Origin of the sequence: Corynebacterium macginleyi (assembly GCF_003688935.1) — a bacterium.
Taxonomy (GTDB): domain Bacteria; phylum Actinomycetota; class Actinomycetes; order Mycobacteriales; family Mycobacteriaceae; genus Corynebacterium; species Corynebacterium macginleyi.
Genome location: NZ_REGE01000007.1, coordinates 1 through 56,703, shown reverse-complemented (window position 1 = coordinate 56,703; position 56,703 = coordinate 1). Strand labels below are relative to the sequence as shown.

Annotated in this window: 53 protein-coding genes and 1 pseudogene (1 of these 54 only partly in view); 29 read left to right on the top strand and 25 right to left on the bottom strand. The window is 57.7% G+C overall.

What is annotated here, in order from left to right:
* Both rpmG and rpmB read right to left on the bottom strand, forming a co-directional pair.
* On the bottom strand, window positions 1–111 hold the 5' portion of the coding sequence (gene rpmG / locus D9V82_RS06465) for a 50S ribosomal protein L33 (protein WP_005279910.1). The gene continues 54 nt to the left of window position 1, outside the view; only the first 111 of its 165 coding nucleotides appear in the window; the start codon lies at window positions 109–111; the stop codon falls past the left edge of the window.
* Window positions 112–113: 2 nt separating this feature from the next.
* Window positions 114–350, bottom strand: coding sequence for a 50S ribosomal protein L28 (gene rpmB / locus D9V82_RS06460; protein ID WP_121911606.1), 237 nt, complete (start codon window positions 348–350; stop codon window positions 114–116).
* 514 nt (window positions 351–864) lie between these two features.
* Here rpmB and D9V82_RS06455 point away from each other — a divergent pair.
* Entirely contained in the window at window positions 865–1,134 is a 270-nt protein-coding gene (locus D9V82_RS06455) for a type B 50S ribosomal protein L31 (RefSeq protein ID WP_005279912.1), read from the top strand.
* Between the two features lie 15 nt (window positions 1,135–1,149).
* Window positions 1,150–1,323, top strand: a complete 174-nt coding sequence (gene rpmF, locus D9V82_RS06450) for a 50S ribosomal protein L32 (protein WP_121911605.1) — start codon at window positions 1,150–1,152, stop codon at window positions 1,321–1,323.
* A 170-nt stretch (window positions 1,324–1,493) separates the two neighbouring features.
* Here rpmF and D9V82_RS06445 read toward each other — a convergent pair whose 3' ends face one another.
* A complete protein-coding gene (locus tag D9V82_RS06445; protein ID WP_121911652.1) occupies window positions 1,494–2,705 on the bottom strand; it encodes an IS1249 family transposase in 1,212 nt (403 codons plus the stop codon).
* A 239-nt stretch (window positions 2,706–2,944) separates the two neighbouring features.
* Window positions 2,945–4,318, bottom strand: a complete 1,374-nt coding sequence (locus tag D9V82_RS06440) for an MFS transporter (RefSeq protein WP_121911604.1) — start codon at window positions 4,316–4,318, stop codon at window positions 2,945–2,947.
* Between the two features lie 326 nt (window positions 4,319–4,644).
* Here D9V82_RS06440 and D9V82_RS06435 point away from each other — a divergent pair, with 326 nt between their 5' ends.
* The 3 genes from D9V82_RS06435 to D9V82_RS06425 are packed head-to-tail and all read left to right on the top strand — an operon-like array spanning window position 4,645 to window position 7,078.
* Window positions 4,645–6,147: a trypsin-like peptidase domain-containing protein gene (locus tag D9V82_RS06435; protein WP_121911603.1), complete on the top strand. Its 1,503-nt coding sequence runs from the start codon at window positions 4,645–4,647 to the stop codon at window positions 6,145–6,147.
* 60 nt (window positions 6,148–6,207) lie between these two features.
* Window positions 6,208–6,816: a MogA/MoaB family molybdenum cofactor biosynthesis protein gene (locus D9V82_RS06430; protein ID WP_121911602.1), complete on the top strand. Its 609-nt coding sequence runs from the start codon at window positions 6,208–6,210 to the stop codon at window positions 6,814–6,816.
* A gap of 28 nt (window positions 6,817–6,844) precedes the next feature.
* A complete protein-coding gene (locus tag D9V82_RS06425; protein WP_121911601.1) occupies window positions 6,845–7,078 on the top strand; it encodes a hypothetical protein in 234 nt (77 codons plus the stop codon).
* A gap of 106 nt (window positions 7,079–7,184) precedes the next feature.
* Here D9V82_RS06425 and mscL read toward each other — a convergent pair whose 3' ends face one another.
* The 3 genes from mscL to D9V82_RS06410 form a co-directional block, all read right to left on the bottom strand.
* Complete coding sequence (gene mscL / locus D9V82_RS06420; RefSeq protein ID WP_121911600.1) at window positions 7,185–7,682, bottom strand: large conductance mechanosensitive channel protein MscL; 498 nt, start codon at window positions 7,680–7,682, stop codon at window positions 7,185–7,187.
* Between the two features lie 227 nt (window positions 7,683–7,909).
* Window positions 7,910–8,638 carry an SAF domain-containing protein gene (locus D9V82_RS06415; RefSeq protein WP_121911599.1) on the bottom strand — a complete coding sequence of 243 codons (729 nt, stop codon included), beginning with the start codon at window positions 8,636–8,638 and terminating at the stop codon, window positions 7,910–7,912.
* A 41-nt stretch (window positions 8,639–8,679) separates the two neighbouring features.
* A complete protein-coding gene (locus D9V82_RS06410) occupies window positions 8,680–9,261 on the bottom strand; it encodes a 5-formyltetrahydrofolate cyclo-ligase (RefSeq protein ID WP_121911598.1) in 582 nt (193 codons plus the stop codon).
* 67 nt (window positions 9,262–9,328) lie between these two features.
* On the opposite strand from D9V82_RS06410, the gene D9V82_RS06405 reads away from it, so the two are divergent.
* The 4 genes from D9V82_RS06405 to sepX all read left to right on the top strand — a co-directional run bounded on the left by D9V82_RS06405 (window position 9,329) and on the right by sepX (window position 14,000).
* Entirely contained in the window at window positions 9,329–10,255 is a 927-nt protein-coding gene (locus tag D9V82_RS06405) for a UTP--glucose-1-phosphate uridylyltransferase (RefSeq protein ID WP_121911597.1), read from the top strand.
* Window positions 10,256–10,328: 73 nt separating this feature from the next.
* The gene (gene glp, locus D9V82_RS06400) at window positions 10,329–11,672 is read left to right on the top strand and encodes a molybdotransferase-like divisome protein Glp (RefSeq protein WP_121911596.1); all 1,344 of its coding nucleotides are present in this window, start codon (window positions 10,329–10,331) and stop codon (window positions 11,670–11,672) included.
* Window positions 11,672–12,382, top strand: coding sequence for a GNAT family N-acetyltransferase (locus D9V82_RS06395; protein WP_121911595.1), 711 nt, complete (start codon window positions 11,672–11,674; stop codon window positions 12,380–12,382). Before glp ends, D9V82_RS06395 begins: the two co-directional genes overlap by 1 nt.
* Before the next feature lie 145 nt (window positions 12,383–12,527).
* Window positions 12,528–14,000, top strand: a complete 1,473-nt coding sequence (sepX, locus tag D9V82_RS06390) for a divisome protein SepX/GlpR (RefSeq protein WP_121911594.1) — start codon at window positions 12,528–12,530, stop codon at window positions 13,998–14,000.
* On the opposite strand, the gene D9V82_RS06385 is transcribed toward sepX, so the two are convergent.
* Window positions 13,997–14,659 carry a DNA-3-methyladenine glycosylase I gene (locus D9V82_RS06385; RefSeq protein ID WP_121911593.1) on the bottom strand — a complete coding sequence of 221 codons (663 nt, stop codon included), beginning with the start codon at window positions 14,657–14,659 and terminating at the stop codon, window positions 13,997–13,999. The two genes, sepX and D9V82_RS06385, sit on opposite strands and share 4 nt — an antisense overlap.
* Window positions 14,660–14,830: 171 nt before the next feature.
* Here D9V82_RS06385 and D9V82_RS06380 point away from each other — a divergent pair, with 171 nt between their 5' ends.
* Window positions 14,831–15,244, top strand: coding sequence for a DoxX family protein (locus tag D9V82_RS06380; RefSeq protein ID WP_121911651.1), 414 nt, complete (start codon window positions 14,831–14,833; stop codon window positions 15,242–15,244).
* Window positions 15,231–15,932, top strand: a complete 702-nt coding sequence (locus tag D9V82_RS06375) for a zf-HC2 domain-containing protein (RefSeq protein ID WP_121911592.1) — start codon at window positions 15,231–15,233, stop codon at window positions 15,930–15,932. Before D9V82_RS06380 ends, D9V82_RS06375 begins: the two co-directional genes overlap by 14 nt.
* A 20-nt stretch (window positions 15,933–15,952) precedes the next feature.
* Here D9V82_RS06375 and D9V82_RS06370 read toward each other — a convergent pair whose 3' ends face one another.
* Window positions 15,953–17,539: a dolichyl-phosphate-mannose--protein mannosyltransferase gene (locus D9V82_RS06370; RefSeq protein ID WP_167449743.1), complete on the bottom strand. Its 1,587-nt coding sequence runs from the start codon at window positions 17,537–17,539 to the stop codon at window positions 15,953–15,955.
* 63 nt (window positions 17,540–17,602) lie between these two features.
* Between D9V82_RS06370 and rsmI the strand changes: the two genes are divergently transcribed.
* The 3 genes from rsmI to metG all read left to right on the top strand — a co-directional run bounded on the left by rsmI (window position 17,603) and on the right by metG (window position 22,517).
* Window positions 17,603–18,451, top strand: a complete 849-nt coding sequence (gene rsmI / locus D9V82_RS06365; protein WP_121911591.1) for a 16S rRNA (cytidine(1402)-2'-O)-methyltransferase — start codon at window positions 17,603–17,605, stop codon at window positions 18,449–18,451.
* 280 nt (window positions 18,452–18,731) lie between these two features.
* Window positions 18,732–20,585 carry a BCCT family transporter gene (locus D9V82_RS06360; RefSeq protein ID WP_121911590.1) on the top strand — a complete coding sequence of 618 codons (1,854 nt, stop codon included), beginning with the start codon at window positions 18,732–18,734 and terminating at the stop codon, window positions 20,583–20,585.
* 99 nt (window positions 20,586–20,684) lie between these two features.
* Window positions 20,685–22,517: a methionine--tRNA ligase gene (metG, locus tag D9V82_RS06355; protein WP_121911589.1), complete on the top strand. Its 1,833-nt coding sequence runs from the start codon at window positions 20,685–20,687 to the stop codon at window positions 22,515–22,517.
* A gap of 96 nt (window positions 22,518–22,613) precedes the next feature.
* Here metG and D9V82_RS06350 read toward each other — a convergent pair whose 3' ends face one another.
* Window positions 22,614–23,114: a GNAT family N-acetyltransferase gene (locus tag D9V82_RS06350; RefSeq protein WP_121911588.1), complete on the bottom strand. Its 501-nt coding sequence runs from the start codon at window positions 23,112–23,114 to the stop codon at window positions 22,614–22,616.
* Window positions 23,115–23,353: 239 nt separating this feature from the next.
* Between D9V82_RS06350 and D9V82_RS06340 the strand changes: the two genes are divergently transcribed.
* The 4 genes from D9V82_RS06340 (at window position 23,354) to D9V82_RS06325 (ending at window position 27,571) form a co-directional block, all read left to right on the top strand.
* The gene (locus tag D9V82_RS06340; RefSeq protein WP_183122490.1) at window positions 23,354–24,193 is read left to right on the top strand and encodes a TatD family hydrolase; all 840 of its coding nucleotides are present in this window, start codon (window positions 23,354–23,356) and stop codon (window positions 24,191–24,193) included.
* 268 nt (window positions 24,194–24,461) lie between these two features.
* Window positions 24,462–25,637, top strand: coding sequence for a resuscitation-promoting factor (locus D9V82_RS06335; protein WP_121911587.1), 1,176 nt, complete (start codon window positions 24,462–24,464; stop codon window positions 25,635–25,637).
* Between the two features lie 93 nt (window positions 25,638–25,730).
* Window positions 25,731–26,594 carry a 16S rRNA (adenine(1518)-N(6)/adenine(1519)-N(6))-dimethyltransferase RsmA gene (rsmA, locus tag D9V82_RS06330; RefSeq protein ID WP_121911586.1) on the top strand — a complete coding sequence of 288 codons (864 nt, stop codon included), beginning with the start codon at window positions 25,731–25,733 and terminating at the stop codon, window positions 26,592–26,594.
* Complete coding sequence (locus D9V82_RS06325; protein WP_121911585.1) at window positions 26,591–27,571, top strand: 4-(cytidine 5'-diphospho)-2-C-methyl-D-erythritol kinase; 981 nt, start codon at window positions 26,591–26,593, stop codon at window positions 27,569–27,571. Before rsmA ends, D9V82_RS06325 begins: the two co-directional genes overlap by 4 nt.
* 52 nt (window positions 27,572–27,623) lie before the next feature.
* Here the strand turns inward: D9V82_RS06325 and D9V82_RS06320 are convergent, their stop codons facing one another.
* Window positions 27,624–28,931, bottom strand: a complete 1,308-nt coding sequence (locus D9V82_RS06320; RefSeq protein WP_121911584.1) for a hypothetical protein — start codon at window positions 28,929–28,931, stop codon at window positions 27,624–27,626.
* A 91-nt stretch (window positions 28,932–29,022) separates the two neighbouring features.
* On the opposite strand from D9V82_RS06320, the gene D9V82_RS06315 reads away from it, so the two are divergent.
* The 4 genes from D9V82_RS06315 to D9V82_RS06300 all read left to right on the top strand — a co-directional run bounded on the left by D9V82_RS06315 (window position 29,023) and on the right by D9V82_RS06300 (window position 33,663).
* On the top strand, window positions 29,023–30,831 hold the full coding sequence (locus D9V82_RS06315; RefSeq protein WP_121911583.1) for an ABC-F family ATP-binding cassette domain-containing protein: 1,809 nt from the start codon (window positions 29,023–29,025) through the stop codon (window positions 30,829–30,831).
* Window positions 30,798–32,531, top strand: coding sequence for an alpha/beta-hydrolase family protein (locus D9V82_RS06310; RefSeq protein WP_121911582.1), 1,734 nt, complete (start codon window positions 30,798–30,800; stop codon window positions 32,529–32,531). Before D9V82_RS06315 ends, D9V82_RS06310 begins: the two co-directional genes overlap by 34 nt.
* 138 nt (window positions 32,532–32,669) lie before the next feature.
* Complete coding sequence (locus tag D9V82_RS06305; protein WP_121911581.1) at window positions 32,670–33,242, top strand: hypothetical protein; 573 nt, start codon at window positions 32,670–32,672, stop codon at window positions 33,240–33,242.
* 97 nt (window positions 33,243–33,339) lie between these two features.
* Window positions 33,340–33,663, top strand: coding sequence for a putative quinol monooxygenase (locus tag D9V82_RS06300; protein ID WP_121911580.1), 324 nt, complete (start codon window positions 33,340–33,342; stop codon window positions 33,661–33,663).
* 219 nt (window positions 33,664–33,882) lie between these two features.
* On the opposite strand, the gene D9V82_RS06295 is transcribed toward D9V82_RS06300, so the two are convergent.
* Both D9V82_RS06295 and D9V82_RS06290 read right to left on the bottom strand, forming a co-directional pair.
* Window positions 33,883–36,984 carry an acyltransferase family protein gene (locus D9V82_RS06295; protein WP_121911579.1) on the bottom strand — a complete coding sequence of 1,034 codons (3,102 nt, stop codon included), beginning with the start codon at window positions 36,982–36,984 and terminating at the stop codon, window positions 33,883–33,885.
* A gap of 128 nt (window positions 36,985–37,112) precedes the next feature.
* Window positions 37,113–37,910: an HAD family hydrolase gene (locus D9V82_RS06290; RefSeq protein WP_121911578.1), complete on the bottom strand. Its 798-nt coding sequence runs from the start codon at window positions 37,908–37,910 to the stop codon at window positions 37,113–37,115.
* 68 nt (window positions 37,911–37,978) lie between these two features.
* Here D9V82_RS06290 and D9V82_RS06285 point away from each other — a divergent pair, with 68 nt between their 5' ends.
* Window positions 37,979–39,013, top strand: a complete 1,035-nt coding sequence (locus D9V82_RS06285; RefSeq protein WP_121911577.1) for a 3-hydroxyisobutyryl-CoA hydrolase — start codon at window positions 37,979–37,981, stop codon at window positions 39,011–39,013.
* Here the strand turns inward: D9V82_RS06285 and D9V82_RS06280 are convergent.
* The gene (locus D9V82_RS06280; protein ID WP_121911576.1) at window positions 39,003–40,184 is read right to left on the bottom strand and encodes a DUF6882 domain-containing protein; all 1,182 of its coding nucleotides are present in this window, start codon (window positions 40,182–40,184) and stop codon (window positions 39,003–39,005) included. The genes D9V82_RS06285 and D9V82_RS06280 overlap by 11 nt on opposite strands.
* 547 nt (window positions 40,185–40,731) lie before the next feature.
* Between D9V82_RS06280 and D9V82_RS06275 the strand changes: the two genes are divergently transcribed.
* Window positions 40,732–41,385 (top strand): hypothetical protein, encoded by a 654-nt coding sequence (locus D9V82_RS06275; protein ID WP_121911575.1) that lies wholly within the window; start codon window positions 40,732–40,734, stop codon window positions 41,383–41,385.
* A gap of 124 nt (window positions 41,386–41,509) precedes the next feature.
* Here the strand turns inward: D9V82_RS06275 and D9V82_RS06270 are convergent, their stop codons facing one another.
* A complete protein-coding gene (locus D9V82_RS06270; protein ID WP_121911574.1) occupies window positions 41,510–41,926 on the bottom strand; it encodes a hypothetical protein in 417 nt (138 codons plus the stop codon).
* A 34-nt stretch (window positions 41,927–41,960) separates the two neighbouring features.
* Between D9V82_RS06270 and D9V82_RS12205 the strand changes: the two genes are divergently transcribed.
* Entirely contained in the window at window positions 41,961–42,104 is a 144-nt protein-coding gene (locus tag D9V82_RS12205; RefSeq protein ID WP_167449742.1) for a hypothetical protein, read from the top strand.
* A gap of 8 nt (window positions 42,105–42,112) precedes the next feature.
* Here the strand turns inward: D9V82_RS12205 and D9V82_RS06265 are convergent, their stop codons facing one another.
* Together D9V82_RS06265 and D9V82_RS06260 are read right to left on the bottom strand one after the other, a co-directional pair.
* Complete coding sequence (locus tag D9V82_RS06265) at window positions 42,113–43,747, bottom strand: peptide chain release factor 3 (protein ID WP_121911573.1); 1,635 nt, start codon at window positions 43,745–43,747, stop codon at window positions 42,113–42,115.
* Between the two features lie 24 nt (window positions 43,748–43,771).
* Window positions 43,772–44,608, bottom strand: a complete 837-nt coding sequence (locus tag D9V82_RS06260) for an SDR family NAD(P)-dependent oxidoreductase (protein WP_121911572.1) — start codon at window positions 44,606–44,608, stop codon at window positions 43,772–43,774.
* Between the two features lie 130 nt (window positions 44,609–44,738).
* Between D9V82_RS06260 and D9V82_RS06255 the strand changes: the two genes are divergently transcribed.
* Together D9V82_RS06255 and D9V82_RS06250 are read left to right on the top strand one after the other, a co-directional pair.
* Window positions 44,739–46,091: a TrkH family potassium uptake protein gene (locus tag D9V82_RS06255; RefSeq protein ID WP_121911571.1), complete on the top strand. Its 1,353-nt coding sequence runs from the start codon at window positions 44,739–44,741 to the stop codon at window positions 46,089–46,091.
* Entirely contained in the window at window positions 46,084–46,776 is a 693-nt protein-coding gene (locus tag D9V82_RS06250; protein WP_121911570.1) for a potassium channel family protein, read from the top strand. The genes D9V82_RS06255 and D9V82_RS06250 overlap by 8 nt, the downstream gene beginning before the upstream one ends.
* Here the strand turns inward: D9V82_RS06250 and pth (D9V82_RS06245) are convergent.
* Complete coding sequence (gene pth / locus D9V82_RS06245; protein ID WP_121911569.1) at window positions 46,773–47,420, bottom strand: aminoacyl-tRNA hydrolase; 648 nt, start codon at window positions 47,418–47,420, stop codon at window positions 46,773–46,775. The genes D9V82_RS06250 and pth (D9V82_RS06245) overlap by 4 nt on opposite strands.
* Before the next feature lie 35 nt (window positions 47,421–47,455).
* Between pth (D9V82_RS06245) and D9V82_RS06240 the strand changes: the two genes are divergently transcribed.
* Window positions 47,456–48,451 (top strand): nitronate monooxygenase, encoded by a 996-nt coding sequence (locus D9V82_RS06240; protein ID WP_239088591.1) that lies wholly within the window; start codon window positions 47,456–47,458, stop codon window positions 48,449–48,451.
* Window positions 48,452–48,514: 63 nt separating this feature from the next.
* Window positions 48,515–49,969 carry a glyceraldehyde-3-phosphate dehydrogenase gene (locus D9V82_RS06235; RefSeq protein WP_121911568.1) on the top strand — a complete coding sequence of 485 codons (1,455 nt, stop codon included), beginning with the start codon at window positions 48,515–48,517 and terminating at the stop codon, window positions 49,967–49,969.
* A gap of 47 nt (window positions 49,970–50,016) precedes the next feature.
* Here D9V82_RS06235 and D9V82_RS06230 read toward each other — a convergent pair whose 3' ends face one another.
* From D9V82_RS06230 to pth (D9V82_RS06200), 7 genes and pseudogenes are all read right to left on the bottom strand, one after another.
* Window positions 50,017–51,453, bottom strand: coding sequence for an ABC-2 family transporter permease (locus D9V82_RS06230; RefSeq protein ID WP_238995849.1), 1,437 nt, complete (start codon window positions 51,451–51,453; stop codon window positions 50,017–50,019).
* A 52-nt stretch (window positions 51,454–51,505) separates the two neighbouring features.
* The gene (locus D9V82_RS06225) at window positions 51,506–52,219 is read right to left on the bottom strand and encodes an ATP-binding cassette domain-containing protein (protein WP_121911566.1); all 714 of its coding nucleotides are present in this window, start codon (window positions 52,217–52,219) and stop codon (window positions 51,506–51,508) included.
* Between the two features lie 85 nt (window positions 52,220–52,304).
* Window positions 52,305–52,964: a response regulator transcription factor gene (locus D9V82_RS06220; RefSeq protein WP_121911565.1), complete on the bottom strand. Its 660-nt coding sequence runs from the start codon at window positions 52,962–52,964 to the stop codon at window positions 52,305–52,307.
* Window positions 52,957–54,135, bottom strand: a complete 1,179-nt coding sequence (locus D9V82_RS06215; protein ID WP_121911564.1) for a sensor histidine kinase — start codon at window positions 54,133–54,135, stop codon at window positions 52,957–52,959. Before D9V82_RS06215 ends, D9V82_RS06220 begins: the two co-directional genes overlap by 8 nt.
* 30 nt (window positions 54,136–54,165) lie before the next feature.
* Window positions 54,166–55,029, bottom strand: a complete 864-nt coding sequence (gene ppk2, locus D9V82_RS06210) for a polyphosphate kinase 2 (protein ID WP_121911563.1) — start codon at window positions 55,027–55,029, stop codon at window positions 54,166–54,168.
* A gap of 100 nt (window positions 55,030–55,129) precedes the next feature.
* Window positions 55,130–55,970: pseudogene (locus D9V82_RS06205) on the bottom strand (fumarylacetoacetate hydrolase family protein).
* Window positions 55,971–55,975: 5 nt separating this feature from the next.
* On the bottom strand, window positions 55,976–56,509 hold the full coding sequence (pth, locus tag D9V82_RS06200; RefSeq protein WP_121911562.1) for an aminoacyl-tRNA hydrolase: 534 nt from the start codon (window positions 56,507–56,509) through the stop codon (window positions 55,976–55,978).
* Between the last annotated feature and the right edge of the window lie 194 nt (window positions 56,510–56,703).

The window sequence follows — 56,703 nt, the reverse complement described above, 5'->3', positions numbered from 1 at the left end:
CAAGGTGATGCGATCCGGGTTATTGCGCTTGTTCTTACGGGTCACGTAGGTGTAACCGGTGCCCGCAGTGGACTTCAGCTTGATGATTGGGCGAATATCGTTACGTGCCATACTTAAATCTTCTCCCCACGTGCGCGGATCTTGGCAACAACGGACTCGATGCCGTCACGGTCAATGATCTTCATACCCTTGGTGGAAACATTCAGAGTAATGGTACGGCCCTCAGAGGGCAGATAGTAGCGACGACGCTGCACGTTGGGGTTCCAACGGCGCGAAGTGCGGCGGTGCGAGTGCGAGACCTGCTTGCCGAATCCCGGCTTGCGGCCCGTTACCTGGCAAATAGCCGACATGGGTCTTCTTTCTCCTAGCCGCCCACATCGTGGCTATAGACGACTACGTGCCGACTGCCGTGTGAGGGTGGCAGTGCTCAAAAAGTGAGGTGTGAGCAGATGTGGCATCGTCGTCAAAAACCGGTAGACGGGGCGTAATACGTATATTTTGACAACAGCAAGAGCAAATCCTACAGCCTTACTCGCGATATACCTAATCGCTGCTGCGACAGCCCCGCCTAGGAAGACGTCGGCTTCCCGTCGATGATCGAGCGACGGTGCCCAAGGCATTGGGAAGGTCCGAAGCCTTTTTCATAGCGAATGGGGCACATATATGCGCCTGTGGCGGCTGTGGTCGCCGCAGGCGAGCAATTTCGTATATATGGGCGTGGAATGTAGGATAATTCAGGTTATCGGTCGGCGCGCTTTGTGGCGCCGGGCGAGCTGTAACTGTACATCCCAACTCGGGCACGATCCGTACCGTCATAATTCAGTGTACGGAACCGACCCGTAGTCCAACCCTGAGGGAATATATATGAAGAAAGACATCCACCCGGATTACCACCCAGTGGTTTTCCGTGATGCTGGTACCGGTCACTCCTTTTTGACCAAGTCCACCGCTACCTCTTCTCGCACCGTTGAGTGGGAAGACGGCAACGAGTACCCGCTCATCGTCGTTGACGTTACTGCTGAGTCCCACCCGTTCTGGACTGGTGCACAGCGCGTTATGGATACCGCTGGCCGCGTCGAGCGCTTCAACCAGCGCTTCGGTGCCATGGCTCGCCGCAAGAAGAAGAACGCGTAAGGAGAAGAAGACAAAATGGCAACTCCTAAGTTTAGAAAGTCCCGTGCGAACACCCACGCACGTCGTTCCCAGTGGAAGGCCGATAATGTAGCCCTCCAGGAAGTCACCATCGATGGTCAGACCGTGCGTATCCCGCGCCGCCTGGTCAAGGCCGCTAAGCTCGGCCTGGTTGACGTAGAGCAGTTCTAAGCCTGCTTTCATCCTTACCCCCTCCCGGTTGCTTTTTAGTGACTGCGAGGGGGTTGCGATGTTTTAGACCCCGTGATGGGGCATTGAAAAACCACCTGCTGTCCTGGAGGCTTAAGGGACATTTCGTGTGGATTTGCGGCGTGTCGCGTTAAGGGACATTTCGTGTGGATTTAGGAGCGTCCGGCCCATCCTTTTCTTATGCCTAAGCTGGGGTTCCATTCGTTGTCAATGTGGGTGTCGTATGTGTCTGGTCGCCCGTCTGGGTGGCCGCGCCGGTTGCGTTCTTCTTTCGCCCAGGCCGTGTGGGCTGCTTTTTGTCCTTGGCGTCCGAAGTCTTGTTGCTTGGCCAACTCCAGTGGTGGTAAGGGGCCTTTGGTGTGGGTGTAGAGCCACCAGTCCATGGTGATGCGCTGATGCTCATCGAACATGCCACGATGGTTTCCTGCTAAGTCTTTGAGCTGTTTATTGATGCCGCCTTCCAGTAGGTTCGTGGTTGCTTTTAAGTCTTGTGCGACACCTTCAGGTGGGTCAAGGAAAGTAAATAGGTGTCCGTCATGGATGAGGGTTTCTAGCCGCTTTAGTGCCCGGCGTGCGTTGCGGTGGGTGTACCACCACTTCTGGTTGGGGCTGACCCATTTCGGTACCTGGCCTGCCGGTATAGCACTGCGGTAGGTTCGCTCTTTAAGCCAATCAGCAAAGGTGATGTGGGTGTGATGGACTGCAGCGCTAAACCGTGCAGCATCTTCGAGATTGCGTATCTGGACAAGCATGTAGCCGAGTTTCCGGATTGCTTTATGGGCTGGGTGAATCGGGTTGCGGCTGATATCGGTGAAGGTGTTGCGTTGGACGTGGACTAGGCAGCGCTGGATTCTCACGCCTGGCCATTTAATACGCAGTGCCTTGAGCGCTCCGCCTGACCCGTCGGTGGTGACGATGAAAGGTTGCGCGATTTTGTCGAGCAGCTTTAGGTACTCGTATGAGCTTTCACGCAGGCACCAGTGCCAGGCAATGACGTGTGTGTCTGTGCAGGCTACCAGCAGGCATTTGTTGTGAAAATAGGTGCCGTCGATAAAGACCTGGTCATAAACACGATAGGGATCTGTTGCTGTTGGCACGGTGATAAACCACAGCAGTGTGAACCATCGGGTCAAAGTTCGTCTGGTTACCCCACGGCGTGTGGCTAGATGGTCTGCGGATTCCCCGGAAAGAATCCAGTCGATAAAGATTTTGAAGCGCCGTATCTCACTAGTATGTGCGCGGGTGTTAATCGATGAAGCGTTGCACTGAAGACATAGCCAGCGTTGGGTTCCTGCCGCGGTTTTGCCGTTCTTAACCAGTAAGTGGCCGCACATATCACACGACGGCCGATTCCTATTAGCCATAGCAATTGTCATTACCGCACCAGCAGCAGTCCTCCTATCACAGGTCTAGGACTATCCTGTGTTGATTTCACCAATCGATCTGTTGGAACCGATTCAAAATCAAGATCACAGCATTATCCCAGTCCGTCCCGGGAATCCGTATCGATTTATCCACACAAAATGTCCCTTAAGCCGTCCTGGATAGGCGGCAGGTGGTGCGGCGAGCACGCAGTTACACCGCGTGCTTCTAAGGCGAAGGCTTATACCTCGAGGGCGGCCTTGCGCTCCTCGGTGAGGCGGACTTCTTCCTTATTAATAAAGAGGAAGATAGCCAAAACGAGGATGGTAAAGAGCAGGAAGACCATGAAGGTGACATTCCAGCCGGCGTACTTGACCAGGTAGCCCACACCAGTCGAGGCGAGCGTGGCACCGAGCAGGTAGCCGAAAAGCCCCGTAAAACCGGAGGCGGTACTTGCCACATTGCGCGGGGAGAGGTCGAGGGCCTGTAAACCGATGAGGCCAACCGGACCGTAGATGAAGGCACCGATGAGCGCGATGAAGATAACCATGATCGCGAACGGGGTGCCCACTGGTGCCAGCCAGTAGCCGGCGATGGACAGGCCCGTAGCCAAGATAAAGATTAAGATGACCTTAGAGCGGTTGCCGTGGAAGAGCTTATCGGACATCCAGCCGCAGAGAATGGTGCCCAGGAGGCCTGCGAGCTCGAAGGCACCGAAGGCGATCAAGCCGGAACTGATGTTCATGTGGTGGACTTCGGCGAGGTAAGTCGTAATCCAGTTGAGCACGCCGTAGCGCAGTGCATAGACAAATACATTGGCAATGGCCAAGAGGACAATGATTCGATTGCGCAGGACGTATGTGAAAATGAGGTCCTTGGTGGAGATTCCATCGCCTTCTTGCCGCTGGATATCTGCAACCTTGGCAGGATCATCGCGCCATTCATCGACCGTCGGAAGTCCTTCTGAAGGCGGATTATCGCGGATGAGCAAGAAAGCTAAGGCCGCGATGATCAGCGCCGCGACTGCGGGAAGCCAAAATGCTACCTGCCATTGATTACCGGTCATCGCCAAGCCGACACCTACCAGCAGTGGTAATACGCCTGCGCCCACATTGTGCGAGGTATTCCACAGCGATCCCTTCCAACCGCGCTCGGATGTAGAGAACCATTGCACGATGACGCGGCCGCATGGTGGGTGCCCCATGCCTTGGAACCAACCATTGAGGAACATGACGGTGGCAAAGACACCGACGGATGCTGAGACCCACGGGACGAAGCCGACTATCAGGTTCATCAGTGCGGATAGACTCAGTCCGATGGGCAGGAAGTAACGCGCATTGGATTGGTCCGCGAGCATGGCGGAGAAGAATTTGGATAAGCCATAAGAAATTAGCACGGCATTACTAATGATGCCGATTGCAGGCTTGTCGATGGTCCCGTTATCTTCCAGCAGCAGCGGCGCGATGGCGGAAATGTTGTTGCGGATGAGGTAAAAGCCCGCATAACCCATGAAGATTCCCATGAAGACCTGGAAACGAAGGCGGGGGAATTTCTTATCAACGTCCTCTTTAGGTAATTGAGGGCGTGGGCGGGGAGATTTGAGCCATGTCAGCACTGCCTACTCCTTGGGTCGCAAAGATTTAACGAAATTAACTTAAAGTTAAAACAAAACCAACTCTAAGTTAAATATAAAGTTACGCTAACCTAATGGTGGATCAGTTTTATTCCTCGTTTATTCCTCGGTGATTCTATTCACAGCGACTCGCCTGCAGAATCGATGATGCGTAACGGGGTAATCGTGAAGTGCGACGCGTGAGCGCGGGCGGTACAAGGTGTGGTGAGTTTGACCAGCTTAGTGCCTACAGTAACTTCACAGGAACTTCTAGTAGGTTGGCAGAGTAGTTTAAGTTGTGAACAAGCGAAGCGAGGCATAGTGTTCCTATGAACATGAGGAATGATGACAACCGCGGTAATAATGATCAGTCGCACGGTGTCCCGCAGGAACCCTACGGCACGAATAATGGGCAGACGCCGTATAACCAGTCTCGCGGTGGGCAGCAGGATTCTGGATCCGCATATTCCAACGGAACCTATTCCCAAGGCTGGAACCAGCCGCGCATCAGCGAGCAGGAAGCACAAGCTTCTGCACACGGTAGCGAGGCGCCTCAGCGTGCGCAGCACACCCCGCCCAGCAATCGTCTTTTTGGGGGCGCTCAGCCGGGTGCCACCTACGGGCAGGATGAAACTTCTAGCTTCGCTCCCCAGCAAGGCGAGTACCCCCAGCCGGGGCCAGCGAATAACCATCCCGGCCAGCCGCCTGCATCTGGGGTGACGCCAATGCCACCGCAGCCAAAGCAGGAAAAGAAGATCGGGCTGGGTACCGCGACGGTAATGGCTGCAGTAGCGGCAATCGCTGCGGGATCCATTACTGGTGTGGTCGTGGGGAGGAACCAGGGCGGCAGCGGCACGTCCGTTGTCAATGAGGCACTGAATAGTCAACCAGCTGCCAATAGTATGGGCAAGGAACCAGAGGAAGGTTCGGTAGAAGCAGTTTCTGCCAAGGTTTTGCCAGCCGTGGTATCGATTCAAACCGCTACTCGGACCTCGGCCGCAGAAGGCTCCGGCTCGATCATTTCTCCTGATGGTTACGTCTTGACCAACCACCACGTCATCGCCGGCGCAGAGCAGGGCGGCATTATGCAGGTAACCTTGAACGATGGCAGCAAGCACGAAGCCGATCTCGTGGCTTCCGATGCCAATACAGATGTTGCCATCATCAAGATTAAAGACGTGCACGACTTACCACATCTGCAGTTCGGTGACTCGGATGCGGTTGCAGTCGGTCAAGAAGTAGTTGCCGTTGGTTCGCCGCTAGGTCTCAATGCCACGGTGACTTCCGGCATCGTATCCGCAAAGAACCGCCCGGTGCGCGCTTCCCAGCAGGGCGGCGAGTCCTCGCTTATTGATGCGATCCAGACTGACGCCGCCGTTAACCCCGGCAATTCCGGTGGGCCCTTGGTAGACATGGAAGGCAATATCGTCGGTATGAATTCCATGATTGCGTCGTTATCCGATAAAACCTCGGGCGAGGGCGGATCCATTGGTCTCGGGTTTGCCATCCCCTCCAACTTTGCCAAGCGCATGGCGGATGAGCTGATCAATAAAGGCCGGGTCACTCACCCCACCTTGGGGGTTAAAGTCTTGGCGCGCGATGATGGTAATGGCGCGCGTATTGCTGAGGTCGAGGCGGGAAGCCCAGCGGAAAAAGCAGGTTTGAAGCAGGGTGATATCGTCACCCGCGTCAATGACCGGCTGATTGAAAATGCTGACGCGCTTATTGCTGCCGCGCGTTCCCAGGACTTTGGTGCGACCGTCACCTTGGAAGTGTCCGACGGAAATTCTGATGATAGTCGCCAGGTAGAGGTAACACTGACGGGCGAGTAGATTAAAAACCAGCCCGCGCCGTATCCGCAGTGCGCCCCGATGTTTCTTTTAAGGAGAAAAATGGCAGACTCCCAGCAAGACTTGATTGATTCCACCAGGTTGCAGGATTCGGTTTCCACAGACGCTTTGCGGGATGTGGCAGAGCCGGATGATGCCTTTCTTTTGGCCAGCGAGAAAGAGGAGAGGGTGGCAGCCCCGCGCCGGGCGCTCGTCGTGATTGTCACAGACCATCCCGGCGAATATTCCGACAGTACCTCCAAACTGGTTACTGAACTTTTGGCGGAGGCGGATTTCCGCATCGATGGCTCGGTGGTCGTGCGCTCTAAGAAATCCAAGATTCGGCAGGCTATTGAAACCGGCGTCGTAGGTGGTGTGGATCTAGTGCTCACCGTGGGTGGGACCGGGGTGGGCCCGCGCGACAAGACGCCAGAGGCGACCTCAGCGGTCATCGATAAGATGGTGCCCGGGGTGGCCCAAGCATTGCGTTCTTCTGGTCAGGCTTGTGGCGCGGTGGATGCGTGTGCATCCCGCGGTATTTCGGGCGTGTCTGGTTCTACCGTTGTGGTTAACCTCGCACCTTCGCGCGCTGCTGTGCGCGATGGCATGGCCACGTTGACCCCGCTGGTCCACCACCTCGTGGATCAATTGCAAGAATCCAGCGTGCAATGACGCGGAGGCAAGAGGTGGAGAGGCTGCCATGACCCGTCAGCCACGCCGCCAGCGCCGGCGTGTATTTAGGCAGTCGGATGCGCCGAAGTATGATCGCAGCGCGGATCGCCCGGTAGGGCAGGAATTAGGCCGTGGAGAAGGAACCGATGCACAGCGCATCGTCACGTTCGATGATGCCGCAGTCGAAGGATACGATGCTCAGGTCTCCGAGCGAGATGAGGATTTTTACCGCGAGAACCAGCCGCCACACCACGGTGGATAGCACTGCACCCGTTTCGCTAGCGTGGAAATCCTGACGCAGCGATGACAAAGCCCGTGGGCTCCTTCAATGGGGAGGTGGACACGGGCTGCGATATTTTTAGCAAAAATTAGTTGTCGTGGCGGGCGTGCTTGCGTACGGAAGCAGTGGAGCTATCGGAGTCCTCGTCTGCAACGGCGTCCTCAACTGCTTTATCAGTGGAAGTGACAGCACCAGCGTTCTGTGCCTGCAAAAGATCGCGGATTTCTGCCAATAGCTCTTCCGAGGTCGGTGCTGGTGCTTGCGGGTCCACACCCTGGCGGCGTTTGGAAGCAGCAGTGAGCTTGTTTAGCGGCATTACAATGAGGAAATACACCACTGCGGCGATAATCAAGAAGTTAATCGCGGCGGTAATGACGGCGCCAAAGTCCACGAGGGTGGATTTGTTATCGGTGATTTGGAAGCCCAAGCCATCGACCTCGGCGGAGCCGAAGGAGTTAATGATTGGTTGAATAATAGAATCCGTCACGGAAGTCACGATTGCGGTGAATGCGGAACCAACGATGACTGCGGTGGCAAGTTCCACGACGTTGCCACGCATTATGAAATCTTTAAAGCCCTTAAGCATGAAAGAACACGGACCTTTCTGGGGTGGTTAAGGATGGGAGTCAGCCATGAGCATGCCGGGATTTTAGTTTTAGCTAAAAGTAATTACAACTTGGCAGACTGGCAAATGGCACAGCGCATTTGATCGGCGCAGTGGTGATTTACCTGCTCCAACCAAGCGGAGGCTGGATCTACTCTCCCAAAATTTGCCCTGCTTAGCGGGACAATGATCACACTGCGCGCGAGCTTTTACGGCGCGGAAGCCGTAGCAGCAGAACACTCTTGGGGCTGAGCGCGATCGCCCACGATGACTACGGTCAGCGGTTGGTTTAATGAGGCCGCGGCTACGTCATTGGCGTGCTCGTTTGGCAGTGCGAGCAAGACGGTGGCAGAAGAAATTTCGCCCTCCGCGGTCGTGGTAGACACCACCCGGGCTCCGGAGGCGATGACGCGGGCGGTAGTGGGGTGAGCATCGGTGGCATCGTGTGTCGTGACGATGTCAACGGCATCGCCGTGTTGTAAGTGGGGGATTATGTCTGGATCGGCAAGTTTTACGGGGATCATGCGGCCAAAGTTGTCTTGTGCAGAATCGGCAGACCCCGTTTCAGCGACGAGACTAGACACCAACTCTTGCCCCAGGAGCCGCTGGCTGGTGACAACTTCGCCCTTGCCTGCAGCGGCGGTGATGATGCGGCCGGCGAGATCGGAGGGGGAACCAGCAAGTGCGCTGCTAGGAACGGAGGAGGAAGGTAGGCGCTCGAGGGAAACATCGGAGGCAGAAAGCTCCGCTCCGGCGGGCAGATCCTTGCTAAAGACCAGCACCTGCGGCAATTCCTTCGCGCTAGAGACCGCGGAGACTAGCGCGGCGATAAGTAGCACTAGCGCGATTGTTCGGCGCACGAGCACGCCGCGGCGGTGACCCGGGGTACGTAGGGTGCGGAAGAGCTGGGAGAATCGCGGGGACTGAGAATGAGCCATGCGGTATTAGACTGCGCTAACGACTGCGCGGTTCCCTGCGGTTAAGAAGGAAAGCGGTGAATGCCTGCGGCGGTAACCACGGCCTCGACGCGGCGATCGTGGGGTGCGGCCGGAATAGACTTGAGGAACTCGGTGGGGTATACCATGGCATATACTGCGGGATGATTATGCGGAACCATAGAAAGGGCCCGGTCGTAGTACCCGCCGCCCTTGCCCAGGCGGTTCCCGGTGGCATCGATGGCCATGGCGGGGGCCACAATCAAATCGCAGCCGCAGAGCACGCGGCTATCAAAGCACGGGCCGACCGGCTCAGAGATGCCCAACCGGCCTCGGTGAATGCTGTGCGGTCCCTTGTATTCAGCCCAGCTCAAGGTGTTGTCGCTGCGGGTGATGGGCAGTAATACGCGGTCTACGCGCCGTGCGAGCCATGGGATGAACCCCGCACCACCTGGTTCTGCGCCACGCGGCCAGTAGGTGGCGACGCTCGAGATGTGGGCAAGCTCGGGTTCTAGCTGCTGGTGCAGGGCAGTGGTCCATTCCGCGCGCTGCTCGGCGGAAAGGCTGCGGCGTGCGCGAAGCAAGCGGGTGCGAAGTTGAGCTTTGATATCGCTGGAAGAAAGCATAAATAAATACTAGCGGCGTGGTGTAGCGCTACACAGGAAAATAGTGCGCCGTTGTACTCTAAGATCCATGGCTAATGAACGCGAAGATTCCGCTACCGGAATCACCACGGTAGTAGTTCCAGCGGCTGGCATGGGCACCCGCTTTCTGCCCGCCACGAAAACTGTCCCCAAAGAACTGCTGCCTGTTGTGGATACCCCGGGTATTGAGTTGATTGCTGAGGAGGCAGCTTCTGTGGGCGCGCGCCGGCTTGCGGTAATTACCGCACCCGAAAAGCAAGAAATAATGCGCCATTTTGCAGAATTCCCGGATTTAGTAGGAACCTTAGACTCCCGCGGCAAGGACGAGCAGGTAGCTAAGGTCAAGCGTGCCCACCAGCTCATTGAGCCCATTGCTGTAGAGCAAGAAAAGCCCCTGGGCTTGGGCCATGCCGTGGGATTGGCAGAAGAAGTCCTGGCAGATGACGAGGACTTTTTTGCCGTTATGCTCCCGGATGACATCGTGCTGCCTGCCACCGTCATGGCGGATATGGCGCGCGTGCGTGCCAAGCTTGGCGGTAGCGTACTCTGCGCGTTTGCGGTGCCACAGGAGCAGACGTTTAACTACGGCGTTTTTGACGTAGAAGATACTGAATTTCCGGGTGTAAAAAAGGTCGTCGGTATGGTGGAAAAGCCGGACCCGGAGGACGCGCCGTCCAACCTGGTTGCTACCGGCCGTTACCTTTTGGACCGGAAAATCTTTGATGCGCTGCGCAGGATTAAGCCTGGCAAGGGTGGGGAACTGCAGTTAACGGATGCTATCGAGTTGCTGATTAAGGAAGGCGAGCCCGTGCATGTGGTGGTTCACAAGGGCAAGCGCCATGACTTGGGCAACCCCGGCGGCTATATCCCGGCCAATGTGGACTTTGGTCTCCGCGATAAAAAATATGGCCCAGCACTGTATAAAGCCATTAAACAAATTATGTCTGATTTCGAGGTAGAACAGGGCTTAAACTGATTACCTGGCCGCGCGCACGTGTGTTGAGGTCAGCAAGGTCAAAGGGCAATAAGAAAGGGCGGGCAGAGACCGTATGCGTTCAGTTGATGACCAGTTGGCGCTGGTTACTGATGCGGTGACGACCCCGGAGCCGGTGCGGATGAGCATTTCTAATGCGCTGGGGCTTATGTGCGCCGAACAGGTGCAGGCCAATCAGCCCTTACCGGGCTTTCCGCAGGCGGCCATCGATGGTTATGCGGTTCGCGCCGTTGACATCGGCGGTGAGCGCGGGCTGAAGGTTCGCCGCCCGAAAAACCAGGATCAGCCCGCAGTGCAGGGCAGCGGTGAGGGCGAGGAGCCGCCCGCACAAGCTGAAGACGCCGCCGCACCCGCCCAACCAGAAGTTGAGCGATCCCTGCCCGTCGTGGGCGAGGTCCCAGCCGGTTCGAAGCAGCCGCTGCGCCTGCAGCCTAAGCAAGCGGTGCGGGTCTATACGGGCGCACCCTTGCCCACGCTTGCTGATGCCGTCCTCCCCCTGGAGTGGACCGATCGCGGTCGTAAACGCATTACGGCGCACCGAACGGTTCGTTCAGGCGACTTCGTGCGTCGAGTAGGCGATGATATCCAGCCGGGCGATGTCGCCGTATCTTCCGGCACCGTCTTCGGCCCGGCGCAGATTGGCCTTTTGGCCGCTGTGGGGCGCTCTAAGGTGCTGGTCTATCCGCGGCCGCGCGTCACTATCGTCTCTTATGGCCGCGAACTGGTTGATGTGGACAAGGAACCAGGCCTGGGCCAAGTTTTTGATGTGAACTCCTACTCCTTGGCTGCCGCTGCCGAAGAAGCGGGGGCGGACGTGGCTCGTGTGGGGATTGCCGAAGGCGAGCCGCGCCGCATTAGGGAAGTGCTAAAAAACCATATCGCGCGCAGCGAAGCGCTCGTTATTACAGGTGCCGTTGGTGGTGCTGGTGCCGAGCAGATCCGGGAGATTTTGGCGGAACTCGGCGATATCGACACCTCCCGCGTGGCCATGCACCCGGGATCCGTGCAAGGCTTTGGGTTGGTAGGAGATGAACGGATCCCCACTTTCCTCCTTCCCTCGAATCCGGTATCGGCGTTGGTTATTTTTGAAATCTTCGTCCGCCCCTTGATTCGTCTGGCCTTGGGCAAGCGCAATGCCCACCGCCGGGTGGTGCGTGCCCGTGCGTTGAACCACATTGAGTCACGCCCCGGGCGCCGTGGTTTCATTCGTGCCCGGTTGATGCGCGATGCCGAGACCGCCGATTATTTGGTTGAGGGGCTCGGCGGGGCTACCGGTGCACCGGCACACCTCTTGGCGGGACTGTCAGAGGCCAACGCCATGATTCAAGTGCCGGAGGAAGTCACTGAGATCCGTCCCGGTGACGTCGTGGACGTCTTATTCCTTACCCAGCGCAGCTGATGCTCGATCTATTCGGTACCGCTGCCGGGAAACTGCGCCATCCAGGCACCGGCCCCACCCATGATCTGCATCCCGGTTGGCCGGAGTCCACGCCAACGGTGCAGCTGCCTCCTGCTGCAGTGTTGCCGTCTGGCGGGCAGCTGCGGCTGCGCCCCTTGTTACGCTCGGATGGCTCTGAGTGGCGGCGTCAGCGCATAGAGGATGAAGCATTGCTCAGGCCGGTCGAGCCGACCCAATCGACTACCTGGGCGGAAGCCCATAGCCCGCAGGCCTGGTGGAATTACCTCATATACTTGTGGAACTCTGCGCGCAATGCGCAGGTAATCCCGTTGGCTATCGAGCTGGCGGGTAAGTTTGTGGGCCAGTTAACGCTCGGCAATATTCAGCACGGTAGCATTCGAGATTGTTGGATTGGCTATTGGGTTTATTCTGCCGTGCAGGGCGCAGGGGTTGCCACCGCGGCCACAGCTCTGGGAGTGGATCACGCCTTTAGCCGGGTAGGCCTGCACCGAGTGACCGCAACCTATCTGGAACAAAACCCCGCCTCCGGGCGCGTGTTGGAGATTAACGGTTTTCGTTCCGAGGGTTATTTTCGTCGCAACCTGCATATCGACGGCGCCTGGCGGGATCACCATTTCGTGGCCTTAGTCAAAGAAGACTACTCCTCCACGGCGGTTGAGCGGCTGCGCCAAGCAGGACGTTTGGTGTAAAGCGTATCCTTAATCGTCAACGATACCTTCTCAAATTTCACATGCGTAACAATATTGGATTTTATGGCCGTTGTAGGCCTTGTAGTGGGCATTGAGTGATTACAGTGGAGTAATCATTTGCACCCCAAGGGAAGGTCTTTAAGCCGTGTCCACAGCTGTGCCCATTATCGCAATCATCGTGGTGTGGCTCTTCGTGCTTGCGCCATGGCTACTGGGGAGGAGTAATCGCCCGATGAGCCATACCGGCGAGGCCTTTGATGATACCCGCCTGCTCTTTTCTGGCGATTCCGGCAATGTTGCCGGCCGTCGGCGCCCGCGTCTGCGGGCCGATGATGTCCACCGTAGCGCTTCTGATGATGACGAAGGCTGGGAGGTCGTATCTGCCGCCGGGACGGAAACGGAGCGTGAGCCAGATCAGGAGACAGATGTTGATGGTCTGCTGATCGGTGAAGACGCAGAGCATCGCATTTCTCAAGCACCGTCGCGGACCATCGCCGGTGCGGCCCGCCGCGCTCGAGCGCAACCTTTTGGCGTCGGTGGCCGCGCATACTACTCCGCCGCCGTTGAGAATGAGATAAATGCGCAGGATAAGGACAGCACTCCAGCTGAAACCATTGAGGGTGAAGTCATTGAGGAATCTGCGGTTCCAACAGCTGCCACTGAAACCATTGATGCGAAAGATGCCACCGAGGTCGGTGATAGCGCGCACATGTCTAGCGCTTCCGCAGGTTCGGATGCGGGTGCGGATGATGCCGATAATGTTTTGCTCGATGATGACGAGCGCGCCGCCGGGCAAGATGGCGGTGTACAGCGCAAGCCCAGCCGCCGTGATGCGGTTGCTCACTCTACCGAATCTTTTACCGCACCGGCCAGTGCGAACATCGCCGAGGATGCGTATAACTACGACGAGAGCTACACTTCCCCGGTAGATGTGATGTATCGGGGCGCGGTTGATCCTGCTCCAGTCGTTGATGCAGAAAAACCAGACTCAGCGGAGTCGGTCGCCGGAGATTTGGAGTTGGAGCTGGACACTACTCCAGAGGAATCGGCCGAAGCAGGTTCCCACGGTGCTTATGGTGCCGAGGACGCGGCTGTGAGCACAGACCTCTCTGAGGATGAGGTGGCATTCGCGCAACGCCGCCTTGGTCGCGGTGGCTGGGACCCGGTGGCGGATAGAGAGAAGTCCGCTACGCGCTACCAGCGCCGCCAGCGCATGCTCATTGGTCTCGCCACCGCCGTAGTCCTGACTGTGGCCTTGGGCAGCGTGGCCGGCGGATGGACCTGGTGGTTGGCGGGAATCGCCGGCGTTTTGACCGGTGCCTATTTGGCGGCGTTGCGCGCGCAAGTCCGCCAAGAACAAGCGCTATTGCGCCGCCGGGTAAAGCACCTGCGCCGAGCGCGGTTGGGTGTACGCAACGCGGACGATGAAGCGTTGAATATCCCCCGCAACCTACGCCGACCGGGTGCCGTTGTCGTCGAAATCGATGATGAAAGCCCCGACTTTGAGCACCTTCCCTTAAGCTATAGCGATGATGAGGGTGGCGATTTCGGGGGCGTGCACGCAGGCCCTAATCGGGTGGGGCGCCGCGATGACCTGGCTGCTCGCCGGGCAGGCTAATTAGCCTGCTGCACCCTTGCTGCCTGGAGCTTCTTGGTTTCCTCCGGCCAAACGCCCGAACTTGCTCGACGGTGGGAGCCCAAGAGGTGGGTATCGACCATACCGATGGCTTCCATGAGCGCAAAGCAGGTCACCGGCCCCACGAACTTAAAACCTGCCTTCTTCAATTCCCGGGACATTGCCTGCGATTCTGGGCTCTTCTTCGGGATGTCCTCCATAACCTCGGGGTAGATATTTTCTGCGGGTTGAAAACTCCAAATGAAATTCGCTAGCCCTCCGCTCTTGCGCAGCTCAATGGTGGCTTTTGCGTTGTTAACGGTCGCGCGGATCTTGGTTTCGTTGCGGATAATGGTGGTATCGGCAAGCAGGCGCTCCACCTCGGGCTCGCCGAAGTCTGCGATCTTTTCCGGATCAAAGTGGCAAAAGGCCTCGCGGAAAGCGGGGCGCTTTTTTAAAACCACGGCCCAGGATAACCCAGCCTGGAAGGCCTCCAAGCTCAGGCGCTCAAAAAGGCCCGCCTCGTCTGTAATGGGAAGGCCCCACTCGGTGTCGTAGTAATCCTTCAACAGCGACGATGATACGGCCCACGGCGTGCGGGCTACTCCGTGTTTGTCATAAGCCAGCGGCGTGCGGTCTGTGGTGGGGTTTTTATTGTCCATGTCAGGTTGTCCTTTTGGTGTGTAGTACCTACTTATTCTCTTCTTCCCATTGAAACAGTGATGACCGCAGTGGTGCAGTGCGAGTGTCTCTAGATGGTGAAATTGCAAGCTAGCGTGGTCGAGCGGTGGCGTCTTCGCGTTGGGGTGGGCATTCGATGTAGTCTATTGACCATGAATAGACCTGCCGTTCGTGATGCCGCATTGCTGCTGTTTCGGGCAGTCCTCGGACTCATTTTTATCGCGCACGGCGTGGACAAAATGTTTATGGACGGAATGGATGAGACAGTGGGGCAGTTTTCTGCCCTCGGCATCCCACAGCCACAGATTGCCGGTTATGCCACCGCAATCGGGGAAATGATAGGTGGCGCCTTCCTCGTCATCGGTTTATTGACCACCTTTGCCGCGGCGGCGCTTGCCATAGTGATGGTAGGAGCGGTGTACTTCGTGCACTGGGGAAATGGCCTCTTTAACGGAGACGGTGGCATTGAGTACCCAGTAGTCTTGTGTCTGTCTCTGCTGATGATCGTCGTTTTTGGTGCTGGTCGGGTGAGCTTGGATAGGGCGTTAAGCAATGTTGACACATAGTCAAGTGCAAGCGGCGATATCCTCCCATCTGGATGGGGAGGAAGCGGAGCTTTCCGTCGATGTCATCGACGCCCACCTAGAACACTGTGCGGAGTGTCGGGCCTTTCGTGATAAGGCCGCGGCACTGTCGCGCTCCCTTAGCTTCGTGGAACCGGTAGATTCCGGAATGGCCCCGCCGACCGACCTATCGGAAGTGATCTTCGCTGGGGTAGAACCGGAGTGGAAGCGGGCTTCGAGTGCCAGGCAAGCCAACCTCTCGGTGGCGCGCATCGCCTTGGTAGTCATGGGCGTTGTCTTTGTTGTGTGGGCCATCGTGGAGGTGGTGCGTGCCTCCGGCCTAGTGCCGTTGGGCGCAGAGGAGTCGGTGTTGGACCCTGCGGCCGATCCAGATCGCGCCAATTTGTTGATGGAAGGTGCGGCCGTGCGCTTTGGCATGGCATGCGGCCTGCTGTGGAGCGCCTGGCGTCCTGCGTCCGTCACTGGGCTTTTCCCAGTATCAGCCACGATGTTTGCTTTCTTATTTGGCTTTGGCGTTCGTGATATTGCGCTCGGTACCGTCACCATTGACCAGATCTATTTCCTCATTGCTACCGCACTGTCGACGATGAGCCTGGGCTGGGCGTGGGCGGCCGAGAAGGGCTACCTGGTGCGAGCGTGGTGGAAGTCCCTGAATGCGCAGCCATATTAAAACGGGTGGTTTTCTGCCATCTACTTCCAGCTGGGCAGCCACATCATGGATTGGTACCAAGATTCCGGGATGATGAAGCCGTATAAGATGGGCGCGAAGTAGAAAAACATCGCAACTACCAGGGCAAGGTAGCAGGCGGCGGCAAACGTGCCCCGGCGTATCGATCCGCCAGCGATACACAGTATCCACCGCCACTTTATGGGAGCGCCACGACCGACCATTTGGCCCAGTGTGAGGGCAAGAAGCACGATGATAAAGGGGATAAACGCGGTGGCATAAAAGAAGTACATCTGTCGGTCAAAGGCCGCTAGCCACGGGAGAAATCCGGCGGCAAAGCCCACGAGGGGAATGAGGAAGGCGCGGTTGCGGCGGATGATAAAAGACCACAGCCCCCAAAGCACTGCGGGGACTACCAGCCACCAGATCGCGGGGGTGCCAAAGAGGTAGAGCATCTTCCGGCATTCGCCACCGCCGCTGCATTCCAGATCCGTACTGGAGTAGTACAAAATGGGCCTGGCCCCGGCTAGCCATGCCCACGGCTTGGAATCCCACGGGTGATGATGGCCACCAGAAGAGGTCAAGCTGGCGTGAAAATCCAACACGGAGGAGTGGTAATAAAACCAGCCGGCCACAGGCTCCGGTAGGTGCATGAACCAGGAGTCCTGCCCGATGGTCCCATCCACCTTGGCATGCCGGTAGACTGCGGTCTCTGAGGAAAACCACGCGCGCCAGCTCCACACATACATCAACACAGGCACAGCTACTAGGGAGGCGAGGGCGGCGGGAGTATCGCGAAGCAGCGTGCCCACAATATAGCGGCGGATGCCATACTGGCGGCGCAACGCGAGGTCACTAAAGACGCAGAGCAGGCCGAAAAACATTATGTAGTACAGCCCAGACCACTTAACGGCAAGGGACAAGCCCAAAAAGACTCCGGCGGTAAAGCGCCACCACCGGAAGCCAAAGCGCGGCCCGAATGGGGAGGTGCCCATCCCGCCGCTAAGTAGGGCGTGGTGGAGGCGCTCGCGCATCTGCTGATGATCGCGGGCCAGCGCCCACGCGGCGGCAACAATGAAAAAGACCTGGAAGATATCCAGCATGCCAAATTTCGCCGAGACCAAGAGGACGCCATCGCAGACCGCTATTATGCCGGCAAATGTAGCAACCTGCCAGGAAAAAGACAGCCGGCGGGCCAGCGCCATGGTCATCAGGACGGTGCCGATACCGAAGAGGGCCGTCATAACGCGCCAGCCCAGCGGGGTATAACCAAAGACCCATTCCGATAGTGCAATGATCTGCTTGCCCAGCGGTGGGTGGACCACGAGTCCAAAGCCCGGGTTGGTCTCGATACCGCCGATGAACAAGTTATCCCAGCTTTTGACCATGTCCCAGGCCTGGGGGACATAGTGCTTTTCATCGAAGACGGGTGTGCCCTGAGATACCGGTGCGGTAAGCCCCACGAACCGGGTAAGTAGTGCGAGAACGGCGATGATGCTGGTGCTTATCCAATCGGCTTTGTCCCACGTATAAGTACGCGGTGCCGACGGGGGCACGCGGTTATGCAGGGGATGCGGTGGGCCGGCGGAGGCAGCGGTAGCAATAGTCACGAGGAAGAGTTTAGGCTATGAGCCAGCGTGCGGGCGCATAGAAGAATATGGAATGCTTGAGGCATGTCAGCTTTAGGTCTAGAACCACTTCCGCGCGGCGTCATCCTCGCCGCCACACCCTTGGGAAATGTCGGTGATGCTTCAGCGCGGCTGATGCAGGCTTTGGCGCATGCTGATGTCATCGCTGCCGAAGATACCCGTCGCGTGCGCAACCTTGCCCAAGCCCTGGGCATTGAGATTTCCGGGTCCGTGGTGTCTAATTTCGACCACAATGAACAAGCTCGTGCGCGCCAGCTTATCGATGCTGCTCAGCACGGCACCGTCCTCGTTGTCACCGATGCCGGCATGCCGATCATTTCCGATCCGGGCCTGTCCCTCGTTGCCGCGGCTGCCGAACGCGATATTCCCGTGACGTGCTTTCCGGGTCCATCGGCGGTACCCACGGCGCTTGCACTTTCCGGCCTGGGCGTGGGGCACTTCCTGTTCGATGCATTCCCACCGCGCAAGGCTGGCCCGCGAAAGGCGTGGTTGGAATCGCTGCGTAATGAAAAGCGCGCTATCGTGTTTTTTGAATCGCCCCACCGGATAGCCGAGACGCTTGCTGATGCCGCACAGGTCCTCGGCAGCGACCGCCCCGCCGCGGTGTGCCGCGAGTTGACCAAGACCTACGAAGAAATACGCCGTGGTACGCTTGCGGAGCTGGCCGAATGGGCCAGCGGCGGAGCGAAGGGTGAAATTACCGTGGTGATAGAAGGCGGAACTGGCGCTGCCGTGACCGCCGTTGACCTCGTTCCGCAAGCCTTGGAGTTGGCCGAAGCTGGCATGCGTCTAAAAGACGCGTGCAAGCAGGCCGCCAAGGGTACTGGGGTGTCCAATCGGGAGCTCTATGATGCCGCTGTGGATGCCCGCTAACCGCCTGCGGGCCGAGTACTTGTGGAATTGCCCCAGGTTATTTCAATTCGGTGCATAAAAGGTCACAATGGGTTGTGGTAACAGGTCTGTTCGCGCTTCCGCATATGTTATTGAATCGTTATACTTTAGAAGTGTATGAAGTCTAAAGGGCTTCTAGGTGGGAATATTCCACCTATAGACATACAGGAATCTTATTAAGATACCCAAAAATGTGCGTGAGCTGGGCGTTTAGTGAAAAAATAGTTTGAAAAATCGGAGTTTGCCTACCACAGTAGAAAGCATGACTAATACCGAAAACAACGGCGCTGGTGTGCCCGAAGAAGGCAAGGGGCCGGGCGAAGCGCCTGCTCGGACTATTGCTGCTTCGAGTAATCAGCCGATTGAGGATTATCAAACGGTAGAAGAAGAGCTGGATGAGCAGACTGCGACCAGCCAAATCCAGGACATGATTAACTCTGACGGGTTCCACCCAGAAGAGTACGAAGATCCGAAAGTTGAGATCGCCGCAGACCGCGATAATATCCCGATTGACTGGACCATCATGGGGATTGCCGGTGTCCTCGTCGCCGGCTTCGTTATCTGGGGCCTTGCCGCCCCGGAGAACTTCGCGGACTTTTCCGCCGCGGCACTGACGTGGGTCGTTGATACGCTCGGCTGGGCCTACGTGCTCTTTGGTACCATTTTCGTAGCCTTCGTCATCTTCATTGCATCCTCCAAGTTCGGCTCCATCAAATTGGGACATATCAATGAGGAACCGGAATTTTCCACGCCTTCGTGGATTGCCATGATGTTCGCTGCCGGCATGGGCATCGGCCTGATGTTTTACGGTGCCTCCGAGCCGTTGGCAAACTACCGTGACGGTACGCCCGGCAGGGGACCAGAAAATGTAGGCTCATCCATGGCCTATGCAATGTTCCACTGGACGCTGCATCCCTGGGCTGTCTATGCCATTGTTGGTTTGGCTATCGCGTACTCCACCTACCGCATTGGCCGCAAGCAGCTATTGAGCCAGACCTTCGTGCCGCTCATCGGAGAGCGCCGTGCGAATGGTGGATTGGGGAAGGTTATTGACATTCTTTCCATCTTCGCCACCGTCTTCGGTACTGCCTGCTCCCTGGGGCTTGGTGCATTACAGATTCAGTCCGGCCTGAAAGCGTCTGGCATCATCGAAAACCCAACTCAGTCCGTGGTTATTGGTATTGTCTTGGTTTTGACCTTGGCCTTCTTGCTGTCCGCACTTTCCGGTGTGGGCAAGGGGATTCAGTACGTCTCCAATGCCAATATGGTCTTGGCAGCGGTGCTGGCCATTTTCGTCTTCATCTTGGGTCCGACCGTGACCATCCTGAACCAGATTCCGGGATCTATTGGTAACTACTTCAACTACTTCACCGAGATGATTGGCCGTACCGCCGAATCCGAAAACGGCACCGCCGGCCAGTGGCTGTCTAGCTACACTATCTTCTATTGGGCATGGTGGGTGTCTTGGTCTCCCTTCGTGGGCATGTTCTTGGCGCGCATTTCTCGTGGCCGTTCTGTCCGCGAGTTCTGCTTGGGCGTCTTGCTGATACCAGCGGGCGTATCCACCTTGTGGTTCGCCATCTTCGGTGGCACCGCAATCCACATGGAGCAGAATGGTCAATCCATCACCGGGGAATCCGCCGAGGTAGAACTGTTTAATCTCCTGCACAACCTGCCTGGTGGTTTCATTGCCGGCGTCGTCGCCGTCATCTTGCTGTCCACCTTCTTTATCACCTCCGCAGACTCCGCTTCTAGCGTGATGGGTTCGATGACCCAAAATGGTGCCGCAACCGCGAAGCCATGGCTCTCCGCTCTCTGGGGTGCTTTGACCGCAGCTGTTGGTTTGACCCTGCTCCTTGTCGATGAAAACGCGCTGTCTAACCTGCAGAACGTTACCATTGTGGCGGCACTGCCGTTCTTGTTTATCGTTATTGGTTTGATGTTCGCCCTTTATCAGGACCTGAGCCATGACATTATTTACCTCGAGTACCGCGAGACGCAGCATTTCCAGCGCAAGCTGGCCCGCGAGCGCCGGTTGCACCGTGACTACCAGCGGATGCAGGTGCTTAAGAAACGCCGCAAAGAGCTTTTGAAAAACCCGATGAAGCGCAAGTAGATAGCGTATTTACCGGCTTCGGTAGCGGGTTCTTTGCGCTAGTACAGGTCATGTGCCCTTAACGTGTGTTCGTGCAGGTGCTTCGATAAACTGATCTCCATGACTGAGTCTTTAGTAGTAAATGTTGCCTGGCCATATGCCAATGGCCCGCGCCACATCGGTCATGTGGCTGGCTTTGGTGTTCCCTCTGACGTATTCGCCCGCTTTCAGCGAATGCGTGGCCGCAACGTACTCATGGTCTCCGGTACGGATGAGCACGGCACCCCGTTGCTGGTCCAGGCCGATAAGGAAGGTGTGTCCGTGCGCGAACTGGCGGACCGCTATAACCGCCAGATAGTCAACGATCTAGCCAATCTCGGCTTGTCCTATGACCTTTTTACCCGCACCACCACCCGTAACCATTACTCGGTGGTACAAGAGCTCTTCAAGGGCTTGAATGAGAATGGCTACATGTTGAAGGAGGCCACCAGGGGAGCAATCTCCCCGTCCACCGGCCGCACGCTGCCGGACCGCTATATCGAGGGAACGTGTCCCATTTGCGGAGCGGACGGCGCCCGCGGCGACCAATGCGATAACTGCGGCAACCAGCTGGACCCGGTAGACCTTATTGATCCGGTATCCAAGATTAATGGCGAAACCCCGCAGTTCGTGGAGACCGAGCACTTCCTATTAGATCTTCCGTCCCTTAAGGACGAGCTGCAAAAGTGGCTTTCTACCCGCGAAGATTGGCGCCCGAACGTACTGAAATTCTCCCTGAACTTGCTGGAGGATATGCGCCCGCGCACCATGACCCGTGACATCGACTGGGGCATTCCTATTCCAGTGGAGGGGTGGCAGGATAATAACGCGAAGAAGCTGTACGTGTGGTTTGATGCCGTCGTGGGCTACCTGTCCGCCTCTATTGAGTGGGCATACCGGACCGGCCAGCCGGAGGCATGGAAAGAATTTTGGCAGGACCCAGCAACCCGCCACTATTACTTCCAGGGCAAGGACAACATCACCTTTCATTCGCAGATTTGGCCGGCGGAATTGCTGGGCTACGCGGGCAAGGGTTCCAAGGGAGGTGAGCTGCACCAGTACGGTGAGTTGGATCTGCCAACGGAAATCGTGTCCTCGGAGTACTTGACAATGTCTGGCTCTAAGTTCTCCTCGTCTAAGGGCGTGGTGATCTACGTTAAGGACTTCTTGGCAGATTTCGGGCCGGACCCTCTGCGGTACTTCATTGCTGTGGCTGGACCCGAAAACAATGACGCGGACTTCACGTGGGATGAATTCGTGCGCCGCGTCAATAATGAGCTGGCCAATGGTTGGGGCAACTTGGTCAACCGCACCGTATCCATGGCGCACAAGAACTTCGGCGAAGTTCCGGTCCCTGCGGCTCTGGAGGAACGCGATAAGGCCATTTTGCAGCTGGCAGAGGAGACTTTCACCACCGCGGGCAACCTGCTGGAGCAATCCAAGTTTAAGCAGGGCATCGTCTCTATCATGCACGTGGTGGGTGAGGCCAATGCTTATATCGCATCCCAGGAGCCATGGAAACTGGCGAAGGATGAAAACCAGCGCGAACGTCTGGCTACCGTTTTGTGGACCGCCCTACAGGTCGTGTCTGACTGCAATGTGATGCTCACCCCGTTCTTGCCGTTTACTGCGCAAAAGGTGCACGAAACCTTGGGACGTACCGGTGAGTGGGCCGCACAGCCAGAGGTGCGCGAGGTTAAAGACGATATCCCGGTTGAGTTGGTGGGTGTGGGGCTTCCCCCGGAAAACCACGAATATCCGGTGATTATGGGCGACTACACCCAGCAGCAGGCCAAATGGGAGCGCATTCAGGTGGCACCGGGGACTACCTTGGCAAAGCCAAAGCCGCTTATTTCCAAGCTGGATCCGGAGCTCGGGGAAACTGGCCCGGAGTGGGCACCGGTGATGAACTAGGGGGATTTCCCCGGGCTTAGATATCGAAGGCGCAGTGGTCAGTTCCTAAGATTGAGGGCCGGCCACCGCGCTTTTATCATGCCTCCACGGTTATGCTTAGCGCTGGAAATCGCGCTGTAGGTGAACCAGGCCGAGGCGCACGCCGTCTTTGGTGTGGATATTGGGCATGCGGCCAGTTTCTTTAAATCCAAATTTCTTATGCAGCGCAATGGAACCGGCATTGGTATCGACGATATAGGTGATCATGGTCTCGACATAGGGATCGTCGGTGGCGATATCCACCAGGGCATCGAGAAGCTCAGAGCCTACGCCCTTGCCCTGGGCCGCCGGGGAGATGTATATGGAATCTTCAACGGTGCCGTAATAGATAGCAGGCGTAACGAATTGAAAGTAGGCGGCCCAGCCGATGATTTCATCATCGTCTACGGCAACGAGTACGGGTGAGCCCGCCTTGAACATTTCCTTCAGCCAATCCTCGCGGTCTGAAGCCTCTTCTTGCCAGGTAATGAGGTTTTTGGCCGGTTTGGCAGCCGAGGCGGTGTTGTAGATGGCGGAAATAAAGGGGGCATCGGCAAGCTCGGCGGGGCGAATATGCATTAGTAGTCCTTATACACCAGAAGTTCTAAGTGGCTGAGGCTAAGCCAGTGATCGAATCTGTAGGTTACCTCTTTGAGAGTTCCACGTTTTCAAACCCGCACCTTTCATGCAACTTCAATGATGCCGTATAAGTAGACACACTTAAGGAAAGCAGTCCATTTCTTAATGTGGCGCCGGTGCTCTTCGGGCTTAGTTACGCTGGTCGGATTAACATAGCTGCCACTATTACAATTGCAGGTATGCCTAAAAAGAAGCCACGTCCTACTCCCGTTCCCGCCCCAGGGCTCAGCGGTCTCAGTGACGCGCATACCCATCTGTTCTCGCATAAAGATACCGACGAGGTGCTGATTAACCGCGCCCGCGCAGCCGGGATATCTCGCCTGGTTACGGTAGGCGATGACCGCTGCGAATCAGAGGCGGCCCTTGCGACCGCGCGCGCGTTTGCCAATGTGTATGCTGCCTGTGCCATCCACCCGGTACGGGCGAATGAGCTAGACGCGCCCACCAAAACCGCGTTGGAGGAAATGGTGGCGGACCCGCGGTGTGTAGCGGTGGGGGAGACCGGCATGGACGCCTACTGGGTCCACCACGAGCCGGAGACAACGGCGAGCTTGCTCCAGCAAGAAGAATCCCTGCGCTGGCATATCGATCTGGCGGTGCGTGCCGGTAAGGCGCTTATGATCCATAATCGTGAAGCGGATGAGGACGTGCTGCGCATTCTTGCCGATGCCCCGACTCCACCCACCGTCATGCTCCACTGTTTCTCCTCTCCTCTGCGGGTGGCAGAAGAAGCGCTCGAGCGCGGTTATGTCTTGTCTTTCGCTGGCAATGTCACCTTTAAGCGCAATGCGGAACTGCGCCAGGCGGCGGCGCTGGCTCCGGCGGGGCAATTGCTCGTGGAGACTGATGCGCCGTTTATGACCCCGGAGCCATTTCGTGGGCAGCGCAATGAGCCTTCCCTGATTGGCCATACCTATGACTGCATTGCCCGGGTGCGCCATCAAACTACTCAGGCATTGGCGGCAGAGGTTAATGAGACATTTGACCGAGTATATGGGCTTAATGGCACACGCAAGTGATTATTATCACATAATTAAATCCGCTGGTCGCTGGTGGTATAGGTGTTGGATGTGGTGCCTGTTTTCGCCAGTTATAGCTGTGGTGTAGCACTACTCGACTTTCCTCATCCGTTACCGTAATGTTATTGACTGTTCGTTCAGGCTGTATGCCTCTACATTCCCAACTTACTGCTCCGCCGAGGGTAGTGAGGACGCCGCCGCTGGTTTCCCTCCCCAGCGCCAACAATTGTGATACTGGATAGACAGCAACACTGGAGATTGACTACACATGGCACCCCACCACATAAAGCGCATTAATAACTCACGTTCCCTTCCGCTGCGCCTAGCCACGGGTGGCGTCTTGAGTACCCTCGCCGTCGGCGGTGTTGTGGCCGTTGCTGCACAGAAGGAAGTGGTCGTAGACGTCAACGGTGACAAGGTAGAACTCGCTACCTTCGCTAAGGACGTGGATGGCGCCCTGCAGGCCGCCGGCGTGGAGGTGGGCGAGCACGATGTGGTATTCCCTGCACCGTCCGAGTCCGTGGCCGATGGCGATGAGATCTCCGTGCGCACTGCCAAGCCGGTTGCCGTGTCCATCGATGGTGAACAGCAACAGCTTTCCACAACAGATCTCACTGTTTCTGATCTGCTTGAAAACCTGCAGGGGGTAAACCCGGGAGCTGTCGTGAAATCTGGCGATGATGACGTGGATAAAGATGCGCAGTTAAAAGACGGCATGGAACTGGAGGTTGTCTCCCCGAAGATCATTAAGATCAACGATGGTGGCAAGAACACCTACACCAAGATTGCCGCTAAGACCGTGGATGATGTACTCAAGGAGCGAGGTATCAAGCTCGATGGGGATGACCGCGTCTTTCCTGCCAGAGATGAAAAGGTCATCGAAGGCATGGCTATCAACGTAGAGCGGATAGACATCCAAACCGTGGACTCCACAGAGGAATTTGACGCTAACCCGCACTTCGTGGATGACCCCGATCTGGAAGCCGGCGTTAAAGAAGTTCGCGTTCAAGGCGAAAAGGGCAAGCGCGTCATCACCCGCCAGGTCGTTATGAAAAACGGCAAGAAGGAATCTGAAGAGGTCATTAGGGATGAGGTCGTTGTGGGACCAACGCCCGCGACCATTGCCCGCGGCACCAAACAGGCGAAGCCGGAACCGCAGGTTGGTAATTCCGGCGCGGCGGCTCCCGCCGTAGCCAATGGCTCCGTGTGGGATTCCATTGCGCAGTGCGAGTCCACCGGTAACTGGTCCATCAATACAGGTAACGGTTTCTCCGGCGGCCTGCAATTCGCACCATCCACCTGGGCTGGTTTCGGCGGTACCGAATATGCTCCTCAGGCATGGCAGGCCACCCGTGAGCAGCAGATTGCCGTCGCCCAAAAGGTGCAGGCCGCCCAGGGCTGGGGCGCATGGCCTGCCTGTACAGCCAAGCTGGGGTTGCGTTAACGAGCAAGCGCAGCACCGTGCGTACCGCCTCGTACCCCGCGTCAGGACGCCGCGGGGTGCGATTTTCTGCGTTCTTCTACTAGGTTAGAAAACATGACTGATTCCCCGGGCGCCGCGCTTTTAGGCCCAGTAGAAATCCGAGCTTTAGCGGAGAAACTGAGTATTACGCCCACCAAGAAGTTGGGGCAGAATTTCCTCCATGACCCCAATACCATCCGCCGCATCATTGCTACCGCGGACTTGGATCCCGCAGATCGCGTCGTGGAGGTCGGCCCCGGGCTAGGCTCACTGACCCTAGGGTTGGTGGAGACCGTCGCGGACCTCACCACGGTGGAGATAGATCCATCCCTGGCAGCGCAGCTACCGTTAACGGTGGGAGAACTGGCTGCGGACTATGCTGAGCGCTTGCGCGTGGTGGAAAAAGATGCGCTACAGGTAACCCGCGAGGATGTAGCTGAACCTACCGCGCTGGTGGCCAACCTGCCCTATAACGTGGCGGTGCCGGTGCTTTTACACTTTTTGGAGACTTTTCCTACCATCCGCCGCGTGCTCGTCATGGTGCAGCTGGAGGTGGCGCAGCGTCTCGCGGCGCAGCCGGGTAGCAAAGTCTACGGCGTGCCTTCCGTTAAGGCTGCATTTTATGGCCAGGTCAGCCAGGCCGGGACAATTGGTAAGAATGTATTTTGGCCTGCGCCTAATATTGCCTCCGGCCTGGTGCGCATTGATGTCTTCGATACCCCGCCCTGGCCCATCGACGATGCCGCGCGTGCCGCGGTCTGGCCGCTTGTCGGTGCCGCCTTTGCCCAGCGTCGCAAGACTCTCCGTGCCGCATTATCGGGCCACTATGGTTCCGGGGCGGCCGCCGAGGAGGCCTTGCGCGCGGCCGGAATCGATCCGAGGCAGCGCGGGGAGAAGCTCGCTGTTGCAGACTTCGTACGTTTGGCAGGACTACAGTGAGCGCGTCACACGAGAATGAGCCGATAACCTATATCGCCCATGCACATGCCAAGGTCAATCTGCACCTTGGCGTGGCGCAGCCGCGGGAGGATGGTTTTCACGAGCTGGTTACGATATTCCAGTCCCTGAGCCTGCACGATACGGTAACTCTAACTGATTTAGGCAATGCCGAAGTGGACAAGGCCCGCGTGCAGTACCTCAAGGTATCCGGACCGCACGCGGTGGGAGTGCCGGAGGATGACACGAATCTGGCATGGACCGCGGTTGACCGCATCATGCAGCACTTATATGTCACCCGCGGGGGCATCAAGATTCCGGAGGTGGGCCTTGAGATTCATAAGGCGATTCCTACGGCCGGAGGCATGGCAGGTGGTTCTGCTGATGCCGCGGCGGCGCTACGCCTTGCCGAGCGTTGCTACGGCCGATATTACGGCATTGATTCGGTAGGAGAGCACATTCTGGATGCCTTGGGTGCGGCTCTGGGGTCTGACGTGCCGTTTACCTTGCTGGGCGGCACGGCACTGGGCACTGGGCGCGGGGAACAATTGACCTCTATGATGACTAGGGGCACCTATCATTGGGCGCTGATCGCCTCTGATCGCGGTTTATCGACGCCTAGCGTGTTCCGCAAACTTGATGAATTGCGCGACGCGGGACGGGTGACCGAGCCGGCCCTTGATACGACGGAGATTTCTCAGGCGCTGATCTCCGGCGAACCCCAGCGCGTAGCGGCGCACCTGCACAATGATCTGCAGCCGGCGGCGCTATCCCTGCGCCCTGATCTCCGCAAGACCTTGGAGGCGGGTATGGACGCGGGCGCACTGAACGGCATCGTCTCTGGCAGTGGCCCAACCTGCGCGTTCTTATGCAGAACCCGCGAAGACGCGGAGGATGTTGCGGCGCAGGTCAGCATAGAAATACCGGGCACCAAGGGTGTTGTAGCCCAGGGCCCGGCTGTGGGTGCGCAAGTGCTCTAGCTGAGAGAAGGTGCTGGGCACCGCCAAGCACGAGCACTAAAGCGCGCTAGAATTAGAGCACGGCCATTTCGACGGGCTTGAAGTCCAGCTCGTAGCGCTTCGTTTCCTTGCCACGCAAGAGGTCGATGATGACAAGCTCCTTCTTCTGCGCGTCCGTGATATAGGCATAGCCATTTGCAGCCTTGAGGATCGGGCCTGGTTGCTGCCACTCCTCGTTTTCTGTCCACGTGGAAATCGCGTCGATCTTTTTGGTGATTTCACCGGAGTCTGGGTCGATCACATTCAGCTTGCCGTCGGTGGTGAGAACCAGGGCCTCGCCCATAGGTCCACGCGCCAGCGAACGGAACCAATAGGAGCCGTCCAAGTCGACCTTCTTAGCGGAGTAATTCTCGGTATCGATCAAGGCCACCGAAGTGGGGTGTTCAGACTCTGCGTCCTTCTCAGTCTTATTATCGGCCAGGATGACGTTCGATTTCTCGGAGCCTGCGGAGTTTCCGGAGCGCTGGTAGCCACCGGCACCGGCGTAGTCGGAGACATCTATCTTATGGAACTTAGAGCCATCAAAGACTACAGGGCCATCTTCGCAACCGAAGAAGAGCTTCCCGTTTTCAGCGGCTGATTCGCCGTGGACCCCGGGGCATTCGGTGGTCTCCTCCAAGACCTTGCCATCTTTATCGAGGTGCTGGATGGTGTGGCGCTCATCCTCGGTGCCCTTAGTGATGACGACGGAGCCGTCCTTCATCGGGACAGCCACGCCGTGGTGCCCCTCGCCGGTCTCGACGGTGTTGACGGGCTTGGCGTCTTTTGAGCCAATGTCTTCGGTCTTATAAATCTGGGCTACGCCATCGCCATCAGAAAATAGGGCGGTGTAACCATCGTGGTGGACTACGTGGCCGGCGTGGGGCGCCTTAATCGTGTCATCACCCAGCTTGGGGTCCGCGGTGTAATAGTGGTTGTGGTCGCCGTGAGCCTTGGTGATGCGGCCGGTATCGTAGGTGAGGAACTTATCGCCCTTGGTCACCATGACGTGGCGGTCATTGCCGGCATCGTTGAGTCGAAGGAAGGCGTCCATCTTTTCTTCATCGAGGATATCGCCGGACTGGGCATCGTAGGTGGTCAGACCGCCGGCGTGGGAGAAGACGATGCGGGTGGGCAGCTCGGCTACCTCGGTCTGGCCTTCTTTGGCTTCCATGCCGTCGTGGGAGTGGCCCTCATGGTCATGATCGTGTTCATGGCTTCCTGCAGCGGTGGATTCGCTGCTATTTTGGGCGTCGCTGTCTTCTTCAGGCGCCGAACAGGAAGCGACCGTCAGTGCTGTGGCAGAGAGAATAGTACAGAGGGTAAGTGTGTGTTTCTTCATACATTAGCAGATTATTGCAAGTGAATTTCGGTAGCAACATGTTCGGGGATGCGGGGGTAGCGGTGGGGAGCTATTAAAATGAAGCTCTGTTATGGCAAACCTGATTAACCTCGAGCAAGTTACCAAATCCTATGGCTTAAAAACCCTCCTTGACGGGGTATCCCTTGGCGTGCAGAGTGGGGATCGAATCGGCATCGTGGGCGTTAACGGCGGTGGCAAGACTACGTTGCTGGAAGTACTCACCGGCATCGAGCCGCCAGATTCCGGCCGCGTTTCTCATACCTCTGATCTGCGCATGTCCGTGGTGACGCAGCGCTTTGATCTGCCCGAAGAGCTCACCATCGCGCAGGCAATCATCGAACCCCTCGAACTCGAGACCTATGAATGGGCCTCCAATGCCAAGGTGCGTGATGTGCTTGGCGGCCTCGGCATCGTCGACTTGGGGCTGGATACCCCGGTTAGCTCCCTGTCCGGCGGCGAGCGGCGTCGCGTGAACCTGGCTGCAGCGCTGGTGCAGGATTTAGATCTCGTGGTGCTCGATGAGCCCACGAACCACCTTGACGTGGAAGGCGTGAAGTGGCTGGCGGACCACCTGCTCAAGCGTAAACTCGCCGTCATCGTGGTCACCCACGATCGCTGGTTCCTCGATACCATTGCCACCTGGACATGGGAAGTCCATGACGGCAGGGTTGATGCGTTCGAGGGTGGATACAATGACTGGACATTCGCTCGCGCCGAGCGCGCTCGCCAGGCCGATGCGATCGAGCAGCGCCGCAAAAACTTGGCCCGCAAGGAATTGGCATGGCTACGCCGCGGGGCACCGGCGCGTACCTCGAAACCGCGCTACCGAATTGCGGCTGCTGAAGCGCTTATTTCTGATGTCCCCGAGCCGCGCAACAAGGTCGAGCTCATGTCCTTTTCCAAGCAGCGCCAGGGCCGTGTCGTTATCGAGCTAGAAGATGCCACGATACAATCCCCGGATGGCCGCACCTTGGTGGACCACCTCACCTGGCGCCTGGCTCCGGGCGAGCGCATTGGTCTCGTCGGTGTGAATGGCTCTGGAAAGACCACGCTGCTGCGCGCGCTGGCCGGCGCATACGAGCTTGCGGCTGGAAAACGTATCGAGGGGCAAACCGTGCGCTTGGGCTGGATGCGCCAGGAACTCGATGACTTGGATCCACACCGGCGGCTTCTCGATGTCGTCGAGGATGTAGCCACCTACGTACAGCTAGGAAAAAAGGAACTCAGCGCCTCGCAACTGGCCGAGCGACTCGGCTTTTCCGCCAAGCGTCAGCGCACCCCGGTTGGTGACCTTTCCGGTGGCGAGCGCCGCCGCCTCCAAATAACCCGTGTGCTTATGGCAGAACCCAATGTTTTGCTCCTAGATGAGCCCACCAATGACCTGGACATCGATACGCTCCAGGAACTGGAATCCCTGCTTGATTCTTGGCCAGGCACCTTGGTGGTTATCTCCCATGACCGCTACCTTATCGAGCGCATCGCGGATAATACGTACGCGCTTTTCGGCGATGGCAACCTGACCAACCTTCCTGGCGGCATCGACGAGTACCTGCGCAAGCGTGAAGAAATTGCGGCCGAGAAGAGCACCGGCGTTATAAATCTAGGAGAAAAGAAAGCGGACGCATCGGCACCGAAGCCAGAAAAGAAGCTTTCTTCTCAGCAGGAACGCGAAATCACCAAAAAGATGAATGCTCTTGAGCGGAAGATGCAAAAGCTGGAAAAAACCGCCACGCAGATCAATGAGAAATTGGCCGCTGCGGCAGAAGAAGTCGATACCGAAGCTATGACCCGCCTCGATAGGGAATTAAGGGACACCCGCAGCGCCTATGAGGATTTGGAGGTGGAATGGCTGGAGTTAGGGCAGAAGCTCGAACAGTAGAAGCTCGCATCGCCGGCATCGTCCGCGACCTCGATCCGTGGGGGTTTATCGGCGCTGCCATTTTGTCTACCCTGGGCCTTACTCCTTCCCTTCTGCCCCGCGATTGGCTCTATCAAGGCCTGGTATCGGGTCTTGCCGCCGGCGTCGGATACGTGGTGGGTATCGGCGTGAAGCTGCTGTGGCATCGCTTCATTGTAAGCAAATGGGCGGATAAGTATCCCTGGCTTGCCGCCTCTGCGTGGGAATCAAAGCGCTACCGGTTGTTTGCGCGCTTTGCCAGCTGTGCGTTTATCGTCTGGCTCGTCGGTTTTGTCATTATCGCCGTGCGGTGGCAGCACCGGCTCGCAAACGTGTTTTCCGTGCCCGCTCCGTCTATGCCCAGCTATCTGTTGGTGGTACCTTTGGCGCTGGCGGTATTTACTGTCTTCCTGCTCATCCTGCGTTCTGTTATTTTTCTGGTGGGCTGGCTAGCGCGTCGCTTCCCGCAGCGGTTTCGCTCCACTTATCGCCGCCTCGGGGCAGTATCGATAGTTGCGGTCATTGTTATCTACACGGTAGAAAACATTATTCCCGGTGCCATCGTGGGCCTAGGAGATAGGGTATTTACCGCCCAGAATGCCGCCCCAGATCCAGACGTCCAGCGTCCGACCCTCAGCGAGCGATCCGGATCGCCTACTTCCGATGTTGACTGGGACGGCGTAGGCCTGCAAGGCTCCCGGTTCTTAAGCTCCGGCGCGCATAAGGAAGAGCTAGAGCAGGTGACCGGTAGACCTGCAAAGGAACCGATTCGTGCCTACGCTGGTTTGGGTAACCGCGATACCAATGAGGAGCGGGCGCAGTTGCTTATTGATGAACTCGAGCGCACCCACGCCCAAGACCGCAAGGCCCTTCTATTGACAATGACTACCGGCACCGGCTGGGTATCGTCCTATTCAGCGCAAGCCTTCGAACTGCTCTACGGCGGGGATACCGCCATTGCCGCAGCGCAGTATTCCGCCATGCCGTCCGTGTTCCACTTTCTCGGCGGCGGCAGCCAAGTAGAGCGCGCCGGGGAAGAGTTCATCAACCCCATCGTGGACTGGTGGAATTCGTTGCCAGATGATGACCGGCCAAAGCTCTACCTCTACGGCGAGTCCTTAGGCACGACTGGTATCGAGGCAGCCTTTTCTGGTGTGCGCGATATCGCCAATTCCGTCGATGGCATCTTATTGACCGGCCCGCCCCATTTTAACCGGTTGCGCTCACAGTTTGTAGAACGCCGTGATCCCGGTTCCACGGAGATTTCACCGGTCTATGCTGGCAGCCTCGTGGTTCGCTTTGCCAATGAGGTGGACCAAGTCCGGCGCTGGGGGCGTGTGCCGGAAGAAGAGTGGGGCAGGACCCGCATGCTTTATATTCAGCATCCATCTGATCCGGTGAGTTGGTGGTCAACTGAACTGGCCTTCAAAGAGCCGGATTGGATGAAGGAAGATAGCCATTATTCCCGGCAGCGCGTAATGCAGTGGATGCCCATCATTACTTACCTGCAAGTTGCTGCGGACTTGCCCGGGGCCAAGGATGTTCCCGATGGGGTGGGCCATAATTACGGGACCTCTGTCCTCGATGGCTTCGCGGCCATCGCCGGGCCCGATGTCGCTAGCTCCATTGACTTGGAAGAATTGCAGCGGCAATTCGATAAATTCGATGTAGGTATTTATTAAGCTCTCTGGGCTGCCCTAAATACCGCGTCGTAGCTGCGTTTGTACCGAACGCCGTTAGTGTAACAAAGCTATATCGAAGTGGGTTGTAGCCGGTAATATGCCTTTCGTCCCCGGGAAAGTTATGCCAAGCTGGAAATTATGAAACCGATTCGAAATGCCACCGCAGCAGTCCTGACCACCGCATTCGCTCTGACCGGTACCATGACAGTGGCGTCCGCGGAGCTTGCCGCAGTCCCGCAGGCTCAGCAGGTTTCCACCCTTGCTGAGAAGTTTAGCGTTACTTCGCCCAGCTTTCTTCACGCTGCCCCAGAGACCAAACCGGACGTAGCAGCGGGAGAGGCAGCTGAGGCCGCCGCCGAAGCACAGGCGCCCGAGCTCCCGCAGGTTGCTGCCGATTTGCAGGCAGCCACTGCCCATCATCTGACCCAGGCTGGTCACCATCCAGATGAGAACGCCGCCGCTATTGCGCAAGAATGGGCCGACCAGGGCGCCAACGGTGAGCTTGTGTTTTATGGCGATGCGGCAAGCGGTGTCACCCACACCGAACAAGGCCAAGGCAACGTTTACCGTCTCTCTGCAGAACAAGCCCAAGAGCGCCTCAACTGGTTCAACCAAGGCCTCGAAGTAGCCCCAGGACCCGATTATGGTTATGGCGTGGCTACCACCTATGACGGCGACTTTATCTACATCGCGGAGTACTTTCTCAACTAGTTTTTCCTCCGCGGAGCATGCCCCCGGTTCTTTACAGGCCCGCACTCATGGCACAGCAGCCGTGCCGCAGCGAAGACAACATTGGTAGAATCGGGGCATGATTTTGATTAACGTGCACTTTCACGTAAAGCCTGAATACGCAGATAATTTCCTTGATGAAATAAACTGGTACACCGATGCGTGCAACGCCGAGCCGGGTTGTATTGACTTCAAGTGGTACCGTGATCCGGAGGATTCCCAGCGCTTCCTGCTTGTAGAGTCTTACGCAGATGGCAAAGACGTAGAGCATGTCCAGGGCGAGCACTTCAAGCGTGCCTGCAACGAATTCCCCAAGTACCTCGTTGAGACCCCAGACATCATCAATGTCCACATTGATGGCCGTACTGGGTGGGACAAGATGGGTGAGTTCGCCGTCGATTAATCTCGCTGCTTGGTACCACAGACCGCACTCATGGTTGAGATGAGTGCGGTCTTAATTTATGCACATATCTTACAAGCCACAACCTACATCCCGCGCGCCCTTCGCGCCCACGGGCTCCGATCGCACAGGGTGGCTTCTACTGCCCCGTGAGCGCGAAGGGCGGGCGTGAGCTGGTGCAGGCAGCAACGTTGCGCTAGCTACCCACCGCCAAGTTTTTCGTTAAGCCTGGCATTGCGAAGACACGTTCTTGTCGTACTTGGAATATTGCTTTAGGGCGTCATAGAAAGCCTCGGAGTAGCCGCTGGCGCCTTCAGGAAGCGGGTGCACGCCATCGGAGTAGAGCATGTCGGGGTTATTCTCGGCGTAGCCACACCAGTCGGCGATATAGGCATTGTCATATTCCTTGGCAGCTTCGATGACCTCTTTCTGGGACTGCGCCATCCAGTCGCGATCACCGTAGGGAACTACCATAACCACGGTGTGATCCTCGCCGATGATGTCCATGATCTGGCTGATTTGATTCGGTAGGGCAGCGCCGTTGGTGCCAAAGCCTAGAAATACGGTATCGCGCAGCGTGCCGGCGTTTTTCATCTGTTGCAATATTTGAATACCCGCAGCGTAGTGGCGGGATTCTTCGGCATCGATATAAATACCTGGGAAGCGTTGGCCCAAGGCATTGCTAGCGGCCAGCATCACCGAGTCACCGATTGCGGTGATATCGGTTCCTTGCGGCAGTGGGCGGGTCTTAGTATTTTCCTCCTTCTTTGCGTCTTCTTCCTTGTCTTCGGTCGGCGGTACTGAGAACGCTTCGTCCTTAGGGGGCACAGGATTATTGTCATGGTTTTGCTGCTGGAGCTGGTCGAGCTGCTGCTCCAGCTCTGTCTTATCGCTGGAGTTCACTACGCCATAGGCAACGCCAACCAAAGAAGCGACAACAAGGAACGGGACCACTGGCCACATGGTCTTGCCAAAACCATCCTTGAGTTCGCTAAAGCCCGGGCGCGACGCCCAGTAGCTCTGCCAGGTCTTTTTGTACCCACCACGGCGGAAAGGATTTTCGATGAATTGATAGGAGATCTCTGAGAGGATCAGGGAGATGGGCACGGCGACGAAGCCCAGAATCCAGGTGTTCTCAGAATTCTGATTGCCGTGGACTAACGCCTGCAAAATCATGATGACTGGCCAGTGCCAGAGGTACAGTGAGAAGGAACGCTGGCCGAACCACCGCATGACCTTAGTCCTAAACAGCAGCGTCATCGGGCCATACTCGTAGATGACGCCCCACACCATGAGCGCACCAAGGAGGCTGGTGAGGAAGAGTCCGCCGCGGTAGGTAAATTCCGCATCATCAGGCATGAGGAATAACTGCACAACATAGCCGATGAGTGCCAGGAAGCCAATGATGCCGGCGGTGCGGGTTTTTACCTTGCTGGAGCTGGCCCAGGAATCTGCGTTGGGATCGGACTTTGTGGAGGTCATTAGCAAGGAAAGGACTGCACCGGCCAACAGGCCGAATGCGTGGGTATCGGTGCCGTAGTACACGCGGGTAGGGTCTTCGCCTGGAGTGAAGATGAACCACATGGCTGCAAAGGAACCAAGCCCTAACACGGTGGCGACCGTTACCGGAAGACGGCGCGGTTGGCGCGAAGAGATGCGGAAAATACCCAGGATGAGCAGTGGCCAGATGAGATAGAATTGCTCTTCAACGGCGAGTGACCAATAGTGGGCAAAGACCTGTACTTCGTTATCAGCAAAATAGGATTGCGAGGTCGCAATCTGCGTCCAGTTATTGACAAAGAAGAGGGTGCCGAAGAATTGTTGGCGCAGGCCGACGGCCAAATCCCCGCCAATCAATGCAACGATTGCGGTACAGAAAACAAGCACTGCGACGGCGGCTGGCAGGATGCGCCTAAAACGTCGGATCCAAAAGTCCTTCAAGCTAATCGTTCTGGACGTGCGATACTCACGCACAAGGAGCGACGTAATAAGGAATCCAGAGAGGACGAAGAACAAGTCCACGCCCAAATAACCGCCGGGTAGGGCGTCGCCGAAAAAGTGGTATAGCACCACGGCAATTACGGCTAGGCCGCGCAGGCCATCAAGGCCTTTGACTTGCCGCAGCCGCGCGTGTCGATTCTTGCGCACGTTTTTATCCTCCGGCGGTATCGCTAGTACCTCAGAGTCGGTGCGTTGATTCTGCAAGGGATACTTCGATTTTTTGGCCCCCTGCTTGTCCTGCGATGATGACTTCTCCGTAGAGTGGTCGGCCGCAGCTTGTTCTCGCGCGTTCTTTTCCCCAGAAATGCGCTGCGGTTGAGGCTTTTTCGTGGGCACGCTCTTTTCTTCGTCTAGGATCCCAATCTTTTGTTCTTGTGCAGAGGCGGGTGCCTGGACAGGGGCGGATTCATGTCCAGTGTGGCGCTGCTGTTGTTGTTGGTGACTGGATACGCGCTGTTCAGGGCGGTGTTGCTTGGGTTTTTGAGCGGGCCAGGACTGCTGGGTGGGAAATTCAGGGGTTCCTTGCGCGACTTTTGCCGGATCACCGGCGGGCTTTGCAGACCCAACAGGCTTCGCCGTGCCCGCAGGCTTTGCTGTGCCCGCAGGCTTTGCTGTGCCCCCAGACTTCGCCGTGCCCGATGGCTGAGCGGCCTCGGAGGGCTGAGCAGTGCCGGAAGCCTGGGATGTGCTAGCGGAGTTTTTAGGGTGGGAAGAACTAGAGGAGCTGGATGGGTTGGAGGAGCGGGAGGTACGAGGATTGCTGGACTTACCGGCAGGGATTGCAGGGAATTCCTTAGTCTCAGCCGCCGATTGTTGCGGTTTTTTAGGTCCGTCGGCGGTGGCTGGCTTTATCGGCTGGTGTTTTTTTACTTCGGCCTTTTTCGGCGCGGAACCGTTCTGCTTATTGTGGGTGGTGTCTTTAGGCGTAGCGGATGTGGAAGCCTTTGCATCGCGGGGGCGAGGGGTTTCCTTTGCCTGCGGTGTCGGAGTGCTAATCTGGCGTGGCTGACGCGCGAAAACAGGGTGGATGTCCGTGGGCTTTGGCGGTGCAGCTTTTTCACTTTCCGGATTGCCGTTGAACTGTGGTGTTGGTTTGCCGTTTTGCCCGTTTAAGCTCAGACCCTGCTGTTGCTTCCGCGCTTGTTTATCAGTGTGGCTTTCCGCAACCGGTTCGGCGGGGGCGGTGGAATTAGGCGTGGAAGCCCCAGTGGAGGAATCACCTGAAGGCCCATCTTTTTGCCGTGTCGGCGGCGTGGCCTCATTACGCTCGGAATCTTTCTTGCCTAGCAGCGAGCGCAGAAAACGATTAACATGAACTCCCATTGCACTACGAAAAATGTTCTAATCGGCTAATTTTAGTCCGCGAGGAGCGCCTTTACCCAAAGTAGAGAGCACGGCGTGGCGCGCGAAATTGGAAATGTTTTTATGGATAGGTGGTGAAAGGAAAGATTCTAATCTGGTTGGCTGTCAAAAAGCTGATTTAGCACCGCCAGGACGCCATACTCGGTATTGGGCGGGGCGATTTTATCTGCAATAGCCTTAAGCTTAGGGTGCGCGTTGTCCATGGCAATGGCAGTTCCAGCGGCCTGGAGGAGTTCGAAGTCGTTGAGGAAGTCTCCGAACGCCGCGGTGCGGTGTTGCGGTATCTTGAGCAACGACGCCATGGTTTGTAGCGCCACGCCCTTATTTACCCCGGCTGCCATGACATCTATCCACACCGCCCCAGATACCGCAATATTGTGCTCGGGCACGGCCTCGCGCAGTGGAACGTGTAGGTGCTTTTCGCTGCCATCAGCGCAAAAGGCAGCGATTTTGATGATCTCCTCATCAAGCAGATGGTGCAGGTCATCTACCCAGCTGATGGACTTATAATATTTCGAGATCTCGGCAGCGGCTTGCTGGTCTATGTCTCTTTCCACAAACGCCGTAGTCGGTGTGCACAGCACCACCGTGTGCGGTTGCGCCACCGCGTCGAGTGCCGCCACGGCGGCGTGGACGGCCTCTGACGGCAGCGGCGTAGTGCTCATCAGCTCGTTGTCATGTACCACCACGGCGCCATTTTCTGCAATAAAGGTCTTCTGATGGGGAAACATTTCTTGCAAGGTGGCAAGCTGGCGACCCGATGCCGGAATGAGGGCGACGCCAAGTTCGGTTGCGCGCTGGTGGGTCTCGTTAAATCCTGGTGGCAAGTCGCCGTTTCCATCGAGCAGGGTGCCGTCCATGTCTAAGGCGATAAGCTGTGGAAGCAAAATTAAGACCTATCTGTGAATTTGCAAACGGTAGCTAGTCTGATGAGCTTTGTGTGACAATAGAGGATATGAATAATGAAGCACCTATTGTCTGCTCAATCCGTAACCATACCGGAGTCATTGAGCTCAACCGCCCTCAGGCTCTTAACTCGCTGAGCCCAGAAATGATAGATCTCATCGCCGCTACTTTGGATAAGTGGCGCGACGATGACCAGGTAGAGCAAGTCTTTTTAACCTCTACCAATCCCAAGGCATACTGCGCGGGCGGTGATGTCCGCTTTGCCCGTGAGGGCATCGTGGATGGTAAATGCCAGGAGGTTGATGATTTTTTCACTGCGGAATACACCCTTAACGGAGATATCGCGGAATATCCCAAACCCGTCATCGCGCTTGTCGATGGCATCGCTATGGGCGGCGGGCTTGGCGTATCCGCGCATGGATCGCATTGTGTGGTCACGAATAATACTTTCGCCTCCATGCCAGAGATGAATATTGGTTTCGTCACGGATGTAGGCATGGCGTATACCTCCCAAAACGTCGTGGGCACGCGAGGCAAGGCCTCGCCGGAACTCGCGAAGTTCTGGGGAATTACGGGCTACCGCATGTACGCCGCCGACCTCGTGTGGAGCGGGCTGGTCACTGACTATGTCAAAGACGGCGATGCTTTTGCCAATGACGTGATTGAGCAGGGCATTGACGCTGCGCTGGAAAAACACTCCACGCAGCCGGATGATGAGGCCCCACTAGCGGAGCTCATCGATGGAATCGAGGCCAGCTTCCGCCATGATTCCTGGCAGGAAATCACCACGGCCACAGAGAAATACCCGGAGCTTAAGGAGCTGGTGGCCAAGCTCACGGCGCAGGCTTGCCCGACTTCCATTGTGGCCGCACTGGAGCTCTACCGGGCGGAAGCAAAGTGCTCGAGCATTCGCGATGCCCTGGAGCTGGAAAAGAAACTGGGCGCTTATATGTACCGCCGCGATGACTTCGCCGAAGGCGTGCGCGCGGTATTGGTGGATAAATCCCACGATGCGGAATTTAACCCAGCAAACGTTGCCGAGGTGGATGTAGACGCCATCCGACAATTACTAACTAAAGGTTAATCCCGCGGAAGGAGGCGTAGGCCGATCGGGCCTGCGCCTCATCAATTTCTGGAGGTGCGGTGGTCGCCAGCGTTGCTTCCGTGGTTGCGGATGTGGGCTGCGGTAAATGCAGCGCTTCCGAATCGAGGAGGACGAGGCCGACCCGGCCATCGGCAAGCGTGGCACCTACGAGAGTCCACATTCCCAGGATGGGCAGGGCCAGCTGTGGTATTCGCCGCTTGCGCGCGTAGTCCAGTGGCAGTGCGGACCGGATCAAGGCCGGGACCTGGTGATCGATGCCGAAGCGGTACAGGTTCGCAGCCGCCCGTGCGGCTGCAGTGTCCTTGACCGTGGGATCGGCCCAGGCCCACAGGAATTGGTCTTCTGACATGGTGGCGATGAGTACCGCCGTCGCCTCGGCCTTCCCACCAGAATGGTGTATTTCCGCCGCGGCCTCATCCATATCGAGGTGCACCGTGGCTTCGGGGAAGTTGCCCTGGAAGTACATCTGGTGTTCCATCCCATAATAAAAAGCATCCCCGATAATGCGGGTATCCCTCAGGCCTGGCTCTATGGCGGTGATCTGGGGCGCACCTAAAGCGCTAGAAAAATGCAGCGTCGTTCCATCGGAGAAATGCTCGGCGGATTCCGCAGCATTTTTGGGGGTAGATTCTGTAGCCGTAATGCCCAAGTGGTCTGCGAGTGCGTGCACCGCGCGCTGCTCATCATTCTCCGGCGCGCTGCGGCGAATACCGGCGGCAATGCTGGTGGGAAAGTCGAGTCGAGGGTAAAAATCTACGGCGATAATCGCCTCATGATCGCCTTGTCGTGCCCGCAGCACCGGGGCATTGTCGGCCAGGAGGCGGGCGAGGGGAATAAACTTAGCCGGGTCATCCCCGCCCTCCGGCAGGTCAGCCTCCGCCTGCATCGCCCACCGCCAGGCAGGCGAGCTACTGCGATCAATGACCGCGATACGCGTGCCCTGAAAGTCCTTGATACCAGAGGACGAGCTACAGCGGATCTCCACGGGTTGATTGTGAGTAAGGTGCCCCTCGGGGTCTGTTGAGGGGTTCAGGAAATTAAATTCCACGTCGGTGATATCACCCAGGTGGGCCCGAAAGGCGGCATCAAGGCCCGCCTGAATAAAGCAGGCATCGCGGGTGGCCTGGGCAAGCGAATTCGAAGTATCCATAATTACCTACAAGAATACTGAAACCTCATACGAAATGACGCAGGGCGGCAAAGATGTGGCGTACCAGCTTGTCGTATTCACGTTTGCTGAGCCTTGTCCTTTTGGCAGCGCCTGTTGATTCTAACTGGCAGACGTCACCGGTATTGCGACATGCGTGAACGATAAAGGGTATCAAGACGTCCGAATATTCGAGGGAGCGCTCTTAAACGGCAATGAAGGGACGGCGGGTGGCGCTATCACATTGCTTCTTTTTCCACACAAGTGTGGCTGAGGTTTTCCATCGCCTCGCTAAAATTTTGGACGGGCTGTGCAGCAAACGCCGCCCCCACAGTCAGCTTCCAAGTCGGTAGAAGAATCAGGACACGAGCTAGCTCATTTAACGGTGAGAGAGACGGGCACTGCTGCTAAAACCGGCATACTCTATGCAATCTCGCGCCGGTAGTGAAGATGACATGTAGGCAGACCGAGTAGTTCAATGATGTGGCCTATAACTCAGGTCAGCCTTGGTCCATACAGGGTAGTGCAAAGGATAGGTAGACTATCGCGCATGACTCACGCGGTAAGTTTCGCCCTTTTGGATTCGGTCAATGCCTTACTCATTGGCATCCTCGTAGCCATTGGTATCATGCTCCCGCGCAGGAAGTACCGCTGGATAGCCGGCCTAGTCATCCTGGGTGATTGGCTGGGCGTTCTCGTCGCCGCGGCCGTGGTCATGTTCGTCCTATTGGGAGTGCGCGAACAGATCGCAGCTATCCTGGATTCGCCGATTGCTGGCGGCGTCCTCATCATCGTGGGTATTGCCTTGGCTTTTGGTGCCTGGCATTCCCAGGGAAAACCCAATGCTTTGATCGGGCGCATGCTGCAACCGCTGCGCACGCCTTCTGCTACTACCGTGCTTATCGGGTTCGTGATGGGTCTGGTGCAATCGCTGACCTCCGTGCCGTTTTATTTCGGTCTCATGTTTTTGGCCACGGAGGATCTTCCGCTCGCCTCCCAATACGGCGGCCTTTTGTGGTACGCCACCCTGGCGCTGTCCCTGCCGGTCATCTGCGCGGTCTTTATCGCCGTGGTGCGCACCCACCCGGACTCAGCAGCGGGTCGAGTGTTTGCGGCGGCGCGTGATAATAGCACGCTGGTCGCGCTTATCGGCGGCTATGTCGTCGCTGCCTTCCTCATTATCTTGGGCGTCGTGAACCTATAGGGACATACTGGTCACAGTAGACATCACCAAGCGCGAGCCCGGAGGTTGATTGTTGCCGCGCACGGTCAACGTAACGCGCTGCGATGGATGCGCGGGCGCGTGCCTTGGAAGGGATAGATAGGCATCATTCCACTACCACCGCGAGGCTGGGGGATAGCTGGTACTCGCCGGTGGCAGCGGCCTCAGCAGGGATATCAGCAAGCGGAGCACTTGCCAGTGCGGCCTGAGACAACGCGTTCGCCAGCGCCGGCGTGATGGGAATGATCCAGCCGTGCTTGGGGTCTTTGACTGGCACCATGTCCTTCGGCACGGCAGGAAAATGCGCCGTGGTGGTAGGGGAGACGAGGGTGGTGGACTCGCGCGAGCCGGCAAGTTCAGCAAGGGCCCGCGCGCCCTGCAAGCTGGTGATAATGATGATTAGCTGGCCCGCGGTCCTGATATCCAGCCGGTCCACCTGCACGGTCGTCGCCGCAGAATCGGGCCGCGCCAAATGCGGAGCCCCTTTCCCGGTGAGCTTGGCAAGAGCGTCCAATAATCCCATAGTCCACTAGTTTACTGTTGTGGTGAGACGCCGGATGCACATTTGCTCTACTCCCGCCTCCCATACGGTCACGCACCACCGCCTGGGCGATGTCTGCGATTATTTTTGCGACCCTGTGGGCCCACAGATCACCGGCCCAGTTCTCGGTGCCCTGCACCAAACCAACCCTGATGGCTAGCCGGGTGTTTAATCCGCAACCAGGGTCTCCATAGTGAGCTCGGGGTGTTCTTTTTCGATGAAAGCGAGCTTCCATTTATCGCCAAATAAGGCGATGAGCTCGCCGTCCTGTCGGGTGAAGATCTCCACACCGCGCTGACGGCCGAGTTCCTGTGCAGATTCGGCATCGGTGCGTCGCGCCACGGAGTAGGGGATGGGCTCGGTGACGGTTTCGACGTTGTACTCGAATTCCATGCGAGCCTGCATGACTTCGAACTGCATGGGGCCGACTGCGGCCATGACCGGGGAGGCATCGCCGCGCGCATCGTTGCGCAGGATCTGTACCACGCCCTCGGCCGAGAGTTGTTCCAAGCCCTTGCGGAAGGCCTTGTACTTGCCAAGCGATTTTGCGCGGAGGATGCGGAAAGTCTCTGGGGCGAACTGGGGCATCGGTTTAAACTGCACCTTTTTGCCGGAGTAGATGGTATCACCGGGTGCGAGCGCGCCCGCATTGACGAGGCCGACGATATCGCCCGGGTATGCGGTATCTATGGTATCGCGGTTGCGGCCAAAAACCGTGAGGGCATACTTGGTGGAAAAGCTGCGCCCGGATTGGGCGTGGTTAACCTGCATGCCGCGCTCGAATTCGCCGGAGACCACGCGCATAAACGCCAGGTTATCGCGGTGCTTTTGGTCCATGCCTGCCTGCACCTTAAAGACGACGCCGGAAAAGTCATCGGATACTTCGCGGACCTCATCGATGGCGCTGGTCGCTGCTTTCACGGCCATGGGATCGGATGTGCGGGAACGCGGGGCCGGGGCGATGGCGCATAGGGTATCCAGGATCTGGTGGACGCCGAAGTTCAGCATTGCCGAGGCAAAGATGAGAGGGGAGGTCACACACTGCTCAAAGAGTTCTTGATCGTGCAGGGCGCCATCGGCGGCGAGTAGCTCGGCTTCTTCCACCGCGGTCTCCCACACGTCCTCTTCTTTGTCTTTCGCGGCCGTGGGATCATAGTGTTCCTCTGGCGCAATGGTGGAACCACCGGCAGTGCGGATGAAGTGGATGTAGTTATCGGCCTCGCCGTTGTCGTTGATGTGGGCTAGGCCGCGGAAATCCCCCGCGATCCCCACGGGCCAGTACAGCGGAGTGGGCTGAAGCTGGATCTCGTTGACAATCTCATCAACGAGCTCGAGCGGCTCTCGGCCCACGCGGTCCCACTTGTTAATCACAGTAACGATGGGCAGTCCGCGCGCCTTACAGACACGAAAGAGCTTGAGGGTTTGCGGCTCAAGGCCCTTGGCAGCATCGATCAGCATCACAGCGGCATCCACGGCGGTGAGCACGCGGTAGGTATCCTCCGAAAAGTCCGCGTGACCCGGGGTATCAACCAAGTTAATCATGTAGGGCTCGCCCTCGTGCCCTTCTGGTGCGTATTCAAACTGCAGCGCGGAGGAGGCTACGGAGATCCCGCGGTTTTTCTCCATCTCCATCCAGTCAGACACGGTGGACTTGCGGTTGCCCTTGCCGTGGACCGCGCCGGCCTCATTAATTACGTGAGCATGCAGCGCCAACGCTTCTGTCAGCGTGGACTTACCGGCATCCGGGTGGGCGATAACGGCGAACGTGCGGCGGCGCGAAGCCTCATTAGCGACAGAATTCATGCGCCATAGTCTAGTGCTTGAGCGCTACCACTCCACATCGAGGCGGCGGCCCAGATCATTAAAGGTCCGGTGGGCGACGGACATATTCTTCGCAATCGGGCGCTGTATGCCCACTGCGCGCTTATTGTTGTAGTACTCCCCGGATTGGAAATGGATGCCTGCGGTGCCGGTAAGGAAATAAGCCAAGTTCTCGCCGCCTGCCGCTGCGGTGCCAAAGGTTCTACTGGCGACCCCGGAGTACACCTTGCCGGTAAGCCCTGTGGAAGATTTGCCAAACCCGGTGGCTAGAACGCCGGGGTGAAAGGACACCGCGTTGATGCCATGGGCATCAATGAAGCGGGCAAGTAAGATATCGCCCAGTTTGGCGTTGCCGTACGCGCGCTCTGGGCTGAAATGCTCCAGCGTATTGGGATCTGCCGGATCGAAATTTGACATCAACATATTGGCCACAGACGCCGTGTTAACCACGGTGGCTTTGCTGCCGCGCAGCTTTTCTTGCAGCAGGGACGTCAGTAGGAAGGGCGCGACTACATTGACCTGCCACGTGCGCTCGAATCCATCGGTAGTCATGGTGGGGCCATCGAAGATGCCGCCGGCATTATTGCCCAAGGCGTCGATGCGCTCGAGCTGTTGCAAGTTATCAGCCAGCTCGCGCACCTGAGCAAGCGATTCGAAATCAGCGAGGAAATACTCTCCGCCCACTTCCCTGGTCAAAGCCTTGGTCCTATCCGGACTGCGGCCAATAATGACGAGGTTATCCTGCGGGCGGGAGCGGTGAATCTGCCGGGCGGCAGCGGCACCAATGCCTGAAGATGCCCCGGTAATCACGATGGTCCTAGCTGCGGAATGCGGCGAAGTCATAGGCTAGATTCTAGCCACGGCCGTGACATCCGTCCGTGAGCTCCGTCTGTGACACTTGTCCTCGCCATTCGTTCGCGGCGCCCCGCCTAGCAGTTCCGCTTGGGGTGGGACAGGTCTATACTTCCGGCTTGTGAAGCGCCTGCTTTTTCTGCGGCAGTGGGGACCGGCGCGGCTAACCGCCACCGGGTTTCTACTGCTCATCCTGATAGGAACGGTTCTGCTCTTACTGCCGTTCGCCGAGGCGGGAGATTCCCGCGCCTCGTTTTTATCCGCCCTTTTTACCGCGACCTCCGCGGTCTCGCTAACCGGGCTGGTCGTGGTCGATACCGGCAGCTTCTGGAGCCCGGCCGGACAGGTCGTCATCTTGGCCCTTATCCAACTGGGCGGTTTGGGCATTATGTCGCTGGCCTCGCTATCCGGCCTGCTTTTAACCGGCCGGATCAGCTTTAAGGCGCGCAAGACCGGCGCCTATGAAAGCCGGCCCATCCTCGCCGGTGGCATCCGCCGCACCCTGATTTTTACCTTCGCCTTTACCGCGGTGGTAGAAAGCATTATCGCCGCGGCGGTCACCGCGCGCCTCATGGTGGGCTACGGGCATTCTTTCCCGCGGGCGTTATGGGAGGGCATCTTCCATGCGATTTCGGCGTTCAATAACGCTGGGTTTAGCACCAATAGCGATAACCTTGTGCCCTTTGTGGGCGATGCCTGGATCCTCTTGCCGCTCGCCGGAGCGGTCATCGGCGGCGGGCTGGGTTTTCCAGTCTGGGCGGAATTGGTGCGCCACGTGCGCCGCAGGTCGGAGGCGACGCGTCGCATCTCTATTACCGCGCGGATGACGCTGGCGGCAACCGGCGTGCTCATTGTGGCCGGCACGTTATTTTTTGCCTTGACGGAGTGGAATGGCGTCCTGGCACCGATGTCGTGGGGCGAGAAACTCCTCAACGCGTTCTTTGCCAGCGTCTCCCCGCGTACGGCCGGGTTTAATACCTTCGACTACGGTGAGGTTCACCCGGTAACGCTCATGGGGACCGATACCTTGATGTTTATCGGCGGCGGATCGGCTGGTACCGCCGGCGGCATCAAGGTCACAACGGCGTGCGTGCTGCTGGCCGCCATGGCCGCGGAGTTCTTGGGCAAGGAAAAGACCTCCATTTATCACCGCAGCCTTCCCCACAGCGTTTCCCGGCAGGCGCTAGCATTGAGCTTCGCCGGCGTGCTGGTGGTGACCCTTGGAGTGGCGGCGCTGCGCTTTTTTGATCCACAATTTACCGGTGATCAGGTCTCCTTCGAGGTCATGTCCGCCTTTGCCACCGTGGGACTATCCACCGGGATTACCGCCAGCTTGTCCGCGCCCTCGCAAATCCTGCTGTGTTTCATCATGTACCTGGGCCGCGTTGGCCCAACCACCCTGGTAGCAGCGTTGGCGGTAAAGAATGTAAGCCGTCGCTACAGCTACCCCGAAGAAAGGCCCTTCATTGGCTAGCATTTTTAAGGCGTTGGGCCACTCCCGCGCCACCCTCGACATTGCCCCGGTCGTCGTCATTGGCTTGGGGAGGTTTGGTTGCTCCCTGGCTAGCCAGCTCATGGGCCATGGGGTAGAGGTCCTCGGCATCGATTCCGACGAGAAGATCGTGCGCGAACAGGCAACGCACTTAACCGAGGCCATTTCGGCCGATACCACCGATCCGGCGGCGCTGCGCCAGCTGGGCATCGACGAGGTGGAGCGGGTCATCGTGGGCATCGGCTCGCACCTGGAGGCGTCCATCCTCACTGTCTCCAACCTGGTGGAGTTGGGCGTCAAGGATATTTGGGCTAAGGCCAATTCGGAGGCCCACGAGCGCATCTTGCGCCAGATTGGCGCCCACCACGTCATCCGCCCGGAGCGCGATACCGGCCGCCGCGTGGCCTACCTGTTGGGCGGGCGCTTCCGCGACTTTGCTGAGATCGCCCCGTACTACGGCGTGACCCAGATGGCCGCGCCCTCCTCGGTCACGGGCCGCCCGCTCGATTTGGGCGAGGTTTGGCGCACCCACCACGTGCAGTTGGTGTCGGTCCGCCAGGCGGAGGGTGCTTGGGCCCCGCTTGCCGATGCCACCCAGCTCGCCCCCACCGACTTCATCGTCGCCGCCGGCAGCCCACAGGCGCTGGAGAAGTTTTCCCAGTCCTAGCGCGAATGAATGCGGTTTTGCGCCTGTACGAGCCCTTGTGTGGCGATGAGCCGGGCGGCTTCGGCGGCGGACGCAATGGCGGTATCGAAGCCGAGGCCGGCATCGACAGGCGCTAAGACATAATCCGGAATCGACGAACCCTTTGGCGGGCGCGCAATGCCAATGCGCACGCGCACATAATCCCGCGTGCCCAGGTTGTGCGTCAGCGATTTCAGCCCGTTGTGCCCATTTTCATTGCCGCCTTGCTTTAGTCGAATTTTATTGGCAGGCAGATCTAGTTCATCGTGAATGACGATGATGTGGTCCGCCGCAATGCCCAAAGCTTGCGCCAGCGGGGCAATCGGATCACCGGAGAGATTCATAAATGTTGTCGTGCGCACCGCCAGGACGCGGGTATCGCCCCAGCGCAGCGGGGCTACCTCGAGGTCCATCTCGCGCACCGGCTCGAGCACGTCGCCGCCTTGGGCCAGCACATCGTCCACGGCCATGTATCCCACGTTATGGCGCGTGGCGGCGTATTTCGCGCCGGGATTTCCCAGGCCAATGATGAGCCAGTCTGCCTCCAACTCGGCCGGATCCAGCCCCTGCTGCGCTTGCGGGGGCCTGCCGAAAAACCGGGCAATAAAATCTTTCAAAGCTGCCACGAATGCGCCTTTCTAGCTCGGTACAGTAGTTTCCTATGAGCCAGGTTATTCAATCTTTGCGCCGAACCGTAATGCCAGCGCCCATGGCGGGCGGGCCTACCACCGTGGATCTGGTGCGCGCCGCGCATCAGGCCGGTTCCTTTGGCACCGTGGGGCTTGGGTCTGCCAGCGTGGATTCCGCCCGCAGCCAGATTGATGCCTTGGCCGGCATCTCCTTTGGGGTGAACCTGTTTTGCCCGCAGGATTCGTTAACTCTTGAGCAGTTGTCCGCCACCGCGGAACTGGCCGCGGCCGAAGGCACCTCGCTACCGGATCCCGATTATTCTTTCGGCTTCCACGACAAGCTCGAGCTGGCGCTGCAGGGCGGCGCGCGCGTCGTGTGGTCCATGTTCGGCACCTTTGACTTTGAGCAGCTTGCCCGCATCCACGCCGCGGGTGCCGAGGCTTGGACCACCGTCACCACGCCCGACGAGGCCCGCGCCGCCGCCAAACTGGGAGTGGACGCGCTGTGCGTACAGGGCCCTTATGCCGGCGGGCACCGCGGCACGTGGGACCGCACCGCGCTTCCAGACGATCGACCCCTGCCAGGTCTCATCGCCGCAGTCCACGAAGCCGTCCACGCCGTCGCACCGAGCATCCCGCTGATTGCCGCAGGTGGGCTGCGCACGGCAGAAGAGGTAACCCAGGTATTAAGCCTGCCCGGCGTGGCCGCCGCTTCGTGCGGTTCCGCCTTTTTGCTGAGCCAAGAAGCCGGAACCAGTGACTACAACCGCGAGCTTCTCCGGCGCGGCGGGGCCACCGTATCCACCCGCGCCTTTTCCGGACGCCATGCCCGCGGCCTGGAGACTGACTACACCCGCACTCACCCCGATTTACCCCCGGTATATCCCATGCTTAATTCCGTGCTCAAGGAACGCCGAGCGCAGCACGATGACGCTGTAGCCTACTGCCTCGTAGGTGAGCCGGCTGCCAAAATCCGCGGGGGTAGTGTCGCAGACATTCTGGACTCCCTATGCCAAAACAAACACTGAGACGCGCTAAAGTTTGGGGCGAAGATTTCTAGCCACCCCCGAAATAGAAATGGATGGAGTCTCGTGACTGCGAACGCACACATTGGACATGATGACTGGAACGAGCGCCTTGAACTGGCGCAACGCATGATTCCCCTCATCCACCAACTGCACCGCAATAACAACGTCGTCGCCACCATCTTCGGCCGTCCGCTGGTGGGGCAGACCGATATCGACATCATCAAGTCCCACCGCTACGGCCGTCGCATTGCCCGGCGCCAGCTCTCCACGGCAGAAACTCTGCCCATCTTGTCCGAACTTGCGGATATGAACCTAAGCTCCGCGTCCATCGATGTTGGACGCCTCCTAATGGGCTTTGAAGAGTCGGACGAAAATGATCTGCGCCGCTATCTCGAAGATGAACTCACGGAAATCGTCGGCGCCGGCGAAGATATTGATCCGACCGATGTTGTGCTCTATGGCTTTGGCCGCATCGGTCGCCTCCTGGCCCGTATCCTCGTTGCCCGCGAGGCCGCTTACGGCGGCGTGCGCCTGCGCGCGATCGTGGTGCGCAACAAGGGCGAAGGGGACATCATCAAGCGCGCCAGCCTCCTGCGTCGCGATTCTGTTCACGGTGCCTTCAACGGCACCATCAGCGTGGACGAGGAAGAGCAGGTTATCTGGGCCAATGGCACCAAGATCCAGATAATCTACGCCAATGACCCTGCCACGATTGATTACACCGAATATGGCATCAACAACGCCGTGCTCGTGGATAACACCGGTGTCTGGCGTGATAAGGAAGGCCTGTCTCAGCATCTTGAGGCCAAGGGCATAGCCCGCGTGCTGCTGACCGCACCAGGCAAGGGGGATATTAAAAACATCGTCTTCGGCATCAACGATTCCGTCATTACTGATGACGATAAGATTCTGTCTGCCGCATCCTGTACTACCAACGGCATCACCCCGGTACTCAAGGTCATCAATGACCGCTACGGGGTAGCCCACGGCCACGTGGAAACCGCGCACTCGTTTACCAATGATCAAAACCTCATTGATAACTACCACAAGGGCGAGCGCCGCGGCCGCGCCGCTGGCCTGAACATGGTGCTCGCCGCCACCGGTGCCGCCAAGGCCGTGGCCAAGGCCCTGCCTGAGTTCGAAGGCAAGCTGACCGGCAACGCCATCCGCGTTCCCACCCCGGACGTGTCCATGGCGGTGCTCAACCTGGAGCTGGAGCAAGAAGTCGATCGCGATGAGGTCAATGACTTCCTGCGCAATGTCTCCTTGCACTCGGATCTGCGCCAGCAGATTTCCTACATTGCCTCCCCGGAGGTCGTTTCCAGCGACTTCGTGGGCAATACCAATGCCGGCATCGTTGATGGCATTGCCACCATCGCCTCCGGTAAGCACCTGGTCCTCTATGTGTGGTACGACAACGAGTTTGGTTACTCCAACCAGGTCATCCGTGTGGTGGAGGGGCTTTCTAATGCCCGTCCGGTCGTCCTGCCCAAGCGCGTATCCCCCTCTGAGCTTTAAGCTCATATAGTCTCAGGCCCGCGGTAGTAACCGCGGGCCTGAGCTATTTAAGCGGTGGGTCGGAGTGCCCTTGTCCGCAGCAGACTCCTAGCGGCCCAAGAACTAATGGCGGCGAAAAGCAAGGTTGCCAGTGCCGCACCGGCATAGCGGCCGGGAGAATCCGCATTCATCGGCCAAGCCGGGAAGGCAACGAGCCACAGGACAGTCTTGGCGAGAACATCGCCGCCTACCGCCAGGGAGACAATGGTGCCGATGATGGTCAGAGCCAGCGAGCTGAAGATCCCAAAGCGGATTACGACGATGAGCGATAGCACCGTGAGGACGTATCCCACGCCGATGGCCAGGGGCAGTTGGGCCAGCACGCCGAGGCTAGCATCACCGGCGAAGATCACCGCGGCGAAAGCACACGTGCACACCAGTGCGACGATGCCCAGTAGCCACAGTAGGAGGGCAGTTGAGCAGTGGCGAGATTCTGTGTAAACGATCGGCCACGCGTCCGCGAATCCCGGCCAGACTAGTACAGGAAGTACACCGGCACCCACGGGGAGAAGCAATAACACGAAGAATCCTTGTACATAACTTGGCGGGTAGTCAAGGGCAACAAAGATCAGCGTTAAGGCGCTTAATGCCAAGCAAGTGATGACCGCAGGCGTCATTACGGCCCGGCGAAAGCCTCGCAGCGCACCGGCAAGACGGGAGCGGGCAGCGGCACGCGAGACAATCGCAGGCTGCCACCCCTGAGAGGGCGTGGCGGGGGTATTGGCCGTGGGAGCCGAAACCCGCCGGCGTCGGAAGAGCGGCTGTAATCGGCGCGGTGTCATGGTTGCGGTACATGCCCCTGCTAAAGCGAGGACGAGACATAACGCGAGCGCAGGAAAAGGGCTTTCCTGCAGGAGTGGATCTCCAGGCTCGAGCGGAACCGAATTCTGGTGGATGCGCAGCGCCGGTAAGAGTAATCGCAGCGGCCAGGCGGGTGGAAAGGCCCACCATAGCGACCCCTCGACAATGCCAGGAATCAGACTAATGACCTGCCAGATAACCGCGAGGATCAGTGTGACGGCAAGGCCTAGCCTGCGGGCACCGGCAGTCGCAAACCCTGCGATGCCGATGGCTCCGAGGAAAGAATAAGCCCCAGCGATGATAAGAACCTCGTGCTCCGCACACCCTTGCGCTGCAACCGCCGCCCAGGACAGGCCGAAATTCAGGAGGTGGAAAACTGCGAGGCTTGCTAAGACGACGAGGAACCGCGAGGCGTGCTCGTAGCGAGGATGAAGGCGGCGCCATAGGGTGCCGCCGCCGCGGCTGAGCGCCTCGCGGCGCTCTGGGACGCCAGCAAAAAGCGCAATGAGCGGAGCGTACATGCCGGTGATAAACATGGATTGCCATCCAAGAACCCCTGTCGCGTCCTCCGCGGAGGACGCAAAGGCAGAAAAGAATACCGTCAGAACCACCAGCGGCAGGGCGAGTAGTGGTAACCACTGCACGGCGCTGCCGCGACAACGAAGTAGTTCTGCAGAAAGATACCGTCGATACCGCTTACACATCGGATTCACCATCCACAGAAGTTAGGCGGAAGAATTCGGCCTCCAATTCACCGCTGGGGGCCAGTTCTTGCAGGGATCCGGAGTACCGGATGATGCCTTGGGAAAGAATAGTGATGTCGTGAGCTAGGTGAAGGACCTCACCGAGTTGATGGGAGCTCACCACAATGGTGTGCCCAGCGGCAGCGAGGTGATGGAGAAGCCTTCGCAGCTCCGCGATGCCCTGCGGATCGAGTCCATTCTGCGGCTCGTCAAGCAATAAGATTTCTGGATCACCGAGTAAAGCCTGGGCTAAGGCTAAACGGGCTTTCATCCCGGTGGAAAAAGATTTTGCCTTCTTAGAACCAGCCCCGGCTAGACCGGCGATGTCCAAGACGCGGTCGATTTCAGTATCACGCAACCCGAGAAGGCGGGTATGTACGCGGAGGTTATCTGTGGCGGACAAGTGACCGTAGAAGGCCGGCCCGTTGACCGAGGCACCGATATGGTCAAGAACCCCACGCGACCATGGTTTGCCAGCCACGCGCACCGTTCCTGAATCGGCGGGCAGTAGGCCGAGGAAAATGGAAAACAAGGTGGACTTGCCGGCGCCATTTCTGCCGAGCACAGCGTGTACCCGGCCAGGTGGCACGTGAAAGCCAATATCTCGCAGTACTGCTTGGGAACCGAAAGACTTTGTAATGTGTTCGAAGGAAATCTCATAGCTCATATCAAAAGTATGAGCCGCGCACCTGCCGAAATCTTCCGCCTCCGAGACGGTCTTCGCGCCGGGCTAGTCCTACCACAGTAGGAGGCTAGGCAATGCCAGCTTTGTGCGCCAGTAGCACCAAAGCCACACGGTCGCGTGCAGCCAGTTTGGACATCAGCGCAGAGACATGCGTTTTTACCGTGGTATCCGCGATAGACATGTGGCCAGCAATTTCGCTATTGGTAGCACCGCGCGCAATGAGCGCGAGCACCTCCATTTCGCGCCGAGTGACTAGGCTGAGTCCCTGGCGCTCGTGCGGACTGAGCTGGCTGTGCGTCAATGCCCGGCGGTAGCCTTCTAAAACAGGGCCCGTTACCTGGGAGGCGAGGACAGACTCGCCCTTAGCAACGTCTCGTACGGCTTGGACCAAAACCTCAGGATCCGCATCTTTGAGCAAGAATCCATGTGCACCGGCGGCAATAGATTGGGATACCAGATCTTCTTCATTGAACGTGGTGAGCATGATAATCCGGCAGTTGGGGGTGCGGGAATAAATAGCTTGGGCTGCGGAGATTCCATCCATGCCGGGCATTCGAATATCCAAAATGGCCACATCAATGCGGTGGCGAAGTGCCAAGGAAACGGCGTCGTCTCCGGAGGCTGCGGTAGCTACCACCTCAATATCTTCCTGCGCATTTAAGATAGTCGATAAGGCAGCGACGAGCATCGCTTGATCGTCCGCAAGCATGACTCGGATCTTAGGCATGGTTGTCCTTGTGAAGTGGTAGTTCCGCATGCAGTGTAAATTTCTGGGCATCCCCACTGCTTATTAATGTTCCACCCAAGGCTTGGGCGCGTTCCTTAACTCCCACCAAACCGACGCCGCTGCCGGATACCTCACTAGGCATCGGGGAAGATGCGGTGGAGGTGAGGGTGACCCGTGCGGCATCGGCAAGCGCGAGTTTTACCCGCACGTGCGTGCCGATTCCTTGGTGGCGCAGGGCGTTGGTCAGCCCTTCAGAAATGATGCGCACCAGGGCTAGCTGATTCAGCGCGGAAACCTCGTAGGAGGTAGGTAAATCCGCGTCAATCTCCAGGCCAGCGGTGCGAAATCCGTCGATGATGCCCTGGACATGTTCGAGCTGCTGCGCTGGTTCTAAAGCCGTAGGCCCGGTGCTGCGTAGTGCCGTGACGATGCCGCGCACTTCTTTCAGCGCCGAATCCGCACCATCGCGAATAGTCTTCAAGGTTTCGCCTGCAGCGGTCGTATCCGTTCGCGCGGCGATAATTCCGGCATTAGCCTGAACCTTGATCAAGGTGAGGGAGTGGGCCAAGACATCGTGTAACTCTCGAGCGATGAGTAAGCGCTCTTCCTCCTGTGCTTGGTGGAAGCGTTCTTGAGCTAAGCGCTCGCGTTGCCTATCTAAATCAAAATAGCGTGCGGCGATGAAATAGGCGCTGCCGAGCACCGCCCAATGCACCACCAGCAAGGCAAAGTAACGGCGATCTAGCTGGAAGAACAAGGAAAAGGACTCGGGGTCAATACGCCACATTGCGGGCGATATAAAGGAACCCAATAATGCAGCGCTAAGCACCGTGCGCGCAATAGCGCGACGTTCGACGTAGCGGGAAGTAGCGTAGACGGCCATTGGTGCGGTCAATGCCCATGGGGTGACCCCGAGGTTGGCTGGTAGCTGGCTTATCCACGCCGCCGCCCACGCACCAAGGAGGACGATAAAACCAGCCGCACTGAGTACTGGTTTAGTACGCCAGACCCAGATGAAGGGCAAGAATAACAGCGATAGCGCTGCTTGGATGAGCTCTATAGCACCAGGATTCGCCGAAGCCCAGGTGAGATAAAGCAGCACAACGAGCGCTGCCACCGCAGTGAGTATTTTATCCCCCAAGCGCGCTTTTGCGAGGGTGTCAATGCTCATAGCCGGACATACTAATACGCCTTCGGGGGACTACTTCTTTTTGTCTTTTTTCTTCTCATTCTTTGTAGACGGCGCTTCCAGCTTGGCAGCTACATCTGGCACGTAGCGGAACTCTTCGCGGTTCGGTCGCTCATAGGTTTTGCCATCGGAATCGGGTCGCTGTGGTATTTCTGGTAGTTCGCGCTCGATCTTCTCGTAGGGGATGGTATTAAGCAGGTGCGAAATGACGTTGATGCGTGAGCGTTTTTTATCCTCGGACTCCACGGTGTACCACGGCGCGGTCGGGGTATCGGTATGGATGAACATGGCATCCTTGGCGCGGGAATAGTCCTCCCAGCGGGTAATGGATTGGAGATCCATGGGGGAGAGCTTCCAACGGCGCAGCGGATCGTTGCGGCGGGATTCAAAACGCTTAATCTGCTCTTCATCGGAGACGGAGAACCAGTACTTGCGCAGGATAATGCCGTCTTCTACAAGCATCTGCTCAAATGTGGGAGCCTGGTGTAGGAAGCGGACGTATTCTTGGTCGGTGCAAAAGCCCATGACGCGCTCAACACCGGCGCGGTTATACCAGGAGCGGTCAAAGATGACGATTTCGCCCTTGGTTGGCAGCTTTTCCACGTAGCGTTGGAAATACCACTGGCCTTGCTCGCGCGAGTTCGGGGCTGGAAGAGCCTCGATGCGGCAGGTGCGGGGGTTGAGGTACTGTGTGATGCGCTTAATGGCAGACCCTTTACCGGCGGCGTCGCGGCCTTCCATGATGATGACCACGCGGGCGCCGGTCTCAACGACCCACTGCTGCATCTCAACGAGCTCTGCTTGCAACCGCTCCAGCTCTTTTTCGTAGGACTTCTTATTCAGCTTCTTTGGGGCTTTGCTGCTTTTGGTGCTCATTCTTCCAGCTTAGCGGCTCAATAGCCGTATCCAGAAAACCGGTGTGCCCTCGTTGGAGTGAGAACCTAAACACAGCCTTTGCGGCGCGATCGCAGCAGGCTTAGAGGCCGGGCTCGCCGTAGCGGGTCGTATTAGAAATATGACCGAGTCCTTCGATGTCGATGGCGACCGTATCGCCATCCTGGAGAAATTGCTGTGGATCGCGGGCAAACCCGACCCCCTTCGGGTGTACCGGTCACGATGACATCACCGGGGTTAAGGGGATAGAGCTGCGAGCAAAATTCGATGAGCTCAGCGATGGAAAAGATGAGGTTATCAGTATTGTCTTGCTGTCGTACCTCGCCATTAACCGTGGTGGTCAGACGTGCGCTACCACCAGGAGCCCATTCATTAGAAGTGGTGAGCCAAGGTCCAAAGCCGGCGGTGCGATAAAATGATTTGCCCGCATGGAATTGGCTGGTCTGGCGTTGAAAATCGCGCAGAGTGTAGTCATTCATGATGGAATACCCCGCCACGTATTCGAGTGCCTCCGCGCGGTTTACGCGGTGGACGCGCTCGCCGATGACCACCGCAAGCTCGCCTTCATAGTCCAACTGATGGGCTGCGTACTCGGGGATATAGACGTCATCATAGGGCCCAGTCAAAGCATCGGCGAACTTGATAAATAGCGTGGGGTGCTCGGGTAATTCGCGGCCCATTTCGCGGATATGCGTTGCGTAATTGAGACCTACGCAGATGATTTTTCCGGGCGTTGGGACCACTGCTTCTAAATCATGCTGATCAAAGACTATCGGCTCGCCCGACAGCTGTGCGGCCTTGCGCCAATCTTCGCCGCGGAGCAGCGCGCCTACGTCCTCGTAGTCCAGCTCCACTCCGACATTCTCGCCTTCGACGCGGATTGCACAGGTGCCGAATGCGGTGCGAAGAGTAGCCAATTTCATGCCGGTTAGTCTAGCGCACTCCTAATTTCTGACACCGCTTCTGCGCAGAGGATGGGGACCTCCACCTTTTCTTGCTTGGACCACGGTTTGAGCACATACGATGCTGGATCCATCCGACCTGGCGGCCTTCCGATGCCAACGGAAAGGCGCTGATAGTCCTTCGTGCCGAGCGACTTTGTGGTAGAGCGCAGACCATTGTGCCCGTGATCGCCACCGCCTTGCCGCAATTTCAAGGTCCCGAAGTCAAGTTCTAATTCATCGTGCACAACCACAATATCCGCGGGTGCCAGATGGAAGTACCGGGCGAGTGCCTTGATCGGCCCGCCGGAGAGGTTCATAAAGCATCGCGGTTTAGCGCAAATTACCTTGCGCCCGGACAGCATTCCTTCCGCGACCTCGGTATTAGTTTTCTTATGTACCGAAAAGCTGCTCATTAATTCACCGGTGAGCTCATCGGCAACGTCAAAGCCGATATTGTGCCGCGTGCCGGCATATTTCGGGCCAGGATTGCCAAGGCCTACTACGAGTAGTGGAGTCACTGTATTATTGTCGCATAAATTGAAATTCGAGTAGAGATGCAAGTCTTACCGTGGGGTTACCCGCAAGTCGTGGACACGTTGTTAAGCTGCTTAGGGGTTAAGCAGCGGCTTTCTTATTACAATTTTGATCAGCGAGCTGGGCTTCGAAATCGACGGGGCTTACCATCCCGATGGACGAGTGGCGACGACGCCGG

Bases quoted from the DNA above. Each gene is read 5' to 3' on its own strand.
- D9V82_RS06410 (WP_121911598.1), bottom strand. From the start codon at position 9,261: ATGCTTTCTTCCAGCGATATCAAAGCTCAACTTCGCACCCGCTTGCTT.
- rpmF (WP_121911605.1), top strand. From the start codon at position 1,150: ATGGCAACTCCTAAGTTTAGAAAGTCCCGTGCGAACACCCACGCACGT.
- D9V82_RS06415 (WP_121911599.1), bottom strand. From the start codon at position 8,638: ATGGCTCATTCTCAGTCCCCGCGATTCTCCCAGCTCTTCCGCACCCTA.
- D9V82_RS06445 (WP_121911652.1), bottom strand. From the start codon at position 2,705: ATGGCTAATAGGAATCGGCCGTCGTGTGATATGTGCGGCCACTTACTG.
- D9V82_RS06430 (WP_121911602.1), top strand. From the start codon at position 6,208: ATGGCAGACTCCCAGCAAGACTTGATTGATTCCACCAGGTTGCAGGAT.
- D9V82_RS06305 (WP_121911581.1), top strand. From the start codon at position 32,670: ATGAAACCGATTCGAAATGCCACCGCAGCAGTCCTGACCACCGCATTC.
- D9V82_RS06275 (WP_121911575.1), top strand. From the start codon at position 40,732: ATGACTCACGCGGTAAGTTTCGCCCTTTTGGATTCGGTCAATGCCTTA.
- D9V82_RS06360 (WP_121911590.1), top strand. From the start codon at position 18,732: ATGACTAATACCGAAAACAACGGCGCTGGTGTGCCCGAAGAAGGCAAG.
- D9V82_RS06225 (WP_121911566.1), bottom strand. From the start codon at position 52,219: ATGAGCTATGAGATTTCCTTCGAACACATTACAAAGTCTTTCGGTTCC.
- D9V82_RS06215 (WP_121911564.1), bottom strand. From the start codon at position 54,135: ATGAGCATTGACACCCTCGCAAAAGCGCGCTTGGGGGATAAAATACTC.
- D9V82_RS06310 (WP_121911582.1), top strand. From the start codon at position 30,798: ATGGCTGGAGTTAGGGCAGAAGCTCGAACAGTAGAAGCTCGCATCGCC.
- D9V82_RS06300 (WP_121911580.1), top strand. From the start codon at position 33,340: ATGATTTTGATTAACGTGCACTTTCACGTAAAGCCTGAATACGCAGAT.
- ppk2 (WP_121911563.1), bottom strand. From the start codon at position 55,029: ATGAGCACCAAAAGCAGCAAAGCCCCAAAGAAGCTGAATAAGAAGTCC.
- D9V82_RS06340 (WP_183122490.1), top strand. From the start codon at position 23,354: ATGCCTAAAAAGAAGCCACGTCCTACTCCCGTTCCCGCCCCAGGGCTC.
- glp (WP_121911596.1), top strand. From the start codon at position 10,329: ATGCGTTCAGTTGATGACCAGTTGGCGCTGGTTACTGATGCGGTGACG.
- D9V82_RS06220 (WP_121911565.1), bottom strand. From the start codon at position 52,964: ATGCCTAAGATCCGAGTCATGCTTGCGGACGATCAAGCGATGCTCGTC.
- rsmA (WP_121911586.1), top strand. From the start codon at position 25,731: ATGACTGATTCCCCGGGCGCCGCGCTTTTAGGCCCAGTAGAAATCCGA.
- D9V82_RS06270 (WP_121911574.1), bottom strand. From the start codon at position 41,926: ATGGGATTATTGGACGCTCTTGCCAAGCTCACCGGGAAAGGGGCTCCG.
- D9V82_RS06405 (WP_121911597.1), top strand. From the start codon at position 9,329: ATGGCTAATGAACGCGAAGATTCCGCTACCGGAATCACCACGGTAGTA.
- rsmI (WP_121911591.1), top strand. From the start codon at position 17,603: ATGTCAGCTTTAGGTCTAGAACCACTTCCGCGCGGCGTCATCCTCGCC.
- D9V82_RS06315 (WP_121911583.1), top strand. From the start codon at position 29,023: ATGGCAAACCTGATTAACCTCGAGCAAGTTACCAAATCCTATGGCTTA.
- rpmB (WP_121911606.1), bottom strand. From the start codon at position 350: ATGTCGGCTATTTGCCAGGTAACGGGCCGCAAGCCGGGATTCGGCAAG.
- D9V82_RS06265 (WP_121911573.1), bottom strand. From the start codon at position 43,747: ATGAATTCTGTCGCTAATGAGGCTTCGCGCCGCCGCACGTTCGCCGTT.
- D9V82_RS12205 (WP_167449742.1), top strand. From the start codon at position 41,961: ATGCACATTTGCTCTACTCCCGCCTCCCATACGGTCACGCACCACCGC.
- D9V82_RS06280 (WP_121911576.1), bottom strand. From the start codon at position 40,184: ATGGATACTTCGAATTCGCTTGCCCAGGCCACCCGCGATGCCTGCTTT.
- D9V82_RS06425 (WP_121911601.1), top strand. From the start codon at position 6,845: ATGACCCGTCAGCCACGCCGCCAGCGCCGGCGTGTATTTAGGCAGTCG.
- D9V82_RS06260 (WP_121911572.1), bottom strand. From the start codon at position 44,608: ATGACTTCGCCGCATTCCGCAGCTAGGACCATCGTGATTACCGGGGCA.
- D9V82_RS06285 (WP_121911577.1), top strand. From the start codon at position 37,979: ATGAATAATGAAGCACCTATTGTCTGCTCAATCCGTAACCATACCGGA.
- D9V82_RS06240 (WP_239088591.1), top strand. From the start codon at position 47,456: ATGAGCCAGGTTATTCAATCTTTGCGCCGAACCGTAATGCCAGCGCCC.
- D9V82_RS06380 (WP_121911651.1), top strand. From the start codon at position 14,831: ATGAATAGACCTGCCGTTCGTGATGCCGCATTGCTGCTGTTTCGGGCA.
- D9V82_RS06295 (WP_121911579.1), bottom strand. From the start codon at position 36,984: ATGGGAGTTCATGTTAATCGTTTTCTGCGCTCGCTGCTAGGCAAGAAA.
- D9V82_RS06350 (WP_121911588.1), bottom strand. From the start codon at position 23,114: ATGCATATTCGCCCCGCCGAGCTTGCCGATGCCCCCTTTATTTCCGCC.
- D9V82_RS06385 (WP_121911593.1), bottom strand. From the start codon at position 14,659: ATGGACAATAAAAACCCCACCACAGACCGCACGCCGCTGGCTTATGAC.
- D9V82_RS06375 (WP_121911592.1), top strand. From the start codon at position 15,231: ATGTTGACACATAGTCAAGTGCAAGCGGCGATATCCTCCCATCTGGAT.
- mscL (WP_121911600.1), bottom strand. From the start codon at position 7,682: ATGCTTAAGGGCTTTAAAGATTTCATAATGCGTGGCAACGTCGTGGAA.
- D9V82_RS06455 (WP_005279912.1), top strand. From the start codon at position 865: ATGAAGAAAGACATCCACCCGGATTACCACCCAGTGGTTTTCCGTGAT.
- D9V82_RS06320 (WP_121911584.1), bottom strand. From the start codon at position 28,931: ATGAAGAAACACACACTTACCCTCTGTACTATTCTCTCTGCCACAGCA.
- D9V82_RS06395 (WP_121911595.1), top strand. From the start codon at position 11,672: ATGCTCGATCTATTCGGTACCGCTGCCGGGAAACTGCGCCATCCAGGC.
- D9V82_RS06435 (WP_121911603.1), top strand. From the start codon at position 4,645: ATGAACATGAGGAATGATGACAACCGCGGTAATAATGATCAGTCGCAC.
- metG (WP_121911589.1), top strand. From the start codon at position 20,685: ATGACTGAGTCTTTAGTAGTAAATGTTGCCTGGCCATATGCCAATGGC.
- D9V82_RS06335 (WP_121911587.1), top strand. From the start codon at position 24,462: ATGGCACCCCACCACATAAAGCGCATTAATAACTCACGTTCCCTTCCG.